Below are 54,958 nucleotides of genomic sequence, written 5' to 3'. Positions count from 1 at the left end.
CCTTCAGCTGGGTCGGCAGCTGGCGGATGATCAGCATGTCGCGCGCCTCGTCGTACTCGATGGCCGAGCCCAGCAGGTGCGACTCGAAGCTGATCGACAGGCCCTCGGCGCGCCCGGTGAAGCGGCGGAACTGGTTGAGGGTGCGCTTGTCCGCCGGGAATTCCGGGGCCATGCCGTAGTCCTTGTTGCGGATGTGCTCGAAGAAGGCGCGCGGGCGGTCTTCATCGATCAGTCCGGAGAGTTCATCGAGGGTGATCGGCTCGCCGATCTTGGCCTGGCTGGTGGCATAGTCGACCAGGGTGTCGGTCTTGGCGCGGGCCTGTTCTTCCGGCAGGTCCTCGCTCTCGACGAAGTCGCTGAAGGCCTTGAGCAGGGTACGGGTCTCGCTCGGTGCATCGACGCCTTCCTGGCAGCCGATGAAGTCGCGGAAGTAGTCCGAGACCTTCTTGCCGTTCTTGCCGCGGATAAACGAGATGTACTGCTTGGACTGCTTGTTGTTCTGCCACTCGCTGATGTTGATGCGTGCCGCCAGGTGCAGCTGGCCGAGGTCGAGGTGCTTGGCCGGGGCCACGTCCAGCGCCTCGGTCACGGTCACGCCTTCGCTGTGATGGAGCAGGGCGATCGCCAGGTAGTCGGTCATGCCTTGCTGGTAGTGGGCCAGCAGCACATGGCCGCCGGTGGCCAGGTTGGATTCTTCCATCAGCTTCTGCAGCTGTTCCACGGCCTGGCGGCTGAAGGCGGTGAAGTCCTTCTCGCCGTCCAGGTACTGCTTGAGCCAGCCGCTGAACGGGTAGGCGCCGGACTCCTCGTGGAACAGGCCCCAGGCCTTGCCCTGCTTGGCGTTGTAGCTCTCGTTGAGGTCGGCCAGCAGGTTTTCCATGGCCTGCGAGCTGCTCAGCTCGCTGTCGCGGGCATGCAGCACGGCGGGGGTGCCGTCGGGTTTCTTGTCGATCAGGTGGACGATGCAGTGGCGGATCGGCATGGCGGCCTCGTGGTGCAGAAACGGAAAGCGCGCATGTTACCCGACCACCGCCTGCGCAGTCGTGCGTCGCTGAACGGCCTGCAGGCGCTCGATCATGTAGCGCAGGTGCATGTGCAGCTCGTACAGCTCGCTGGAATAGGACAGCGGCACCTCGACCCGCGCCAGCTCGTCTTCCAGTTTCTCCAACCGAGCGATTTCCTCGGCGATGTCGCTGGGCAGGTCGCCCTTGTACAGCAGCTGGTCGATCTCGCGCAGGTGCTTGTACCAGCGGTAGATGCGCGCGCGGATGCGCCACTGGTAGATCGGCCCGATGGCCTTGAACAGCGGGAACAGCAGCACCAGCAAGGGGATGGCAAGGATGATGTAGCGGTCGGCCAGGGAGGCGATGCGGAACGGCAGGTAGCGCTGCAGGATCGGCAGGCCCTTGTCGTAGTAGTACTCGGCCTCGGCCAGGGTCTGCAGCGACAGCGGCGGCCGGGCCGGGTAGCTGCCGGCCGGGTCGAGCAGGCTGCCGTTCTTCAGCACGGTCTTGGCCGCTTCGAGAATCAGCGGGGTCAGCGAGGGGTGGAAGGCCTCGCCGGCCACCAGGGTGGCCACCGGGCCGAGGGTGACGATGTCGCGGTCCGGGGTGTTCTGCGCCATGTCGAGCATGCCTTCGCCGACTTCCAGGCGGCTCAGGTAGGGCAGGCGCGCCAGGTAGGCTTCGCTACGCCGCAGGCTGACCAGGCGCAGCCCGGGCTCGGCGGCCAGGCGCTGGATCAGTGGGTTCTCCGCCGGGCCGACGAAGAAGGCGGCGTCCAGCTCGCCGGCGATCAGCGCATCGGCGGCGCGGCTGCCGCCCAGTTGCTGCCAGCGTTTGGGGTACTGCGCCGGCTCGATGCGGTTGGCGGCGAACAGGGCGGCGGTCACTGCCTGGGTGCCGCTGTCTTGCGAGCCGATGGCCAGGCGCAGCCGGGTCAGGTCGGCCAGGCGCCGGAACTTGACCTTGCTACCGGTGAACAGCCACAGCGGCTCGCGGTACATCACGCCAAGGCCGCTCAGCTTGGCGCGGGCCTCGTCGGGCAGGGTCAGTTCCTGGCCACTCTGCACTAGGGCCAGCTCCACTTCACCTTGGCCGAGCTTGGCCAGGTTGTCCGCCGAGCCTGCGCTTTCCACCAGTTCCAGGGTGAAGCCCTGCTGTTCCAGCTCGGCGCGCAGGCGCTCGGCGAAGGCGTGGTAGCCGCCGCCCGCCGCGCCGGTGGCCAGCCGCGCATGCATGGGTGGCGGCGGGGCGACGAAGTAGAACAGCGCGCCGACCAGGGCGGCCAGCACCGGCACTATCCACAGGTTGGCCAACAGCATGATTTTCAGGTCGCGGAGGATGCGGCGCATGGTCTGTCCTTGTCATTGCCTTGCCTGAGGATAGCCGGGATGCGCGCCGCGCTCATCTACCCCGGGTGCGCTGGCAGGCGATTGCCCACTCGCTCGCGCCAGGCACCGAACAGCGCCAGCCCGGCCAGCAGGCCGAGGGCATACAGCGCATCCAGGCCCAGGGCCAGCAGGACCAGGGCGCAGAGCAGCGTGCTGAAGCCCGCCAACCAGCGCCAGATGCCACGCAGCAGCACCACGCCGGCGGCCATGCTGAGCAGGTAGACCAGGATGAAGTTGCCGTTGGCGTAGCGGATCAGGTCGTCTACCGACAGTTGCAGCACGGCGGCCAGGGCGGCGCACAGGGCGCAGCTCAGCACCACCAGCAGCAAGGCCGGGCCGGGCACGCCATGGCGGTTGCGGCGGGCCAGCGGCCGCGGCAGCTTGCCCTCGTCGGCCAGGCTCCAGATCAGCCGGGCGAAGCCCTGCACATAGACGTTCATCGAGGCGAAGCAGGCCAGGTAGCCGACCAGCGCCACCAGCACGCGGGCCTTCTCGCCCAGCAGCCGGTCCATCAGGTGCGGCAGCGAGGCGGCGTCGCTGTGCACGTCGCCATACACATGGAAGCTCAGCACCGCCACCGAGAACGCCCAGTACACCAGGCCGGCCAGCAGCACGCCGAGCAGCAGGGCCAGGGGGAAGTCGCGCTGCGGATGCCTGAACTCCTCGCCCAGGTGGGTGAAGGCCTCGATGCCGACGAAGCACCAGAACATCACCCCCAGCGCGGTCGGGATCAGGTGCCAGGAGCCGGTGATGTCCGGCAGCAGCGGCTGGCTGGCCAATGGCAGTTCGCCGACCCACCAGACCAGCGCCACGGTGCCGAGGATGGCGACGGCGATCAGCCCCTGCAGCACGCCCGAGGCCCTGGCCGGGCGCTGGCCGAGCAGGAGCATGGCGCCGAGGGTGGCGAACTGGATCAGCAGCGCTTCGCCCCGGCCGATCGGCAGCAGCGCCTGCCAGAAGCCGGTGGCGATGTTCAGCGCCGCCGGCAGGCCCACCGGCAGCACGGCGAGGAACAGGAAGGCGATCAGCCGCTCCATGCGCGCGCCGAAGGCCCGGCCGATCAGGTGCGGCGCGCCGCCGGCATGGGGGAAGCGCTTGCCCAGCTGGGCGAAGGTGAAGGCCACCGGCAGCACCAGGGCGATGAGGATCAGCCAGGCCCACAGCGAGGCCGGCCCGGCGGCGGTGGCGGCCAGCGCCGGGACCACGAAGATGCCGGTGCCGAGCAGTGAGGTGCTGAGCAGCCCGACGCCCTGCAGCAGGCCCAGTTCCTTGTTCAAACGACTCATGAGGTATGCTCGCGGCAATGGTGTGCAATTGCGCCATGTTAAGCGCCAGGCCTCTGCGACGCCGCTGCCAGCCCGTCGCCGTTGGCCGGCAAAGTGACGGAATTGCCCGTCAAACCGACTGCTGCCGAGAACCATCGTGGACAAGTTCGACCATCAGATCCTCGCCCTGCTGCGCGAGGATGCGCGCACCCCCGTCAGCCAGATCGCCCGCGAGGTCAACCTGTCGCGTTCGGCGGTGGGCGAGCGCATTCGCCAGCTGGAGCAGGGCGGGGTGATCCAGGGTTACCACGCCCGCGTCGCCGACCCGGCGCAGGCGGCGATCAAGGCCTTCCTCGAACTGTTCTACAAGGACAGCCGCTGCCAGGACTATGTCGAACGCATGCGCGCCTACCCGGAAATCCGCCAGTGCTGCGGCATCAGCGGCGAGACCGACATGCTGGTGCTGGTCGAGGCGGCGAGCATGGCGCGCCTGGCCGAGATCCGCGGCGAAATCGAGAACTACCCCGGTATGCAGCGGGTGAAGACCCACATGGTGGTGCAGGAATGGGCGATGTAGGGCGGCGGGTGCGGCGTTAGCCGGCCGAGCGGCGGGCCGATGCGGTGGAGAAGCTCCGTGTTCGCGGGGGTGCGTGTGCCTGGCCGGAAGAACCCCCAGATCGGGCGTTGTCGCGTGACAGGCCTTCGCCCCCGGTCATCATCGAATTGGAATACAAGCAGGGCGGCATGAAAAACCAGCGCAAGGCAACGTTCATCGGGCTCATTGCCATCGTGTTGTGGAGCTCGATCGTCGGTCTGATCCGCGGCGTCAGCGAAAGCCTCGGGGCAACGGGCGGGGCCGCCATGATCTACAGCGTTGCCGCGGTGCTGCTGCTGTTCACGGTCGGCTTGCCGAAAGTGCGCGAGTTTCCCCGCCGCTATCTGTTCTGGGGGAGCCTGCTGTTCGTCGCGTATGAGCTGTGCCTGGCCTTGTCCATCGGCTACGCCAACAGCAGCCGGCAAGCCATCGAGGTGGGCATGGTCAACTACCTGTGGCCGGCGTTCACCATCATGGCGGCCATCCTGTTCAACCGCCTGCAGACCAGCCTGCTGATCGTTCCGGGCTTTTTGATCGCCATTCTCGGCATCTGCTGGGTGCTGGGCGGCGAGCAGGGGCTGGACTTGCACGGGATGGCCGCGAACATCCAGGACAACCCCCTCAGCTATGGCCTGGCCTTCACCGGGGCGCTGATCTGGGCGGCATATTGCACGGTGACCGCACGCCTGGCCGCAGGCAAGAATGGCGTCACGCTGTTCTTCATGCTCACGGCACTGGCGCTGTGGGCCAAGTACCTGGCCGGCGGCGGCGGGGCGATGGACTTCAGCTACCAGGCGATCGTCTACCTGGTGCTGGCCGCCTCCGCTATGGGCTTCGGCTATGCGGCCTGGAACGTCGGCATCCTGCACGGCAATGTCACCATCCTCGCCGGCGCTTCGTATTTCATTCCGGTGTTGTCCGCGGCATTGGCGGCCATGCTGCTGAGCACGCCACTTGCGCTGTCGTTCTGGCAAGGCGCAGCCATGGTCTGCGTCGGTTCGATCCTCTGCTGGTTGGCAACCCGTGCGCAGCCGCGCAAGGTGGCCTGCGGCAGTCAGGCTTAGTTAAGGCTCGCTGCCCTCAAGCGCTTTTTCCGGCGGCTTGCGCGTCTGGCAAACAGGCGTCGCCGGGCAGGGGCCAGAGCCTCCGGAACCTGTCCCCATAGCCGTTCGCGACCGCTAGGGCAGCCGCTCCAGGCGAATCCGTCCGCTGCTGATATCGGCCAGCTGCCGCGTCGCCTGCTCAAGTTGCTCGGCCGGCAGCGCCAATTGCAGGCGGGCGCCGTCGGCATCGAAGGTTTCCTCCTCGATCAGCGCCTGCCACTCGCCCAGGCGCGCCTTGACCCGCGCCAGTTCGGCGAACGGCACATGGCAGCGGGCCTGGGTGCGGGCCAGCAGGGCAATGCGCTGGCCGCCCTGCAGGCACTTCGCCGCGCTGCCGCCATAGGCACGGGCCAGACCGCCGGTGCCGAGCTGGATGCCGCCGTACCAGCGGATCACCAGTACCACCACCTGGTCGCAGTCCTGGTTGTCGATGGCCGCGAGGATCGGCCGGCCCGCCGTGCCGCCGGGTTCGCCGTCGTCGCTGAAACGGTATTGCTGGCCGCATTTGAAGGCCCAGCAGTTGTGCGAGGCGCCGAGGTCGCTGTGCTGCTGGATAAAGGCCAGGGCCTCTTCGGCGCTGGCGACCGGCGCGGCCAGGGCGAGGAAACGACTCTTGCGGATGTCCTCGCGGTACTCGCACGGCCCCAGCAGGCTGAACGGCATGGCTCAGCCCGCGACGCGGCCGTGCAGCCAGACCGCGCGTTGCTCGGGGCTGTGGAAGGTCCAGGCAAGGAAGCGGCTCTGCTTGTTGCCCTGGGCCATGTCGACACAGCGCACCTCGACGGCCCCGGCCTTCTTCAGCAGGTTCTCGGCATAGGGCACGTTGCTGGCCTTGGACACCAGGCTGCTGAACCACAGCACCTGGCCGGCGAACGAGGCGCTTTCGGCGATCATGCGCTTGAGGAAGCTGGCTTCGCCGCCGGTGCACCACAGTTCGGCGCTCTGCCCGCCGAAGTTGAGTTCCGGCAGCTTGCGCTGGGGGTCGAGCTTGCCGAGGTTCTTCCACTTGCGCCGGCTGCCGCTGGCGGCTTCCTCGGCGTTGGCGTGGAAGGGCGGGTTGCACAGGGTCAGGGCGAAGCGTTCGCCGTCCTGCAGCAGGCTCTTGAAGATCTGCCCGCGCTGCAGTTGCTGGCGCAGGGCGATGGCGCCCTCCAGGCCGTTGGCCTGGATGATGGCGCGGGCCGAGGCCAGGGCCGTGTCGTCGATGTCCGAGCCGAGGAAGCGCCAGCCGTAGTCGCTATGGCCGAGCAGCGGGTAGATGCAGCTGGCGCCGGTGCCTATGTCCAGCGCGCGGATCGCCGTGCCGCGCGGAATCTCGCCGCCGTTGTCGCCGGCCAGCAGGTCGGCCAGGCCGTGCACGTAGTCGGCGCGGCCGGGGATCGGCGGGCACAGGTAGCCCGGCGGAATGTCCCAGTGGGCGATGCCGTACAGCTGGCGCAGCAGGGCGCGGTTGAACACCCGCACCGCCTCGGGGTTGGCGAAGTCGATGCTCTGCTTGCCATGGGGGTTGCGGATGACGAACTCGGCCAGCTCCGGGCTGGCCTCGATCAGCTTGGGAAAGTCGTAGCGGCCCTGGTGGCGGTTGCGCGGGTGCAGCAGCGCCGGGCTGCTGGGCGGGACGGCTGGCGTGGTGTTCTCGGACATGACGGGCAATTCGGCAGGCTGGGGCGGCATTGTCCCACAGGCCGCTACTTCCAGCCCATCTGCCAGCGCTCGCCATCCTGCAGCGCCTGCCAGTCGAGGCGCTCGCTGCGCCGGGTGAGCACGGCCAGCAGTTCGACCTGCAGCACCATGCCTTCCTCGTCGCAGATCAGCTCGCTGACCAGGAAGTGCTTCTCGCGGTTGCGCGGCTGGCGCGCCGTCCATTTCGACAGCAGCAGCTTGCGCGGATTGAGGCGCAGCCTGCCGTTCACTGGCGGTGTTCCAGCAGGCGGCGGGCGGCTTCCAGGCCGCTCAGCCAGGCACCTTCGACCCGCCCGGACAGACACCAGTCGCCGCAGGCGTACAGGCCCAGGTCGGCATCGGCCAGGGCGCCCCACTCGTGGGCGCTGGCCGGCCGCGCGTAGAGCCAGCGGTGGGCCAGGCTGAAGCTCGGCGGCGGCAGCGGGCAGCCGATCATCTCGGCGAAGGCGCCGTGCAGACGTTCGATAACCGCCTCCTTGTCCAGGTCCAGATGCTGGCGGCTCCAGCTGTTGCTGGCGTGCAGCACCCAGGTGTCGAGGTGGCTGTCGCGTCCCGGCTTGCTGCGGTTGCGCGCCACCCAGTCGAGCGGCCCGCCACGCACGAAGCAGCCTTCCAGGTCGGTCGCCAGGGCGGTCTCAAAGCCCAGGGCCACGGCCCAGACCGGCTCCATGATCACGCTGGCGGCGGCGCTGGCCAGCTTCGGCGCGGCACTCAGCAGGCCGCTGGCCTGGGGCGCCGGGGTGGCGACTATCACACTGCTGAACGGGCCGTGGCTCTGGCCTTCGGCGTCGAGCAGGGTCCAGTGCTGCTCGCCGCGGAACACCTCGGTGATGCGGCAGGAGAAGTGCACCGGCAGGGCACCGAGCAGGGCGCGGGTGATGGCGCTCATGCGCGGCTGGCCGACCCAGCGCACCTGCTCGTCGGGCGAGGGGCTGAGGCCGTTCTCGTTGTAGTGGTAGAGCTGCGGATCCCACTCGGCGACCCAGCCGCGGGCCTGCCACTGCTGCACCACTTCGACGAAGCGGCGGTCGCGGGCGGTGAAGTACTGCGCGCCGAGATCCAGCGAGCCGGCGTCGCTGCGCTTGCTGGCCAGGCGCCCGCCACTGCCGCGGCTCTTGTCGAACAGTTGCACCGTCTGCCCGGCGGCGTGCAGCGCCTGGGCCGCGGAGAGTCCGGCAAGGCCGGTACCGATGATGGCGATGGGTGTGTTCATGGTCTACCTCGTGTCCTTTCCTTCAGGCTACGCTCTAGACAAAATCTGTACAAATACTATTGCTTGTACAACTGCTATCGGTTCCAATCGCGTTCCCGTTACAACTCCGACGCTGGCGAGCGGCGGACAAGGCACGCAGCTGCGTCATACTTCAGACTAGGGCGAGACTGGTGGTTAACGCCATGCGAGGAGGATGCCATGCATATCTTGCTGACCGGCGGTACAGGTTTGATCGGCCGCGCGCTGTGTCGCCACTGGCTGAACCAGGGGCACCAGCTGACGGTCTGGAGCCGCACGCCGGGCAAGGTCGCCGGCCTGTGCGGGGCGGCGGTGCGCGGCATCGGCCTGCTTGAGGACTACGGCGACGGCCCGCTGGATGCCGTGGTCAACCTGGCTGGCGCGCCGATCGCCGACCGGCCCTGGACGCACAAGCGCAAGGCGCTGCTGTGGGCCAGCCGCATCACCCTCACCGAGCAGCTGCTGGCCTGGCTGGAAGGCCGCGCGCAGCGCCCGCCGGTGCTGCTGTCCGGCTCGGCGGTGGGCTGGTACGGCGATGGCGGCGAGCGCGAGCTGCACGAGGACAGCGCGCCGGTGGTGGAGGACTTCGCCGCGCAGCTGTGCAGCGCCTGGGAAGAGACCGCCCTGCGTGCCGAGGAGCTGGGCATCCGCGTGATCCTGCTGCGTACCGGCCTGGTGCTGGCGGCCGACGGCGGCTTCCTCAAGCGCCTGTTGCCGCCGTTCCGGCTGGGCCTGGGCGGGCCGATCGGCAATGGCCGGCAGTGGATGCCGTGGATCCATCTGCAGGACCAGATCGGCCTGATCGATTTTCTCTTGCAGCAGGCGGACGCCCGCGGTCCCTATAATGCCTGCGCGCCGCAGCCGGTGAGGAACAGGGCCTTCGCCCAGGCCCTGGGCCGCGCCCTGCATCGCCCGGCCTTGTTGCCGCTGCCGGGGCTGCTGCTGAAGATCGCCCTGGGCGAGTTGTCCGGGCTGTTGCTGGGCGGGCAGAAGGCCCTGCCGCAGCGGGCGCTGGCCGCCGGCTACGCATTTCGTTTTACCGCTATCGACTCGGCCCTGGCCGATCTCTTCAAGGACGCTGCATGACTGATCACGCGCTGCTTCTGGTCAACCTCGGTTCGCCGGCCTCCACCTCGGTGGCCGACGTGCGTCGCTACCTCAATCAGTTCCTCATGGACCCCTACGTCATCGACCTGCCCTGGCCGATCCGGCGCCTGCTGGTGTCGCTGATCCTGATCAGGCGCCCGGAGCAGTCGGCGCATGCCTATGCCTCGATCTGGTGGCCGGAGGGTTCGCCGCTGGTGGTGCTCAGCCAGCGCCTGCAGCAGGCGCTCACCCCGCTGTGGCAGCACGGCCCGGTGGAACTGGCCATGCGCTACGGCGAGCTGTCGATCGAAAAGGCCCTGCTGCGCCTGGCCGAGCAGGGCATCAAGCGGGTGACCCTGGCGCCGCTCTATCCGCAGTTCGCCGACAGCACCACGACCACGGTGATCGAGGAGGCCAAACGGGTGGTGCGCGAGCGCAAGCTGGGGCTGCAATTCGCCACCCTGGCGCCGTTCTATGACCAGCCGGAGTACCTCGACGCCCTGGTGGCCAGCGCCCGGCCGCACCTGCAGCAGGGCTTTGACCACCTGCTGCTGAGCTTTCACGGCCTGCCCGAGCGCCACCTGCACAAGCTCGACCCGAGCAACCATTGCCTGAAGGGCGCCGACTGCTGCAAAACCGCCTCGCCGCAGGTGCTCGCCACCTGCTACCGCGCCCAGTGCCTGCGCAGCGCCGAGCTGTTCGCCGAGCGCGCCGGGCTCAAGCCGGGGCAGTGGTCGGTGTCGTTCCAGTCGCGCCTGGGCCGCGCCAAGTGGATCGAGCCCTACACCGAGACGCGCCTCGACGAGCTGGCCAGGGCCGGGGTGAAGAAGCTGCTGGTGATGTGCCCGGCCTTCGTCGCCGACTGCATCGAGACCCTGGAGGAGATCGGCGACCGCGGCCGCGAGCAGTTCCGCGCGGCCGGTGGCGAGGAGCTGGTGCTGGTGCCGTGCCTGAACGAGCATCCGCAGTGGGTGAGTGCGTTGCAGACGCTGTGCGAGCGGGCGCCTTTGGCGCTGTGAATGGGAGACGGGGCTGCGGCCCCGTTTTCGTTTGCAGGGATGAACGGAGCCGGCACAGACAGGTTCTTCACCAAGACCGTATATGGCCGATTCTGTTGAAAAAGTCCCGTCGCGATCTTTCTCCATGAAAGACCGTTAGCGACGTTGGAATCTGATTCACTCAGAAGACGGAGCTGTCCTGGTTTTTACGTAGCAACGCCGAAATCGGGCGATTTCTGAGCCACCGAAAAGCAGCTCACTCAGAAAGCGACTTTTTCAACAGAATCGGCCGGTAGCGGACGCTGATGATAGGCAGCTACCGGCCTATTCCGTTGAAAAACTCGGTTGAGTGANGTGGTTATACTCGCCGCAATTCACCGGAGCCGCCATGTACGCGACTGTCCAACTGTTTTCCGCCAGCCGGCAGAACCTCTGGCGCCTGACCCTGATCCGTCTGCTGGTGCTGGCCGCCCAGGCTGGTTCGGTGGGCATCGCCTACCTGTCCGACCTGCTGCCGCTGCCCTGGCTGGCGCTGAGCGTCACCCTCGGCATTTCCCTGGTGCTGTGCCTGCTCACCGCCCTGCGCCTGCGCGGGCCGTGGCCGGTGACCGAGCTTGAATACACGGTGCAGCTGGCCTGCGACCTGGTCATCCACAGCGTGCTGCTGTATTTCTCCGGCGGCTCGACCAACCCCTTCGTCTCCTACTACCTGGTGCCGCTGACCATCGCCGCGGCGACCCTGCCGTGGTTCTACTCCATGGTGCTCGGCGGCCTGGCCTTGAGCGGCTACACCGCGCTGCTGATCTGGTACCACCCGCTGCACCTGAACAACCTGCAGCACGAGACCATGCTGATCAGCCTGCACCTGTTCGGCATGTGGCTGAACTTCGCCCTGTCGGCGGCCTTCATCACCTTCTTCGTGGTCAAGATGGCCGGCGCCCTGCGCCGCCAGGACGAGCTGCAGGCGCTGCGCCGCGAGGAGGGCATGCGCGACCAGCAACTGCTCGCCGTGGCCACCCAGGCCGCCGGCGCCGCCCACGAACTGGGCACGCCGCTGGCGACCATCAGCGTGCTGCTCAAGGAGCTGCGCCAGGAGTACCGCGACAAGCCGGCCCTGCAGGATGACCTGGCGCTGCTCCAGGAGCAGGTCAAGCTGTGCAAGGAAACCCTGCAGCACCTGGTGCGCGCCGCCGAGGCCGACCGCCGCCAGGCCGTGGCCGAGCAGAGCGCCGTGCAGTGGCTGGAGGCGACCCTCAACCGCTGGCACCTGATGCGCCCGGAAGCCACCTACCGCTACCAGTGCCTGGGTGCAGGCAGCGTGCCGCGCCTGTTGCCGCCGGCCGACCTGACCCAGGCCCTGCTCAACCTGCTGAACAACGCCGCCGATGCCTGCCCGGACAAGCTGGATATCCGCCTGGACTGGGACCACCAGTGGATGGTCCTGAGCATCCGCGACCACGGTGCCGGCGTGCCGCTGGCCATCGCCGAACAGCTCGGCAAACCCTTCTTCACCACCAAGGGCAAGGGCTTCGGCCTCGGCCTGTTCCTCAGCCAGGCCAGCGTGACGCGAGCCGGCGGGTCGGTGAAACTGTACAACCATGAAGACGGCGGTACGCTGACCGAGCTACGCCTGCCCAGACTGGCCCCCGGAGATGAACATGAGTGACGAACCCCTGATCGACGGCGAAGAGCAACCGCACCTGTTGCTGGTGGACGACGACGCCACCTTCACTCGCGTCATGGCGCGGGCCATGGATCGTCGCGGCCTGCGCGTCAGCGTGGCCAACTCGGCCGAGGAAGGCCTGGCCCTGGCCAAGGAAGACCTGCCGGACTACGCCGTGGTCGATCTGAAGATGGAAGGCGACTCTGGCCTGGTGCTGCTGCCCAAGCTGCTGGAGCTGGATGCGGAAATGCGCGTGGTGATCCTCACTGGCTATTCGAGCATCGCCACCGCGGTGGAGGCGATCAAGCGCGGCGCCACCAACTACCTGTGCAAGCCGGCCGACGCCGACGACGTGCTGACCGCGCTGCTTTCCGAACATGCCGACCTGGACAGCCTGGTGCCGGAAAACCCGATGTCGGTGGACCGCCTGCAGTGGGAGCACATCCAGCGCGTGCTGGCCGAGCACGAAGGCAATATCTCCGCCACCGCCCGCGCCCTGGGCATGCACCGGCGCACCTTGCAGCGCAAGCTGCAGAAACGTCCGGTACGCCGCTAAGACGCTGTCTACGTTTTTTCGTGTGAGCGCGTTGTGGCCCGGACTGAAGTCCGGGCTACTGGTGCTGGCTCCTGCAGATTTACGTACGGTTGAAAGCCTGCCGAAAGGTTGGCGGCGCTAAGCGCTGGTACCATTAGCCACCTAACCAAGTAGTCAGGTCCGGGGCCGCCATGCTCGCCGTTTTCCAGCAGACCCTCGCCATCACCGCCCCGGTATTTTCCATGCTGTTCCTCGGCGTGGGCCTCAAGCGCCTGGGCTGGATCGACGCGCGCTTCATCGATACCGCCTCGGCCCTGGTGTTCAAGGGCACCATGCCGGTCATGCTGTTCCTCGCTATCCTGCAGGCCGACCTGCGTACCGCACTGCAGCCGGCGCTGCTCGGCTACTTCCTGCTGGCCACGCTGCTGGGCTTTCTGCTGGTCTGGGGCTGGGCGATCCTGCGCATCCCGCGCGAGGAGCGCGGCGTGTACACCCAGGGCGCCTTTCGCGGCAACAACGGCATCGTCGGCCTGGCCCTGGCCACCAGCCTGTACGGCGACTACGGCCTGTCGCTGGGCGGCATCCTCGGCGGGGTGGTGATCCTCTCGTACAACAGCCTGTCGGCCATCGTCCTGGCCATCTACAGCCCGCAGGCCAAGGCCGACGTGTGGAGCATCGGCAAGAGCATCCTGCGCAACCCGCTGATCCTCGGCGTGCTGGCGGCGATCCCGTTCGCCTACTGGCAGGTCAAACTGCCGGCCTGGTTGCTCACCTCCGGCGACTACTTCGCCAGCATGACCCTGCCACTGGCGCTGATCTGCATCGGCGGCACCCTGTCGCTGGCCTCGCTGCGCCAGGGCCGCGGCCTGGCCCTCAGCGCCAGCCTGTGGAAGATGCTCTGGCTGCCGCTGCTGGCGACCTTCGGCGCGTTCCTCTGCGGCTTTCGCAATGCCGAGCTGGGCATCCTCTTCCTGTATTTCGCCAGCCCCACGGCGGCAGCCAGTTTCGTCATGGCCAAGGCCAGCGGCGGCAACCACGAACTGGCGGCGTCGATCATCGTCATCACCACCCTGGCGGCGGTGGTCACTACCAACCTCGGCTTGCTGATCCTCCAGGCGGGCGGCTGGATCTAGGTCGGGTCGAGGCGCGCGGCGACTAAGCCCAACGGCTGCGTGCTGGTCTGAGCTTCCTCGCGTTGGGCTTCGCTGCGCTCAACCCAACCTACGGCAGGAACTCCACGCGCAAGGCGCGGCTGGCGCTGCGGCCCTGGGCGTCGCTGACGCGGTTCTGATACTGCCCGGAACGCGCGGGGCGCCACTGCAGGGCATTCTGCGGCGTGCCCTGGCCGAGCAAGGTGTGGTCGGCGAACCAGTACAGCCGGCGCGCGTCGCAGGTAGCCTTGCCGGTCAGCCGGTCGACCATCACCGGGCGATGCAGAACGGGACGCGAATCGGCGAGACGCGGGGGCGGCGCAAGCGTGTGCCGTGACAGAAGGTGGGCTGCGGGTGCCGTCCGAATGTGACTGGCTACCAAACTCCTGACTGTTGCGGCAGTTACCGATTGTCAGTCGCCTTGCCAGTCGCTAGCCTTGGCAACTTAGCGCCATTAAAGGATTAATCATGCGCCCCCCGTTGTTGCTGCTATGCCTGACGCTGCCGGCGTCGGCGGTTTTGGCAGAGCCTTCCGCAAGCCTCGAAGGACCGGCGGCGGGCTGGCGTTATTCCGGCCTGCTCGACCGTACGGAGCAGGCGCGCGTGGCCTACCCAACGCCGCCGATCGATCGCGGCGCGCAGCGCAACCGCAGCATGATCGAAGGCCGGCTCGCCGGTACCCAGGGCCTGCGTCAGCCTTATACCCTGGCGGTCAACGGCAACCCCCTTCCTCTGTATACCGACGCCGAAGGGCGTTTCGCCCGGCCCTACAACTTCGGCGCCGGTTCCAACAGCGTCGAGCTGCGCGCCGATGGCCAGCCGCTGCGCCGCGTGCAGTTCTATGAGGCCAATACGCAGAAGACCCCGGCGCGGGTACGCATCGTCCTCGGCTGGGACGACCCCAAGGCCGAGCTTGACCTGCACGTGGTCACCCCCGACGGCCAGCACGCCTTCTGGGCCGACCCGGTGATGAGCAACGGCGGCGGCCTCGACGTGGACAGCGTCGACGGTCCCGGCCCGGAGATGTTCAGCATGACCGCCCCGCTGCGCGGCACCTACCTGGTGTACGTCAACTACTGGGGCAACCTGGGCAGCCAGGGCTACAACTTCCAGGCCGGCAGCAACCAGAACGAGGTGATCACCGCGCAGATCAGCCTGGTGTTCAACGAGAACACCGTCAACGAGCGGCGCGAGACCTTCGTCGTGCCGCTGCGCACCATCGGCGAGCTGCTGCCGGTGAAGTCCTTCAACTACTGAACGCTCCTGCGGAGTCTTTACCTATGAGCGAGAACACCACTCCCGTCGAGCCCGTTGCCACCCCGGGCCCGCGCCGCTGGCGCCCGCTGCTGCTGGGTCTGGCCGTGGCCCTGCCGGTGACGGCCGCCGGCCTGTTCGCCTGGCTCAAGTACGAGCCGCAGGGCGAGCGCCAGCTGGTCGAGGCCAACTACCTGGGCCTCGACCTGGCGCGCCCGGACGTGCTGATCGAAAGCGCCTCGCTGGGCCGCCTGCCCAAGGACGTGCTCAAGGTGCCGCTGCTGCGCGACACCCTCACCGAGGACCTGGTGTTCTACTACGAGAACAACGCCGACCGCCTCGGCCTGACCGGCAGCCTGCGCCGCATCATCTACGAGCATGAGCTGCAGCTGCGCGACAACCTGCTCGACGAACTGCTCGACCAGCCGGCCGAAGTGGCCCTGTGGCGCGACGCCGGTGGTCGCCTGCGGCATTTCGTGGTGCTGATCCAGCGCGGCGGCCTGGCCAAGGTGCTGGAGCCGCTGGCCAAGGTGGCGCTGGGCGACACCCAGCTGAGCCAGGCCGGCGAGTTCATGGTCGATGGCGCGGCGGTGCCCTTCTATCGCCTGCGCTACAACGGCGACCGCTCCATCCTGTTCGCCTCGCATGGCGATCAACTGCTGCTGATGTCCAGCACCGACATGCTGTTCGGCCCGGCACCGCAACCGGAGGTCGATGAAGACGCCCCGGTGGCGGTGGACGAAAACAATGAACCGATTCCGATCGAGCCGCCAGCACCGGGCCTGGCCAAGGTCTCGGCCGAGGCCGCCGAAGCCCTGCTGGCCGGTCAGCATCCCTTCCCGGAGCGCTTCGGTCTGGGCGAGCGCGGCGCCCTGCAGCAGCGCGTAACCCTCGGCGCGGACTTCCTCGCCCTGGGCTACCGGCGCTTCCTGCCGGCCTTCGCCGGCCTGCGCTTCGAGCTCAACGACAAGGGCTGGGGCAGCTTCCTGGCCCTGGACGAGGTGGAAGGGCAGGGCGCCTTCGACTTCGCCCCGGTGTGGCGTGCCATGCCCATGGGTGCCAGCGCCTGCGTGGCCCTGCCGGTGGCGCCGGGCCTGCCGGAGCGGCTGCTGACCAAGGTTGGCGCCGAGCCCAAGGCCGCCGCCGAGCTGGCCGGCCAGCTCAGCGGCAGTGCCGGCCTGTGCTGGTACCCGGACTCGCGCCTGCACTCGCCGCTGCTGGTCGGCACTCTCAAGGACAAGCCCGGCGCGCAGACCGACGCCGAGCTGGGCGCGCTGTTCGACCGCCTGATCGGGGCCTGGGAGCCTTACGCCGAGGGCGGCAGCTTCCCGGTCGAGGAGACTGCCCAGGGCGAGCTGCACAAGTGGCAGCGCCAGGTTGGTTCCAACTTCGGCCAGTACCCGGCGGACCTCGCCGAGCAGCCGGACGCCCTGGCCTCGCGCGGCTTCTTCCGCGTCGGCCTGGCACGCCACGGTTCGACCCTGCTGTTCTCGCTGGACGACCGTCTGCTCGACAAGGCCGCCCAGACCCTCGACAAGCGCTTCCCGCCGCTGGCCGAAGTGCTGCCTGAGAACGCCCTGGTGCCGGCCTACCTGGCGCCGGACAGCCTGGCCGCGCTGCTCGAACGCGAGACCCTGGACAGCCTGCCGGAAGACATCGAGCCGGTGTTCCGCAACGCCGCCCAGGCCAACCTGCTACCCAAGCTGCGTTCGCTGTCCGGCCACGGCAAGTACGCGCTGAGCCTGCCGGCCGACGCGGCCGCCGATGAAGCCTGGCAATGGCTGCCCCTGCAATGGCGCGCGCTGTGAGGCGACTGCTTCTTGGTGCTCTGCTGCTCGCCCTTGGCGCGCCGGCATGGGCCAATGCGCCCGCGCTGGACGTGCAGCAGTCCCAGGTGTTTCGCGCCTGGTTCGTGCGCATCGCCCAGGAGCAGCTGCGCCAGGGCCCCAGCCCACGCTGGCACCAGCAGGACTGCGCCGGCCTGGTGCGCTTCGCTGCCAACGAGGCGCTCAAGGTCCACGACGCCAAGTGGCTGCACGCCAACGGCCTGAGCAACCGCTACCTGCCGCCGGAGCTGGAGCTGAGCGAGGCCCAGCGTGGCCTGGCCCAGCAGTGGCAGCAGGGCGGCGGCAAGCTCGGCCCCTACGTCAACGCGATCAAGCTGATCCAGTTCAACAGTGCCCTGGTGGGCCGCGACCTCAACCAGGCGCGCCCCGGCGACCTGATCTTCTTCGACCAGGGCGACGACCAGCACCTGATGATCTGGATGGGCCGCAACATCGTCTACCACACCGGCACCACCACCCCGACCGACAACGGCATGCGCTCCGTGAGCCTGCAGCAACTGATGACATGGAAGGACACCCGATGGATTCCCGACGCATCCAACCCCAATTTCATTGGCGTCTACCGGCTGCATTTTCTCAGCCGATGAAAGCGCCCATGAACCTGCTGCGTCTCGCCGCCGCGGCCCTGTTGGCCACCGTGCTGCCGCTGGTCGCCCAGGCCGACGACAGCGTCGAGCCCAGCGGCTACTCGCCGGTGGCGGGGCAGTCGTTCTTCCTCCTGGCCGACAGCAGCTTCGCCAGCGACGAGGTGGCCAAGGTGCGCCTGGAGGCGCCGGGCCGCGACTACCGTCGCTACATGATGGAGCCCTACGGCGGCGTGGACGTGCGTGTGTACCGCATCGAGCAGCCGCTGGAATTCCTCAAGCGGCAGAAGAACCTGCACCGGGTGGTGGCCGAGGGACAATACAAGGGCGAGGGGCTGTCCAACACCCTGGCCTACCTGTGGGACAACTGGTACCGCAAGTCGCGTCGGGTGATGCAGCGGGCCTTCTCCTACGAGTCGCGGGTGCAGGTGACCGAGGAAGCGCCGGAACTGAAGATGGGCGACGCGATCAAGGCGCCGACCCCCTTCGAGGCCCAGCCGCAATACGCACCGATGAAGGGCGTGCCGCTGGTGGCCCAGTTCCGCTACCCGCTGTGGGACGCCAAGGCCATCCAGCCGCCCAAGGGGGTGGAGCTGGCCGGCTCGTCCAGCTCCTTCGTCACCGTCAACCCGGGCAACGTCTATATCCCGCTGGGCAAGCTCAAGCCGGGTCTGTACCTGGTCGAGGCGCTGGTCGGCAAGTACCGCGCCACCACCGTACTGTTCGTCTCCAACACCGTGGCGGTGAGCAAGATCGCCGGCCAGGAGCTGCTGGTGTGGACCGCGCGCAAGCATGAAGGCAGCGCCGTGGCTGGCGCCAAGGTGCTGTGGACTGATGGCCTGGGCGTGATGCGCAGCGGCAGTACCGATGCCCAGGGCCTGCTGCGCCTGCAGCACGCCAGCCCGGAACGCTCCTACCTGCTCGGTGAAGACGCCGAGGGCGGCGTGTTCGTCTCGGAAAACTTCTACTACGACAGTGAGATCTACGACACCAAGCTCTACGCCTTCACCGACCGCCCGCTGTACCGTCCGGGCGACTGGGTCGAGGTGAAGATCGTCGGCCGCGAGTTCACCAGCGCGCGAGACTCCAAGGCCGCCGAGGCCGCGCCGATCAAGCTGGCGGTGCTCGACGCCAACGGCACCACCCTGCAGACGCTGGACCTCAACCTGGATGCCAAGGCGGGCACCCAGGGCCGCTTCCAGCTGCCGGTCAATGCCGTGGCCGGCGGGTACGAGCTGCGCTTCCTTTACCGCGACCAGCTATACAGCAGCGCCTTCCGTGTTGCCGACTACATCAAGCCGCACTTCGAGATCGCCCTCGACCTGGCCAAGCCGGACTTCCGCACCGGTGAGCCGGTCAACGGCAACCTGGTGCTGCTCTACCCGGACGGCAAGCCGGTGCGCAATGCTCGTGTGCAGCTGAGCCTGCGGGCCCAGCAGCTGTCGATGATCGACAACGAACTGCAGTACCTCGGCCAGTTCCCGGTCGAGCTTTCCAGCAGCGAGCTGGTCACCGACGACAAGGGGCGCGCGGCCTTCGAGCTGCCAGCCGCCGACAAGCCGAGCCGCTACCTGCTGACCCTGTTCGCCAGCGACGGCGCCGCCTACCGGGTCAAGACCAGCAAGGAAATCCTCATTGAGCGCGGCGCCGCCCGCTATCGCCTGGAAGCGCCGCAGCGCTTCAGCGCCGCCGGCGAGGCCGTGCAGTTCAGCTACCGCAGCGAGCAGCCGACCGAACTCAAGCCGACCAGCTACGAGTGGGTGCGTCTTGAGGATCAGAGCAAGCACAGCGCCAGCCTGGGCGAGGACGAGCAGGGCTTCAGCCTGAGCTTCGAGCACCCCGGCACCTACAACATCACCCTCAAGGACGAACACGGCCTGATCCTCGGCGCCACCGGCCATTCGGTCAGCGGCAGCGGGCTGAAGGCAGTAGCCGGCACCGTCGAGGTGGTGTTTGACCGCGAGCAGTACCAGCCGGGCGATGAAGCCCTGGCGCTGATCACCTTCCCCGAGCCGGTCGGCGATGCACTGCTGAGCCTGGAGCGTGACAAGGTCGAGGCCACCGCGCTGCTGTCCAGCGGCGGCGACTGGCTGAAGCTGGAGAAGCTCAACGACACCCAGTACCGCGCGCGCATCCCGGTGGACGACCACTTCGCCCCCAACCTGACCTTCTCGGTGCTCTACACCAAGGGTGGCGACTACAGCTTCCAGAACGCGGGGATCAAGGTGGCCAAGGCGCAGATCGAGATCACTGTTCGCACCGACAAGGAACTCTACGCACCGGGTGAGACGGTCACCGTCGACCTCGCCACCCAGTTCAAGGGCCAGCCGGCCGCCAGCCGCCTGACGGTGAGCGTGGTGGACGAGATGATCTACGCCCTGCAGCCGGAGATCGCTCCGGGCATCGACCAGTTCTTCTACCACCCGCGACGCAACAATGTGCGCACCAGCGCCAGCCTGTCGTTCATCAGCTACGACGTGGCCCTGCCGGGCGACGCCACCGCACCGGGGCGGGCCAACCGCAGCGAGCGCGGGGTCAAGGTGCTGGAGCGGCCGCGCCGCGAGGAAGTCGACACCGCCGCATGGCAGCCGGACCTGGTCACCGACGCCGCCGGCAAGGCGCGCTTCAGCTTCCGCATGCCCGACTCGCTGACCCGTTGGCGCATCACCGTGCGCGCGGTCGATGAGGGCGGCGAAGTGGGGCAGAAGAAACAGTTCATCCGTTCCGAGAAGCCGCTGTACCTGAAATGGAGCGGGCCGACCCTGTTCCGTGACGGTGACAAGCCGCAGCTGGGCCTGTTCGCCTTCAACCAGGGCGAGGAAGAGACCGAGGCCGAGCTGGTCACCCGCTTCGCCGGCCAGGAACAGCGGCAGAAGGTGGAGCTGGCGCGTGGCGCCAACTACCTGGCCCTGCCGCCGACCGCCCTGGCCGCCGGCGAGCTGCATGCCGAACTGGTGCAGGACGGCAAGCCGATCGACGCCCTGGCCGTCGGCCTGCGCGTCGCCGGTGAAGGCTGGCAGCGCCTGCATGTGCAGAACATGGCGCTCAACCCGGGCAGCAACCCGCTGAGCCTGCCGGCGGACGCCGGCAACATCCGCCTGCGCCTCGGTGACGGCACCCAGGCGCTGTTCCGCTCGGCCCTCGACGACCTGCTGGAATACCCCTACGGCTGCGTCGAGCAGACCTCCAGCCGCCTGCTGCCGCTAAGCCTGGCCTATCCAGAGCTGGCCAAGGGCGAGGCGCGCATCGGCGAACGCCTGCGCCTGATCATGCAGAACAGCCGCCTGCGCCTGGTGCAGATGGCCGGCCCGGAAGCGACCTTCACCTGGTGGGGCGAGGGCGAGCATGCTGATGCCTTCCTCACCGCCTACGCCTATTACGCCGACTGGCATGCCAGCCGTGCCCTGGCCGTCGAGCTGCCGCCCGAGCATTGGCAGCGTGTGCTGGACATCTACGCCCAGCAGGCGCCGAGCGTGCCGCTGCTGCAGCGCGCGCTGATCCTCGGCTTCGCTCGCGAGATGCAGTTGCCCACCGAGACCCTGCTCAAGGGCCTGCTGGATGACCTGGCCAACGCCGACGAAGGCCAGGACGTGGCGCTGGACGACAGTGGCGAGACCAGCCTGGTCATGGCCTATCCGGACTCGCGCCTGGGCCTGGACCTGGCTCGCGTGCTGGCGGCTGATATGGCCGGCAGCAAGATCGGCCTGCCGCCGCGCTTCGCCGTCGGCCTGGCCGCCGCCCGCGAGCGTGTCGCGGCCAGCACCCAGCCGTTCGCCGAGGCGGTACGCCTGTCCCGCGGTCCGGTCGATCCGCTGCAGATCAATGCCCTGCTGCAGCGCCTGACGCCGGCCCAGGCCACCCTGGAACGCGCCCTGGCGCTGACCTGGCTGCAGCGCCGCCTGGGCGATGCCCCGGTGGTTGTCGTGCCGCAACCCGGTGCCGGCTGGCAAGCCCGCGAGGGCGCCAGCGGCGAGACCTGGTGGCAATGGTCGGGCAGCCAGCCGCCGAGCGCCCTGGAGCTGCCGGCCGAGCTGGGCAGCCCGCTGGTCGCGGCGCTCAGCTACGACAGCGCCGCGACCCCGCCGAGTGGGCCGCTGGAGGTGAAGGTCAGCCGCCGCCTGCTGCGTCTGGTGCCGGGCGAGGCGGCGTTCAGCTTCAGCGCGGAGGAGGTGGGCGACGGCCCGATCTCCGGCGACCAGCTGTATCTCGACGAGATCACCCTGGAGAGCGAGGCCGAGACGCCGCGCCGCTACGGTCTGCTGGAAGTGCCGCTGCCGCCGGGCGCGGATGTCGAGCGCACCACCTGGGGCCTGCAGGTCAGCGGCCTGGATTCGGAAGAGGCGGCGCCGCTGGAGAAGGCCCGTCACGAGCCGGGTCAGCTGCTCTACGCGGTGCCGGTGGACAGCCTGCAGGGCAAGCTGGTGCTGCGTCACCTGGTGCGCTTCTCGCAGAAGGGCGAGTTCCACCTGCCGCCGGCGCGCTACTCGCGCATGTATGACCCGCAGGCACAGGCCTTCGAGCAGAAGCCGGCACTGGCCGAGCTGAAGGTCGAGTAAGGATGCGCGCGCTCGCCTGGCTGGCGCTCCTGCCGCCGCTGCTGGCCTCCGCTGGGCCGGCGCCGCTGCAGCTGGCCTGGCACACGCCGCAGGGCACCGAGCTGCTGCGCCTGGACGGGCAGCAGCTGCTCTCCCGCGAGCCGTTGCCGGCGAGCCTGGAGGCGCCGCTGGGTAGCCTGTGGAAGCTGTTCGTCTACGCCTACCAGGTCGACCGTGGCCTGCCCGACCCGGGCTACGCCTGCACCGGCCAGGATCGCGAGGAGGTGTACTGCTGCAAGGCCGGCGAGCGCATCGACCGTGACGAGGCGCTGGTGCGCTCCTGCGGCCTGTACTTCGCGCCGCAACGCCTCGGCTTGCAGGCTGATGAGTGGCGCGACTACTGGCAGGCGCGCCGCGCGCCGGACTGGCTGCTCGATCTCGATCAGTTGCAGCCGCAGCGCCGGGTGGCGGTAGGTGAATTGCTCGACAGCCTGACCACGTTGCCGGCCCAGGCCGAGGCGCGCCGGGTGCTGCTCGACGTGCCGGTCAGCTCCGCTGAAGGCGCGCTGCTCGGCCCGCTCGGCAGCCGCCTGCGGGTGAAGACCTGGAGCTGGCTGGCCGATGGCGATGCCCAGGCGCGCCAGGGCGGTTTCGCCGGCTGGCTGGTCGACGGCACGCCGCTCTGGGCTGGAGGTTCCGGTACCAGCCAGAGCGTGCTCAAGCGCCATGCCGAAGTCCTCGGCAAGATGCTGCCGGCACCCTGGCCGGCGGAGCCGGGCGGCTGCGTCGAGGTGGCGCTGTTCGACCGCTATCCGCTGCGCGCGCTCAGCCGCGCAGACGGCGGGGCGGTGAGCCAGTCTGGCGCATTGCGCGGGCACTACCGGGTGGCGTTCGTCAACGGCAATGAACTGGATATCGAGAGCCAGGGCGAGCTGTTCCTGCTCGCTGGCGAGCAACCGCGGCTGGTGGCGCGCCTGAGCCGCGAGGAATACGTGGCGCGGGTGCTGGATCGCGAAGCGACGGCGCAGCCGGCCGAGGCGGCCAAGGCTCTGGCGGTGAGTATCCGTAGCTACCTGCTGCAGAACGGCGGGCGCCGTGGCGAGTGCCTGGCGATCCGCGACAGCAGCGCCCAGCAGCGGGTGGCGCCGCGTCCGGCCAGCGCCGCTGCGCGTGAGATCGCCGCCTGGACCGCCGACCTGGTGCTGGCCGGCAGCCCCGTCACCTATCACGCCGACCAGCCTGGCGCGGACCGCCTGGCCTGGAATCAGGCCGTCGAGCAGGCCCAGGCCGGTCTGCGCTACGACGCCATCCTCGCCCGCGCCTTTCCGCGTGCGAGCCTGAGCCGTTGGGACCGGCCGGTGGCCGCCTGCCTGCCGCTGCCGGCCGCCGAGGAGTGGCTGCACAAGCAGCGTCGGAGCTGGCGTGAGCTGCTGGACCGCGAGCCGGGCTATGCCGAGACCGCCGAGTTCGCCGTGTGCCGCCTGTACAGCGGCAACCCGCATGTCGACCGCGAGCGCCGGCGCATCTACGTGCGTGGCCTGCAATCGCTGCAGGATCGCCTCGACCTGACCCACGAATACCTACACCTGGCCTTCGACGCCCATCCGAGCGGCCAGGATGAAACCTATATCGAGGGCCTCGCCCGCCATCTGCTGCTGGAAGCTCAGCCATGAATCATTGTTTCTACCCTGTCGTCTTCCTGGCCTGCGCCATGCCGCTCGGCGCGTTCGCCGGCATCACGCTGGACACTCCGCGCGCCGGCTGGCGCACCGGCTCGGACGAGGGCGCGCACTTCATGCAGGAGGTCAACTACCCGGCCTCGGCAGTCAACAGCGCGCCCGACCAGGGCGACAGCGCACGCATCCGCGGGCAGATCAGCGCCACCGACAAGGCGCCCAGCGGCGCGCCGGCGCGCCTGGTGGTCAACGGCCTGAGCATGCCGCTCAAGGTGCAGGAGGGCGGCGGCTTCGACCGGCCCTTCGTGTTCCCGGCCGGCAGCAACAATGTCGAGGTGCGCAGCCCGGATGGCCAGCAGGTGCGCCGCGTGCAGTTCTACAACAACGGCAGCGGCGAGACGCCGGCCAAGCTGCGGGTGGTGCTGTCCTGGGACAGCGACAACACCGACCTCGACCTGCACCTGGTGACGCCCGACGGCGGCCATGTCTGGTATGGCGAGCGCGCCCTGGCCAACGGCGCGGCGCTGGACGTGGACGTGACCGGCGGCTTCGGTCCGGAGATGATCGCCTCGCCGACCCCGCTCAAGGGCGAGTACCTGGTCTACGTCAACTACTACGGTGGCGGGCAGAGCTCCGAGGGCAACATGGCGCAGGACCTGACCACGGCCCAGGTGACGCTGATCAGCGGCGAGGGCAGTTCCAGCGAGAAGCAGGAGTCCTTCCTCATCCCGATGCGCGCGCCGGGCGAGCTGACCTTGGTGAAGCGCTTCGCCTACCCCTGATTCGGCAGGAGCTGCCGAGCCTGCCCGAGGCTATCTGAATTAGGCGTCGGGCGCCTGCCAGGCATCGATCACTTCCTGGGCCGCGCGGAAGGCATCGATGGCCGCCGGCACGCCGGCATAGACAGCGCAGTGCAGCAGCGCCTCGCGGATTTCTTCCACCGTGCAGCCGTTGTTCAGTGCGCCGCGCACGTGGCCTTTCAGCTCCTGCGGGCATTTCAGCGCCGTCAGCGCGGCCAGGGTGATCAGGCTGCGGGTCTTGCGCTCCAGCACGCCGCGGGTCCAGACCCCGCCCCAGGCGTGCTCGTTGACGAAGTCCTGCAGCGGTTGGCTGAAGTCGGTGGCATTGCTCAGGGCGCGGTCGACGAAGGCATCGCCCATCACTTCGCGGCGCACCTGCAGGCCGCTGGGTTTTTCCTGGCTCATTGGTCTACTCCGGGGGTTAGCGCTGGCGGTGCCAGGCGCGGGCGCCGATCACCGCCAGGGTCACGGCGGTCAGCGGCAGGACGAAGGTCTGCATGGCTTGCTGGAAGGCATCGAGCCAGGGCGCGCCGCTGCTGTGGACGATCAGGTAGGTGGTGTAGATGGCGTAGTAGACGATGAACAACGCGCCTTCCCAGCGGTTGATCGAGTAGCCGTTGAAGAAGATCGGCAGGCAGGCCACGGCCACCGCGATCATCACCGGGAAGTCGAAGGCCAGGGCGTTGGCCGCCACCGGGATGGCGCTGGGCGACACCAGCGAGGCCAGGCCGAGTACGCAGAGCAGGTTGAAGATGTTGCTGCCGACTATGTTGCCCACGGCGATGTCGCGCTCACCCTTGATGGCGGCCATCACCGAGGTGGCCAACTCCGGCAGCGAAGTACCGACGGCGACCACGGTCAGCCCGATCACCAGTTCCGACATGCCCAGGGCGCGGGCCATCTGCACGGCGCCTTCGACCAGGAAGTTGGAGCCGCTGACCAGCAGCACCAGGCCGGCGACGATCAGTCCCAGGTTGATGGCCCAGGCATAGGGCTTGGCGGGCTGGTTCAGGCCGTATTCGTCTTCGAACTCGTCATCGCCCTCGGTTTTCTTCTCGCGGCGGCTGCTGACGATCAGGAACCCGGTGTAGGCGACCACGCCGGCGAACAGCAGGGCGCCGTCCAGGCGGCTGAGGCTGCCGTCATAGGCCAGGGCATAGGTGATCAGGCTGGCGCCGATCATGATCGGCACGTCCAGGCGAATCAGCTGGCGCGATACCAGCAGCGGTGCAATCAGTGCAGTCAGGCCGAGGATCAGCAGCACGTTGGCGATGTTGCTGCCGATCACGTTGCCGATGGCCAGGTCACCGCTGCCTTCCCAGGCCGCCTGTACGCTGACCGCGGTTTCCGGGGCGCTGGTGCCGAAGGCGACCACGGTGAGGCCGATGATCAGCGGTGGAATGCCGAACTGGGCGGCCAGCTTGGCGGCGCCGCGTACCAGCACCTCGGCGCCGGCGACCAGCAGCACCAGGCCGGCGATCAGGTAGACGAAGGTCATCAGGGTCATGGTCAGGCTCCAGGAAGAGTCGGCATAGCTTATTCATCCAGCCGGACAATGCCAGAGGCTGTAGCGCCTTGTTTCAATCGCGCAGGGCTTCGATGCGCACCGCTGCGGTGCCACTGTTAAGCATGTCGAGCTGCTCGGCGGCGGCCCTCGATACATCGATCAGGCGCCCGCGCGAGTAAGGCCCGCGATCATTGATGCGCACAGCCACCTGCTTGCCGTTGCGCAGGTTGGTGACCTTTACCCGGGTGCCGAAAGGCAGCTGGCGATGGGCGGCGGTCAGCGCGTTCTGGTCGAAGCGCTCGCCGCTGGCGGTTTTGCGCCCGTGGTGCTTGGCGCCGTACCAGGAGGCCTGGCCTTCGGCGCGGTAACCCTGCGGGTCGACCACGTCCTGGCTGGCGCAGGCGCTGAGCAGCAGGGCGGTGAACAGGGCGAAGGCGATACGCATGGCGGCTCCGTTAGGTATCCAGTCGACGCATAAAACAACGCCGGGTTAACCCGGCGTCGTTATCGCTAGCGTAGGCGAACCGCTGCGGCTCAGCCTTCGAGCTTTTTCTTCAGCAGCTCGTTGACCTGGCCCGGGTTGGCCTTGCCTTTCGAGGCCTTCATGGCCTGGCCGACGAAGAAGCCGAACATCTTGCCGCGCTTGGCCTCGTCGGCGGCGCGGTACTGCTCGACCTGCTCGGCGTTGGCCGCCAGCACTTCGTCCAGCATGCTTTCGATGGCGCCCGAGTCGGTGACCTGCTTGAGGCCCTTGCTCTCGATCACTTCGTCGGCCGTGGCGCCTTCGCCGGCGGCCAGGGCCTCGAACACCATCTTGGCGATCTTGCCGCTGATGGTGTTGTCCTTGATGCGCAGGATCATCCCGCCCAGCTGTTCGGCCGATACTGGCGACTGGTCGATGTCCAGGTTGTCCTTGTTGAGCAGGCTGGACAGCTCGCCCATCACCCAGTTGGCGGCCAGCTTGGCATCGCCGCACACGCTGTTGACTGCTTCGAAGTAGTCGGCCATCTCGCGGCTGGCGGCCAGCACGGTGGCGTCGTAGGCGGACAGGCCGAACTGCGCCTCGAAGCGCTCGCGCTTCTGCACCGGCAGCTCCGGCAGGCTGGCGCGCACCTCGTCGAGGAAACTCTGCTCGATCACCACCGGCAGCAGGTCCGGGCAGGGGAAGTAACGGTAGTCGTTGGCTTCTTCCTTGCTGCGCATGGAGCGGGTCTGGTCCTTGTTCGGGTCGTACAGGCGGGTTTCCTGCACCACCTTGCCGCCATCCTCGATCAGCTCGATCTGGCGCTGCACTTCGTGGTTGATCGCCTTCTCGATGAAGCGGAACGAGTTGACGTTCTTGATCTCGGCACGGGTACCGAACTCGGCCTGGCCCTTGGGCCGTACCGAGACGTTGCAGTCGCAGCGCAGCGAGCCTTCGGCCATGTTGCCGTCGCAGATGCCGAGGTAGCGCACCAGGGCGTGGATCGCCTTGACGTAGGCCACCGCCTCCTTGGCGCTACGGATATCCGGCTCGGAGACGATCTCCAGCAGCGGCGTGCCGGCGCGGTTCAGGTCGATGCCGCTCATGCCGTGGAAGTCTTCGTGCAGGCTCTTGCCGGCGTCCTCTTCCAGGTGCGCGCGGGTGATGCCGATGCGCTTGGTGGTGCCGTCTTCCAGGGTGATGTCGAGGAAGCCCTTGCCGACGATGGGGTGGTCCATCTGGCTGGTCTGGTAGCCCTTGGGCAGGTCCGGGTAGAAGTAGTTCTTGCGCGCGAAGACGTTAGTCGGCGCGATGTGCGCGTCGATCGCCAGGCCGAACTTGCAGGCCATGCGCACCGCTTCGGCATTGAGCACCGGCAGGGTGCCGGGCATGCCGAGGTCAACCAGGCTGGCCTGGGTGTTGGGCTCGGCGCCGAAGGTGGTGGCGCTGCCGGAGAAGATCTTCGATTGGGTGCTGAGCTGGGCGTGGATTTCCAGCCCGATCACGGTTTCCCATTGCATATTTACTGTCCTCAGAAGCCGGTCGGTGCTTGTTTGTGCCAGTCAGAAACCTGTTGGTACTGATGGGCGACATTCAGCAGGCGACCTTCCTGGAAGTAGGGCGCAAGCAGTTGCACGCCAACCGGCAGGCCGTCGACGAAGCCGGCGGGCATGGACAGGCCGGGGATGCCGGCCAGGTTGGCGGTGATGGTGTAGATGTCTTCCAGGTATTCGGCGACCGGGTCGTTGTTCTTTGCGCCGATCTTCCAGGCCAGGTTGGGCGTGGTTGGGCCGAGGATCACGTCGACATCATTGAATGCCGCGACGAAGTCGTTCTTGATCAGGCGGCGGATCTTCTGCGCCTTCAGGTAGTAGGCGTCGTAGTAGCCGGCGGACAGCGCATAGGTGCCGACCATGATGCGGCGTTTCACTTCCGCGCCGAAGCCTTCGCCACGCGAGCGCTTGTACAGGTCTTCGAGGTTGACCGGGTTCTCGCAGCGATAACCGAAGCGCACGCCGTCGAAGCGCGACAGGTTGGAGCTGGCTTCTGCCGGGGCGATCACGTAGTAGGCGGGAATCGCGTGCTGCATGTTCGGCAGGCTGATGTCCTTGACCGTGGCGCCGAGCTTCTTCAGCTCTTCAACCACCGCCAGCACCTTGTCGGCGATGCGGCTGTCGAGGCCGGCACCGAAGTACTCCTTGGGCAGGCCGATGCGCAGGCCGGCCAGCGGCTGCTGCAGGGCGGCCAGGTAGTCGTCCACCGGCGCATCGACGCAGGTGCTGTCCTTGGCGTCGAAACCGGCCATGGCCTGCAGCATCAGCGCGCAGTCTTCGGCGGTGCGCGCCAGCGGGCCGCCCTGGTCGAGGCTGGAGGCGTAGGCGATCATGCCCCAGCGCGAGACGCGGCCGTAGGTCGGCTTGATCCCGGTGAGGTTGGTCAGCGCGGCCGGCTGGCGGATCGAGCCGCCGGTGTCGGTGCCGGTGGCGGCCGGCAGCAGACGGGCGGCAACGGCTGCGGCGCTGCCGCCGGAGGAACCGCCGGGTACGCGGGACAGGTCCCAGGGGTTCTTCACCGCGCCGTAGTGGCTGGATTCGTTGGCCGAGCCCATGGCGAATTCGTCCATGTTCAGCTTGCCCAGGGTCACGGCGCCGGCGGCGGCGAGTTTTTCGACCACTGTGGCGTTGTAGGGGGCCTTGAAGCCGCTGAGGATCTTCGAACCGCAGCTGGTCAGCACATCCTGGGTGCAGAACAGGTCCTTGTGGGCGATCGGTGCGCCGAGCAGGGCGCCGCTTTCGCCGGCGGCGCGGCGGGCGTCGGCGGCTTGCGCCTGGCTGAGGGCCAGCTCCTCGGTGACGGTGATGAAGCTGTTGAGTTGCGGATCGAGCTGCTGGATGCGTGCCAGCAGGCTGCGGGTCAGCTCTTCGGCGGAGAATTGCTTGCCGGCGAGGCCTTGGGCGATCTCGGCGAGGGTCAGTTGATGCATGGGGAACCCTTTCCTTTTATTCGATGACTTTCGGCACGAGGTACAGGCCGTTCTCGACGGCCGGGGCGATGGCCTGGTAGGCGTCGCGCCGGTTCTGCTCGGTGACCACGTCGGCACGCAGGCGCTGGGTGGTTTCCAGCGGGTGGGCCAGCGGCTCGATGCCGTCGGTGTCGACCGCCTGCATGGCGTCGATCAGGCCGAGAATATTGTTGAGGGTCTCGGTGGTTCGCGGAATATCCGCCTCATTCAGGCCCAGGCGGGCGAGATGGGCGATCTTTTCCACGTCGGAGCGTTCAAGCGCCATCGGGATTCTCCAAGAGCAGGCCGGGTGGCCGGACGAAATACGGGCGGGGAACGGATACCGCGTGCTGCGGTCGAAAGCCGCGAATTGTGGGCCGTAAAGCCCGGAAAAGCTGGCAATTTAGCACATCACGCGCCTTGCCCAAAAGGCTGGTCGTTGATAGAGTTTGCCGCACTTTTTTACCCAGCGTTTTCACCACGCTCTGTCTAGGGTTATCCCCCCCATGTTCAAGAAACTGCGTGGCATGTTTTCCAGCGATCTGTCGATCGACCTGGGCACTGCCAATACCCTGATTTATGTGCGCGAGCGCGGCATCGTGCTGAACGAGCCGTCCGTGGTCGCCATCCGTACCAGTGCCAACAACCAGAAGAGCGTGGTCGCCGTCGGTACCGAAGCCAAGCGCATGCTCGGCCGTACCCCGGGCAACATTTCCGCCATCCGCCCGATGAAGGACGGCGTGATCGCCGACTTCAGCGTCTGCGAGAAGATGCTGCAGTACTTCATCAACAAGGTTCACGAAAACAGCTTTCTGCAGCCGTCGCCGCGCGTACTGATCTGCGTGCCGTGCAAGTCGACCCAGGTCGAGCGCCGCGCCATTCGCGAATCGGCCCTCGGTGCCGGTGCCCGCGAAGTGTTCCTGATCGAAGAACCGATGGCCGCCGCCATCGGTGCCGGCCTGCCGGTTGAAGAGGCCCGCGGTTCGATGGTCGTCGATATCGGCGGTGGTACCACCGAAATCGCGCTGATCTCGCTCAATGGCGTGGTCTACGCCGAATCCGTACGCGTCGGCGGCGACCGCTTCGACGAAGCCATCATCACCTACGTGCGCCGCAACTATGGTTCGCTGATCGGCGAATCCACCGCCGAGCGGATCAAGCAGGAAATCGGCACCGCCTACGCCGGTGGCGAAGTGCGCGAAGTCGACGTACGCGGCCGCAACCTGGCCGAAGGCGTACCGCGCAGCTTCACCCTGAACTCCAACGAGGTGCTGGAAGCGCTGCAGGAGTCCCTGGCGACCATCGTCCAGGCGGTCAAGAGCGCCCTGGAGCAGTCGCCGCCGGAACTGGCCTCGGACATCGCCGAACGCGGCCTGGTGCTGACCGGTGGTGGCGCGCTGCTGCGCGACCTGGACAAGCTGCTGTCGCAGGAAACCGGCCTGCCGGTGATCGTCGCCGAAGACCCGCTGACCTGCGTGGCGCGTGGCGGTGGCCGTGCGCTGGAAATGATGGATCGCCACTCCATGGATCTGCTCTCCTCGGAATGATCCTGATGGGGTAAACCGAAGCCGGAGGTTGGTACTTCCGGCTTTCTGTTTTCTAGGTTTCGGTTAAGGGCCTGTTCAAAGGGGAGCTGCCATCAAACCGCTATTTGCCAAGGGGCCATCGCTGGGCGTACGACTGCTGGTGCTGGTCGTGCTGTCGGCCGTGCTGATGGTGGTGGATGCGCGTTTCACCGTGTTCAAGCCGCTGCGTACGCAGATGGGCCTGCTGGTCGAGCCGGTCTACTGGGTCGGGCGCCTGCCGCTGACCCTGTGGGAGGCGGCGACCCAGGAGCTCAGCAGCCGCAACGAACTGGCCGCCGAGAACGAGAAGCTCAAGGCGGAAATGCTCATGCTGCAGAGCCGCGTGCAGAAGCTGGCGGCGCTGACCGAGCAGAACGTGCGCCTGCGCGAGCTGCTCAATTCCTCTGCGCTGGTGGACGACAAGGTGATCGCCACCGAGCTGATCGGCGTCGATCCCAACCCCTTCACCCACCGCATCCTGATCGACAAGGGCGAGAAAGACGGCGCCTTCGTCGGCCAGCCGGTGCTCGATGCCCGCGGCCTGATGGGTCAGGTGGTCGAGGTGATGCCCTACGCGGCCCGCGTGCTGCTGCTCACCGACAGCAGCCACAGCATCCCGGTACAGGTCAATCGCAACGGCTTGCGCGCCATCGCCAGCGGCACCGGCAACCCGGAACGCCTGGAGCTGCGCCATGTTGCCGATACCGCCGATATCAAGGTCGGCGACCTGCTGGTCAGCTCGGGCATGGGCCAGCGCTTTCCGGCCGGCTACCCGGTGGCCATGGTCAACGAAGTGATCCACGACTCCGGCCAGCCGTTCGCCATCGTGCGGGCGGTGCCGACCGCCGCGCTGAACCGCAGCCGGCACATGCTGCTGGTGGATGTCGACCGGCGTAGCGCCGAAGAACGCGCCACCGCCGCCGCCGAGGCCCAGCAGCAGGCCGATGGCGAGCCGGCGCCGGCTGCGTCGCAGGCTCCCGCGCAGCTGCCGGCCGAGGCCGCCGCGCCTGTACCGGCTACCGAGGAGAACGACTGATGGTGGCTGCACGTTCCGCCAATGGCTGGGTGATCTGGGTCAGCCTGGCGTTCGCCTTGCTGTTCAGCGTGGCGCCCATGCTCAAGTTCATGGATATCGGCCGGCCGCTGTGGCTGGCCCTGTTCCTGTCCTACTGGGCGCTGACCGTGCCGCACCGCCTGGGCATGGTTTCGGCCTGGGTCTTCGGCCTGCTGGCGGATGTGCTGAGCGGCTCGCTGCTGGGCCTCAATGCCCTGGTCCTGACCCTGATCGTGTTCCTCGTGCTGTCGCTGCAGCGGCGCCTGCGCATGTTCCCCATGTGGCAGCAGTGCCTGGTGCTGCTGGTGGTCTTCGGTCTGGCCCAGCTGGTGCACCTGTGGCTCAACGCCCTGACCGGCAATCGCCAGCCGACCCTCGAGTTCGTCTTCCCGGCGCTGGTCAGCGCCTTGCTCTGGCCCTGGGTGTTCGCCACCCTGCGCTGGCTGCAGCAACGCTTCCGCGTTTACTGAACCGGTTGCCGGCCGGTGCGCCGGCAGCCGCCATTTCTCGACAGGGAGAAGTCTGCATGGCCTCGCTCTACCTGGCCTCCGGTTCCCCCCGCCGGCGCGAGTTGCTGGCGCAAATTGCTGTGCCCTTCGTCACGCTTGGCGCCGCCATCGATGAAAGTGCATTGCCCGGCGAGCCGGCGCATGGCTATGTAGAGCGCCTGGCGCTGGAGAAAGCGCGCGTGGGGCTGGCCAGCCTGGCCGATAACACCGATGCTGTAGTACTGGGTGCCGATACCGCCGTGGTGCTCGACGGGCAGATCCTCGGTAAGCCGCAGACGCGCGAGGAGGCCCTGGCGATGCTGGCTGCCCTGTCCGGGCGCGAGCACCTGGTGCTGACGGCCGTGGCGCTGGCCAGCCGCACGCGCAGTGCGGTGCAGGTGGTGACCAGTCGCGTGACCTTCCGCCCGTTGCGCCCCGGTGAGGCCGAGGCCTACTGGGCCACGGGCGAGCCCTGCGACAAGGCGGGCAGCTATGGCATCCAGGGCCTGGCGGCGGTGTTCGTCAGCCAGTTGCAGGGCAGTTACTCGGCGGTGGTCGGCTTGCCCCTGTGCGAAACTGCACAGATGCTCAACGAATTCGCAATTCCGTGCTGGCAGACAGTGCCGGTCAACAGTTAAGAGGCTGCCGCTTCGGCCCGCGGTTCAGGACCGGCAGCTTCATCGCGCAGAGTGGGATGCATGAGCGAAGAGATCCTGATCAACATCACGCCGATGGAGTCGCGCGTGGCGGTGGTGGAAAACGGTGTGCTGCAGGAGGTGCATGTCGAGCGCACCCAGCGCCGCGGCATAGTCGGCAACATCTACAAGGGCAAGGTGGTGCGGGTGCTGCCGGGCATGCAGGCGGCTTTCGTCGACATCGGCCTGGACCGTGCCGCGTTCATCCATGCCGCGGAAATCTCCACCCGCGAAGGCAGTGCGGTGGAAAGCATCAGCGCCCTGGTGCATGAGGGGCAGAGCCTGATCGTGCAGGTGACCAAGGACCCGATCGGCAGCAAGGGCGCGCGGCTGACCACCCACCTGTCGATCCCCTCTCGCTACCTGGTGTACATGCCGCGAACCAGCCATGTCGGCATCTCGCTGAAGATCGAGGAGGAGGCCGAGCGGGATCGCCTGAAACAGGTGGTCGCCGACTGTGTGGCCGCCGAAGGCATCGAGGAGTCCGGTGGCTTTATCCTCAGGACTGCGGCTGAGGGGGCCGGGGCCGACGAGATCCTCGCCGACATCCGCTACCTGCGCCGCCTGTGGGGGCAGATCGCCGGGCAGATGCAGAGCGCCAAGACGCCCTCGGTGATCTACGAGGATCTGTCCCTGGCGCTGCGCACCCTGCGCGACCTGGTCAACCCGAAGATCGAGAAGATCCGCATCGACTCGCGGGAAACCTTCCAGAAAATCACCCAGTTCGTCGCCGAGCTGATGCCGGAAATCTCCGACCGCCTGGAACACTACCCGGGCGAGCGGCCGATCTTCGACCTGTACGGGGTCGAGGACGAGATCCAGAAGGCCCTGGAGCGCAAGGTGCCGCTCAAGTCCGGCGGCTACCTGGTGGTCGATCCGGCCGAGGCGATGACCACCATCGACGTCAATACCGGCGCCTTCGTCGGCCACCGCACCCTCGAAGAGACCATCTTCAAGACCAACCTCGAGGCCGCCACCGCGATTGCCCGCCAGCTGCGCCTGCGCAACATCGGCGGGATCATCATCATCGACTTCATCGACATGGAAGACGAGGAGCACCAGCGCCAGGTGCTGCGCACCCTGGAGAAGCAGCTGGAACGCGACCACGCCAAGACCAATATCATCGGCATCACCGAGCTGGGCCTGGTGCAGATGACCCGCAAGCGCACCCGCGAGAGCCTCGAGCAGGTGCTGTGCGAACCCTGCAGCTGCTGCCAGGGTCGCGGCAAGCTGAAGACCCCGGAAACCATCTGCTACGAGATCTTCCGCGAGATCCTCCGTGAGGCCCGCGCCTACCAGGCCGAGGGCTACCGCGTGCTGGCCAGCCAGCAGGTGGTCGACTGCCTGCTCGACGAGGAGTCGGGCAATGTCGCCGACCTGGAGGCCTTCATCGGCCGCACCATCAAGTTCCAGGTGGAAAGCATGTATTCGCAGGAACAGTACGATGTGGTGCTGCTCTGACATGCCGGGAAACAGGGTGGATCTAGCGGCATGAATCGGCTGGCGCGTCTGTTGGTTGCCCTGCTGCGCGGCGCTCTGGGGCTGTGCGCCCTGGGGCTGGTGCTGGCCGCGCTGTATGTCAGCCTGGGCCGCGAGCTGGTGCCGCTGGTGGCCGAATACCGCGACGAGGTGCAAGGCAAGGCGCAGGCCGCACTGGGCATGCCGCTCAGCATCGGCAGCCTGGAAGGGCGCTGGCGCGGCATGGCGCCCTTGCTGCTGCTGCACGATGTGCAACTGGGCGCCGGCGCCAGCCGGGTGCGTCTGGACCAGGTGCGGGTGCAGCCGGATGTACTCGGCAGCCTGCTGGCCCGCCAGCTGCGCATCGCCAACCTGGAACTCGAAGGCCTGCAGCTGAGCCTGCGCCAGAACGAGGCCGGTGCCTGGCGAGTGGAGGGCCTGCCCGCTCGCGAAACACCGACCCCGGTCGAGCCGCAGCAGTTGCTGCAAGGCCTGCAGCGGGTGGCCACGATTTCCCTGCTGGACAGCCAGTTCACCCTGGAACCCTTCGAGCAGAAGCCCCTGAGCTTCACCTATGCCAACCTGACCCTGCGCAACGGGTTGAGCCGTCAGCGCATCGATGCCCGCCTGCTGCTGCCCGACGGCCAGCCGCTGGCCCTGCGCCTGGATACCCGCCTGCAGGTCCCGGACTGGCGGGCCAGCCAGGCCGATGTCTACCTCAGCCTGCCGCAAAGCGACTGGGCGCGCTGGCTGCCGGCGGGGCTGACCCGCGCCTGGCGCCTGGAAAAACTCAAGGCCGGCGGCGAGTTCTGGCTGGCCTGGCGGGACGGTCAGGTGCAGCGCGCGGTGGCGCGCCTGCATGCGCCGGAACTGGCCGGCGGCTATGCCGGGCGCCAGTCGCTGAAGTTGCATGACCTGCTGTTGAGCGCGTTCTACGAGCGCACGCCGAGCGGCTTCGACCTGCTGCTCGACCCGCTGGCCCTGACCCTGGGCGAGACCCGCTGGGGCGAGGTGCAGCTGGCCCTGCGCCGGCAGAACGCCGGCGAGGGGCGCGAGGAGCTCTGGTCGCTGAGCGCCGATCGCCTCGACCTGGGGCCGCTGGCCCAGGTGGTCAGCGCCCTGGCGCCGCTGCCGGAGCAGGCGGCCGAGGCCCTGCATGCCCTGCAGCCGAAGGGCATCCTGAACAACCTGCAACTGGCCTTTCGCCCGCAACAAACCGATGCCCAGCGCCTGCAGTACTCGGCCAACCTGAGCCAGGTCGGCATCAGCCCCTGGCATGGCATTCCCGCCGTGGAGAACGCCAGCGGCAGCGTCAGCGGCAACCTCAGCGATGGCGAGGGGCGCCTGGCCAGCGAGAACTTCGGCCTGCATTTCGATCAGCTGTTTCCCGCCATGTGGCGTTACGGCACGGCTGGCGCGCAGCTGCTCTGGCACTACGACGATGCCGGCCTGACCCTGCGCAGCCCGTACCTGCAGGTGGAAGGCGAGGAAGGCAAGGTCGCCGGGGACTTCCTCGTGCGCCTGCGCAAGGACCCGCTCGAAGAGGACTACATGGACTTGCGCGTGGGTATCCGCGAGGGCGATGCGCGCTTTACCGGCAAGTACCTGCCCACCCGTTCCCCGGGCATGAGCCCCGCGCTCAGCGAATGGCTGAACAGCGCGATCCGTGCCGGCAAGGTCGACGAAGGCTATTTCCAGTACCAGGGCTCGCTGCTCAAGGGGGCCGACGCCGCGGCGCGCAGCCTCAGCCTGTACTTTCGCGTGCATGCCGCCGAGCTGGCCTTCCAGCCGGGCTGGCCGGCGCTGCGCGAGGCGCGCGGCGAGGTGCTGATCGAAGACAGCGGCGTGCGCGTGCGGGTGCCCGAGGGGCGCCTGCTGGATAGCCGGGTCGAGCAGGTCAGCGTCGAGATTCCCCAGGCCAAGCCGGGCAGCGCGCCGCGGCTGGCGCTGCAGGGGCAGGTGCAGAGCAGTCTGGTGGATGCCCTGAAGATCCTCCAGGAGGCGCCGCTGGGCACGGCGGCGACCTTCGCCGGCTGGCGCGGCGAGGGCCCGCTGGCCGGTCAGCTGAAGCTCGATATCCCCCTGGCCCAGGGCCAGCCGCCGCAGGTGCAGGTGGATTTCGCCACCGAAGGCGCCACCCTGAACCTGAGCAATCCAGCTCTCGAACTGAGCCAGCTCAAGGGCGCATTCCGTTTCAATACGGTGAGCGGCCTCAGTGCCCCGGATATCCGCGCCCAGGTGTTCGGCCGGGCAGTGCGCGGCCGGGCCGTGGCCGAAGGCTCGCGCGGCAAGCAGCGCACGCGCATCGAGGCCAATGGCCGGGTGCCACTGCCGACCCTGAGCAGCTGGCTGGGCGTGACCCAGCCGCTGCCGCTCAGCGGCGAGCTGCCCTACGCCCTGCGCCTGACCCTGGAAGGGGCCGACAGCCAGTTGCGCGTCGATTCCGACCTCAAGGGGCTGGCCGTGGATCTGCCGCCACCTTTCGGCAAGGCGGCGGCGGACAGTGGCTCGGCGACCTGGCGCATGACCCTGCAGGGCAACGAGCGGCGTTACTGGTTCGATTACGCCGAGCTGGCCAGCCTGGCTTTCGCTGCCACGCCGGGGCAGCTGTTGCAGGGTCGCGGCGAGCTGCGCCTGGGCGGCGGTGCGGCCAGCTTGCCGGGCGACCCTGGCCTGCGCGTCAAGGGACGGCTCAGCCAGCTCGACTGGAGCGCCTGGCAGGCGGTGGGCAAGCGCTATCTGGGTGGGCAGGGCAACCCGAGCGGCGTGCAGGCGTTTCGCGGTGCGGATGTGCAGATCGAGCGCTTTACCGGCTTCGGCCTGCAGCTCGACAACCTGCAGGCGCAGCTGACGCGCGCCGAGCAGGCCTGGGCGTTGAGCCTCGACAGCGACCTGCTGCAGGGCCGCATCGGCTTGCCCGATGCCCAGGGCGCGCCGATCCAGGTCAACCTGCAGCGCCTGAGTTTCCCGCCGAGCAAGCCCGATGAGCCTGTCGACCCGAACAAGCCCGATAGCCTGGCGGCGGTCGATCCCCGGCAGATTCCGCCGCTGGACCTGCGCATCGAGCGGGTCCTGCAGGGCGAGCAGCTGCTCGGCACCTGGTCGCTCCAGGCCCGGCCGACGGCGCAGGGGGTGGCGTTCAACCAGCTGTCGCTGCAGCTCAAGGGCCTGCAGGTCGGCGGCAATGCCGGCTGGGAGGGCGCGCCGGGTGCCAGCAGCACCTGGTACAAGGGGCGCATCGAGGGCGAGAATCTGGCCGATGTGCTGCTGGCCTGGAACTTCGCGCCGACGGCCACCAGCGAGCGTTTCCGCGTGGATATCGACGGGCGCATCCCGGGCTCGCCGGCCTGGATGAGCCTCAAGCGCTTCAGCGGCAACCTGGACGCCAGCCTGCGCAAGGGCCAGTTCGTCGAGGTGCAGGGCTCGGCCTCGGCGCTACGGGTGTTCGGCCTGCTCAACTTCAACTCGATCAGCCGGCGCCTGCGCCTGGACTTCTCCGACCTGCTCGGCAAGGGCCTCAGCTACGACCGGGTCAAGGGCCGGCTGACGGCCAGGGACGGGGTGTTCCTCACCCAGGAGCCGATCAGGATGGAAGGCCCGTCCACCGGCCTGGAGCTGAACGGCACCCTGGACATGGCCCGCGACCAGATCGACGCCAAGCTGCTGGTGACCCTGCCGGTGACCAACAACCTGCCGCTGGCGGCGCTGATCGTCGGCGCGCCGGCGGTGGGTGGCGCGCTGTTCGTCGTCGACAAGCTGCTGGGCGATCGGGTGGCCCGCTTCGCCAGCGTGCAGTACAGCGTCAAGGGGCCCTGGCAGAACCCGAGCATCACGTTCGACAAGCCCTTCGAGAAGGCCCGCTGAGCCGCGCAGATCCCGAGCAGGTTCTGCGGCCAGAGCGGCCGACATGGGGTAGCATGCAGTCATCACCCGGTCGGTAGTTTCCATGTCGTTTGCCGTGATTCAGATGGTCAGCCAGGATGATGTGCTGGCCAACCTCGCCACCGCCCGCCGCCTGCTCGAACAGGCGGCCACCGCCGGTGCGCGCCTTGCCGTGCTGCCGGAAAACTTTGCCGCCATGGGCCGCCGCGACCTGGCGGCGCTCGGGCGTGCCGAGGCCAGCGGTGAGGGCCCCATCCTGCCCTGGCTGCACCGGGTCGCATGCGACCTCGGGTTATGGATAGTGGCCGGCACCATTCCGCTGCCGCCCGATGGCCAGGCGGATGCCAAGGCGCATGCCTGTTCGCTGCTGTTCGACGAGCACGGCCAGCGCGTGGCGCGCTACGACAAGCTGCACCTGTTCGATGTGGACGTGGCGGACAGCCGCGGCCGTTACCGCGAGTCGGACGACTACGCCTGCGGCAGCCGGCTGGTGGTCGCCGATACCCCGGTGGGCCGCCTGGGGCTGACGGTGTGCTACGACCTGCGTTTCCCCGAGCTGTACAGCGGGCTGCGCGCGGCCGGGGCCGAGCTGATCACGGCGCCGGCGGCCTTTACCGCGGTGACCGGAGCGGCGCACTGGCAGGTGCTGGTGCGTGCGCGGGCCATCGAGACCCAGTGCTATGTGCTGGCCGCGGGGCAGGGCGGCCGCCACCCAGGCGGGCGCGAGACTTTCGGCCACACGGCGATCGTCGACCCCTGGGGCCGCGTGCAGGCCGAGCAGCCGAGCGGCGAGGCGGTGCTGCTGGGCGTGCGCGACAGTGCCGAGCAGGCGGCGATCCGCCAGCGCATGCCGGTGGCCAGCCATCGACGATTTTTTGCACCGGCCGTTCCAGGGCCGGCGCCTACGGAGAAGTTATGAGCAACCTGTTGTTAACGGTCAGCGAACACCTGCTGGCCCCCGGCGGCCTGAGCATCGAGCAGTTGCCGGCGATCCTCGGCGACCTGGCCGGGCCGGGCATCGATGCGGCCGACCTGTACTTCCAGAGCCAGATTTCCGAGACCTGGGTGCTGGAGGACGGCATCGTCAAGGAAGGCAGCTTCAACCTCGATCAGGGCGTCGGCGTGCGCGCCCAGTCCGGCGAGAAGACCGGCTTCGCCTACAGCAACGCGATCACCGCCACGGCGCTGGGCCAGGCCGCCCAGGCTGCCCGCTCGATCTCCCGGTCCGGCCAGCACGGTAGCGTACAGGCGTTCAGCAGCCCGCCGGTGACCGCGCTGTATGCCCCGGATAATCCCCTGGACGTGCTCGATCGCGCGGCCAAGGTCGACCTGCTCAAGCGCATCGACGTCGCCACGCGCGCCCTCGACCCGCGCATCCAGCAGGTCACCGTGAGCCTGGCCGGGGTCTGGGATCGCATCCTGGTGGCCGCCAGCGATGGCAGCCTGGGTGCCGACATCCGCCCGCTGGTGCGCTTCAACGTCAGCGTCATCGTCGAGCACAACGGCCGCCGCGAGCGTGGCGGCCAGGGCGGTGGCGGGCGTACCGACTACCGCTTCTTCCTGGAACCGGGCGGCCTCGGCGAGGAGCGCGCCATGGGCTATGCCCGCGAAGCGCTGCGCCAGGCCCTGGTCAACCTCGAGGCGCAGCCGGCGCCGGCCGGCACCCTGCCGGTGGTGCTGGGCCCGGGCTGGTCCGGCGTGCTGCTGCACGAGGCGGTCGGCCACGGCCTTGAAGGCGACTTCAACCGCAAGGGCAGCTCGGCCTACAGCGGCCGGGTCGGCGAGCAGGTCGCCTCCAGCCTGTGCACCATAGTCGACGACGGCACCCTGGCCGGGCGCCGCGGTTCGCTCAGCGTCGACGACGAGGGCACGCCGAGCCAGTGCACCACGCTGATCGAGAACGGCGTGCTCAAGGGCTACATGCAGGACAAGCTGAATGCCAGGCTGATGGGCGTGGCCTGCACCGGTAACGGCCGCCGCGAATCCTACGCGCACCTGCCGATGCCACGCATGACCAACACCTACATGCTGGCCGGCGAGAGTGACCCGGAAGAAATCATCCGCTCGGTGAAGAACGGCATCTACTGCGCCAATCTGGGCGGCGGCCAGGTGGATATCACCAGCGGCAAGTTCGTTTTCTCCACCAGCGAGGCTTACCTGATCGAGGACGGCAGGATCACCGCCCCGGTCAAGGGCGCCACATTGATCGGCAACGGTCCGGAGGCGATGAGCCGAGTGTCGATGGTCGGCAACGACCTGGCCCTGGACAGCGGCGTCGGCACCTGCGGCAAGGATGGCCAGTCGGTGCCGGTGGGCGTCGGCCAGCCGACCCTGAAGATCGATGCGATTACAGTGGGAGGCACGGGCGCGTAGGTTGGGTTGAGCGCAGCGAAGCCCAACGGCGAACGGCTAGGCCACACGACACGGCCTGAACCTTTGCTCGTTGGGCTTCGGGGCTGCGCCCCTCAACCCAGCCTACACAGGATTAACGCAGGCCGCGCTGGACCTCGTCCAGTTCGCGGATGTATTTGAAGACTTTGCGGGCGGCGGCCGGCGGTTTGTTGTGCGCCGCCTCATGCTGGGCATGACGGATCAGGCTGCGCAGTTGCTGGCGGTCGGCTTGCGGGTATTCGCTGACGAAGCTTTCCAGGGTGGTGTCGTCGCCGGTGATCAGGCGGTCGCGCCAGCGTTCGAGGGCATGAAAGCGCTCGTTGTATTCGCGGGTGGAGCTGTCGACCTGGTCGATCAGGGCGAGAATCGCCTCGATGTCCTGGTCGCGCATCAGCTTGCCGATGAACTGCACATGGCGCTTCTTGGCGGCATTGGCGGTATGTTTCGGTGCTTCGGCCAGGGCCTTGCGCAGGCCGTCGGTCAGCGGCAGCTTGGCCTGCATGTCGGGCTTGAGGGTGGTCAGGCGTTGTCCCAGTTCCTGCAGCGCATGCAGTTCGCGCTTGATCTGGGTTTTGCTCTTCTCGCCGGAGAAGTCGTCGTCGTAAGAATCAGCCATGGGGGCGGTCCAGAGGGAAACGTCGCCATGATAGCAGCAAGGGTAGCGGCAAGCCTCACACGGCAAGCACAGGGCTTGGCGGGCGGGCTGCCAGAGTGCAGTTTCTGGAGTGATTTATGAGTGCAGCAGAAGTGGTTGGCCCGCAGGCATTGCCGGCGTTGCAGGCGCAGGTCGAGCAGATCATCGCCGAGGCGCGGCGCCAGGGCGCCAGCGCCTGCGAGGTGGCGGTATCGATGGAGCAGGGCTTGTCGACCACCGTGCGCCAGCGCGAGGTGGAAACAGTCGAGTTCAACCGTGACGAGGGCTTCGGCATCACCCTGTATGTCGGCCAGCGCAAGGGCTCGGCCAGTACTTCGGCCACCGGGGCGGCGGCGATCCGCGAAACCGTGGCGGCGGCTCTGGCCATCGCCAGGCATGCGTCCGAGGACGACTGCGCCGGCCTGGCCGACGCCGGCCTGATGGCGCGCGAGTTTCCCGAACTGGACCTCTATCACCCCTGGGCCCTGGCGCCCGAGCAGGGCATCGAACTGGCCCTGGCCTGCGAAGAGGCGGCGTTCGCTGCCGATCCGCGGATTACCAAGGCCGACGGCACTACCCTCAACACTCACCAGGGCTGCCGCGTGTATGGCAACAGCCATGGCTTCGTCGGCGGCTACGCCAGCACCCGGCACAGCCTGAGCTGCGTGATGATCGCCGAGGGCGAGGGGCAGATGCAGCGCGACTACTGGTACGACGTCAATCGCCAGGGCGAGCTGCTGGCCGACCCGGCGCAGATCGGCCGGCATGCCGCGGCCCGCACGGTGGCACGGCTGGGCGCGCGGCCGGTGCCGACCTGCGAGGTGCCGGTGCTGTTTGCCGCGGAGCTGGCCACCGGGCTGTTCGGCAGCTTCCTGGCGGCGATCTCCGGCGGCAACCTGTATCGCAAGTCGTCGTTCCTCGAGGGCGCCCTGGGCCAGCAGCTGTTCCCCGAGTGGCTGAGCCTCGACGAGCGTCCGCATATCCCGCGGGCGATGGGCAGCGCCGCCTTCGATGGTGACGGTCTGGCCACCTATGCCAAGCCCTTCGTCGCCGGTGGCGAGCTGGTGTCCTACATCCTCGGCACCTACTCTGGGCGCAAGCTGGGCCTGCCCAGCACGGCCAACTCGGGGGGCGTGCACAACCTGTTCGTCAGCCATGGCGACGAAGACCAGCAGGCCCTGCTCAAGTGCATGGGCCGCGGCCTGCTGGTGACCGAACTGATGGGCCAGGGGCTGAACATGGTCACCGGCGACTACTCGCGCGGTGCCGCCGGGTTCTGGGTGGAGAATGGCGAGATCCAGTTCCCGGTGCAGGAGGTGACGATTGCCGGCAACCTGCGCGAGATGTTCCGGCAGATCGTCGCAGTGGGGTGCGACCTGGAGCTGCGCGGCAATATCCGCACCGGCTCGGTACTGATCGAGAAGATGACGGTCGCCGGCAGCTGAGAGCCTGCTTACGATCTGCTGCGCGTCGGCGATACCGCGTTAAAAACAGCCTCAGAATGCTCATTTACAACCCGTAAACTGCGCTTCTTCGGCTGTTTTCGCCTTGTCTCGCTCTAGCTCGCGAGATCGTAAACAGGCTCTGAGCGGCGGCACCACGAAAAAAGGGACTTATTCGCCTTCGTCGAAGCGGTTGTTGATTAGTTCGACCAGCGCATTCAGCGCTTCGTCCGCCTGCTCGCCTTCGGCGTGCAGGTGCAGGCTGGTGCCCTTGCCGGCGGCCAGCATCATCACCGCCATGATGCTCTTGCCGTCGACCAGGCTTTCGGCCGAGCGCCCGGCGCGAATCTGGCAGGGGAAGCTGCCGGCCACGCCGACGAACTTAGCTGCCGCGCGGGCATGCAGGCCGAGCTTGTTGATGATGGTGATTTCACAGGCGGGCATGCGGCGGAAAGTCCTTAACCCAGTTCGCGGTGGCGAACCTGGAGATTCTTCAGGGTGGGCTTGAGGGCTGCGCCGAGGCGGTTGGCCAGGTACACCGAGCGATGGTGGCCGCCGGTGCAGCCGATGGCGATGGTCACGTAGGAGCGATTGCTGGAAGCAAAGCGCGGCAGCCACTTGTGCAGGTAGGCATGGATGTCCTGGTACATCTCCTCGACATCCGGCAGAGCTGCCAGGTAGTCGGCGACCGGTTGCTCCAGCCCGGACATTTCGCGCAGCTCGGGCTTCCAGTACGGATTGGGCAGGCAGCGCACGTCGAACACCAGGTCGGCATCCACCGGCATGCCGCGCTTGAAACCGAAGGATTCGATGAGGAACGCGGTGCCCGGCTCGGGCTTGTTCAGCAGGCGCAGCTTGAGGCTGTCGCGCAGCTGGTAGAGGTTCAGGTGGGTGGTGTCGAGCTTGAGGTCGGCCAGGTCGGTGATCGGGCTGAGCAGGGCGGCTTCGTCGCGGATGGCTTCGGCGAGGGAGCGTGTCTCGCTGGTCAGCGGGTGGCGCCGGCGGGTCTCGGAGAAGCGCTTGAGCAGGGTCTCTTCGTCGGCATCCAGATAGAGCACGTCGCAGACGATGTGGCGCGAGCGCACTTCGGCGAGCAGTTCGGGGAAGCGCTTGAGCTGGCTGGGCAGGTTGCGCGCGTCGATCGATACGGCGACCTGCGGGTGCAGCAGCTCGGTGTGCAGCAGGGCGCGCTCGGCCAGTTCCGGCAGGAGGATCGCCGGCAGGTTGTCGATGCAGTAGAAACCGTTGTCCTCGAGCACGTCGAGGGCGGTGCTTTTGCCCGAGCCGGAGCGACCGCTGACGATGATCAGGCGCATGACGCTGTCCTACCCTGGCCTATTGGCCGCTCTGTACGTCGACAACCACCTGGTAGAGGTTCTCGCTGCTTGGCGCCTGGCGCAAGCGCTCACGCACTTCGCTGCGGTCAAGCATGCTGGCGATCTGGCGGAGCAGCTCCAGGTGTTCGTCGGTCGCCGCTTCGGGTACCAGCAGGACGAACAGCAGATCGACCGGGGCGCCGTCGATGGCGTCGAAGTCCACCGGCGCATCCAGGCGCAGCACCGCACTGATGGGGGCGCTGCAGCCGGGCAGGCGACAGTGGGGAATGGCGATGCCGTTACCGAACCCGGTGGAGCCGAGTTTTTCACGGGCAATCAGGCTTTCGAAGATGTCCTGCGAGTCGAGGTCGGGCAGTTCGCGCGCGACCAGGTTGGCAATCTGTTCGAGGACGCGCTTCTTACTGCCGCCCGGCACGTTCACCAGGGAACGGCCGGCGGTCAGGATATTTTCAAGTCGGATCATGGGTGGGGGATGTCAGCGGGCTGTCGCGCCTTGCAGGCGGCCGAGCTGCTTTTCCTTGTGTTTGATCAGTTGGCGGTCGAGTTTGTCGGCGAGCAGGTCGATCGCCGCATACATGTCGTCGTGTTCGGCGTTGGCGACTACTTCGCCGCCTGCAACGTGCAGGGTCGCCTCAATTTTCTGCTTGAGCTTCTCGACTGCCATGGTCACCTGCACATTGGTGATCTTGTCGAAATGGCGTTCCAGTCGGCTGAGTTTTTCCCCGACATAGTCACGCAGGGCGTCGGTCACATCCAGTTGATGTCCACTGATGTTGACTTGCATACCGCTTCTCCTTGTTGCCTTGTGTAAGAGACAGGCTAGCGGGCCTGCCACCGTAACACTCTGGCGTGAGAAGGCTTTTGCAGAACTGTCCTGCAGTCCCCCCCGAGGGGCAGGGCGCATGGCGCGTATCCAGTTTTGCAAAAGCCTTCCCTCAGTGCCGCGTCACAGCAGTTGCGTCTATGGCTAGATCAACCGCTTGCGTTCGCTCGAAGGCGCTATCCCGAGGGATTCGCGGTATTTGGCGACGGTGCGACGGGCTACCTGAATGCCCTGTGCTTCCAGTAAACCAGCGATCTTGCTGTCACTCAATGGCTTTTTCGCGTTTTCCGCGGCGACCAGTTTTTTGATGATGGCGCGGATCGCCGTCGACGAGCATTCGCCGCCTTCAGAGGTGCTGACGTGGCTGGAAAAGAAGTATTTCAGCTCGTAAATGCCGCGCGGGGTGTGCATGAATTTCTGCGTGGTGACCCGCGAGATGGTCGACTCGTGCATGCCCACCGCCTCGGCGATGTCGTGCAGGACCAGCGGCTTCATCGCCTCGTCGCCGTACTCGAGAAAGCCGCGCTGGTGTTCGACGATCTGCGAGGCGACCTTCATCAGGGTTTCGTTGCGGCTCTGCAGGCTCTTGATGAACCAGCGCGCCTCCTGCAGCTGGTTGCGCATGAAGGTGTTGTCGGCACTGGAGTCGGCGCGTTTGACGAAGCCGGCGTATTGCGCGTTGACCCGCAGGCGCGGCACCGCTTCCTGGTTGAGCTCCACCAGCCAGCGCTCGTTGTGCTTGCGCACGATGACGTCCGGCACCACGTACTCCGGTTCGCTGGCCTCGATCTGCGAGCCGGGGCGCGGGTTGAGGCTCTGGATCAGCTCGATGACCTGGCGCAGCTCGTCTTCCTTGAGCTTCATGCGCCGCATCAGCTGGCTATAGTCGCGGCTGCCGAGCAGGTCGAGGTGGTCGCCGGCCAGGCGCTGGGCTTCGCTCAGCCAGGGTGTATTGGCTGGCAGCTGGCGCAGTTGCAGGAGCAGGCATTCGCGCAGGTCGCGGGCGCCGACACCGGCCGGGTCGAAGTTCTGGATGCGGTGCAGGACGGCTTCGACTTCGTCCAATTCGACGTCCATCTCCGGGTCGAAGGCCTCGACGATTTCCTCGAGCGATTCTTCCAGGTAGCCCTGGTCGTTGATGCAGTCGATCAGGGTCACGGCGATCAGGCGGTCGGTGTCCGACATCGGTGCCAGGTTCAGCTGCCACAGCAGGTGGGTCTGCAGGCTCTCGCCGGCGGAGGTGCGGGTGGTGAAGTCCCACTCGTCATCGTCGTTGCTCGGCAGGCTGCTGGCGCTGGTCTGGTAGACGTCTTCCCAGGCGGTATCGACCGGCAGCTCGCTGGGGATGCGTTCGTTCCACTCGCCGTCCTCGATGGCATCGGCGGGCGTGCTGTTGGTTTCCTGGTAGGTGTCCTGGGGCGCGGCCTGGGTGTTCTGCTCTTCGCCGTCGGCCAGCGGATCGCTGTTGTCGAAATCTTCGCCGTCTTCCTGGCGTTCCAGCATGGGGTTGGATTCCAGGGCTTCCTGGATTTCCTGCTGCAGGTCCAGGGTGGACAGCTGGAGGAGGCGAATGGCTTGTTGCAGCTGCGGTGTCATCGTCAGCTGCTGGCCCATCTTGAGGACTAGCGAAGGTTTCATGGCAGGAAGCTTTGCACCTTATTTGCCGGCGCAGTCGCGCCATTCACTACAGGGCGCCGGGGCGCCGCCAATAAGCAAATTATATGCCTGAATCTGGCGGCTTTGCCTAGGCTTGACAACGTCCATGTAGTGAAGCGGCGCCTGCATCAGAGGCGGAATTCGTGCCCGAGGTAGACTTCTTTAACCAGTTGGTTGGCCAGGATGCTTTCGGCATCGCCTTCGGCGATCAGTTGGCCGTCATTGACAATGTAGGCGGTCTCGCAGATGTCGAGGGTCTCGCGCACGTTGTGGTCGGTGATCAGTACGCCGATGCCCTTGGCCTTGAGGTGATGGATGATCTGCTTGATGTCGCCGACCGAGATCGGGTCGACGCCGGCGAAAGGTTCGTCGAGCAGGATGAACTTGGGTTCGGTGGCCAGGGCGCGGGCGATTTCCACACGCCGGCGTTCGCCGCCGGACAGGCTCATGCCGAGGTTGTCGCGGATGTGGCTGATGTGGAACTCCTGCAGCAGGCTCTCCAGGGCGGCGCGGCGGCCGGCGCGGTCGAGGTCCTTGCGGGTTTCCAGGATGGCCATGATGTTGTCGGCCACCGTCAGCTTGCGGAAGATCGAGGCTTCCTGCGGCAGGTAGCCGATGCCGACGCGGGCGCGGCCATGCATGGGCTGGTGGCTGACGTCGAGATCATCGATCAGCACGCGGCCCTGGTCGGCCTGCACCAGGCCGACGATCATGTAGAAGCAGGTGGTCTTGCCGGCGCCGTTGGGGCCGAGCAGGCCGACGATCTGGCCGCTGTCGATGGATAGGCTGACGTCGCGTACCACCTGGCGGCCCTTGTAGCTCTTGGCCAAATGCTGGGCTTTGAGGGTTGCCATTACTGCGCTTGCTCCGGCTGGCCGGTTTTCTTGCGTGGCTGGATGACCATGTCGATGCGTGGGCGCGGCGCGCTCAGAGCGGTGCCAGTGGCGCGGCCGGCGTTGACGATCTGGCGCTGGGTGTCATAGACGATCTTCTCGCCTTCGAAGGTGTTGCCTTCCTGAATCACCTTGGCCTGATCGATCAGCACGATGCGCTCGTTGCTGGCGAAGTACTGGATGGTCAGGCCGTAGGCCTTGACGATTTCCTTGTCCACGGCGGGCTTCTGCTCGTAGTAGGCCGGTTTGCCCACCGAAGTGAAGACTTCGACGTCGCCGTTGGCATCCTGGGTGATGGTCACGGTGTCGCCGGTGATCTTCAGGGTGCCCTGGGTGATCACCACGCCGCCGCGGTACACCGCCACGCCTTGCTTGTCGTCCAGCTCGGCGCTGTCGGCCTGGACCCGGATCGGTTGCTCGCGGTCGCTGGGCAGGGCCCAGGTGCTGGCGCTTCCGAGCGCGGCACCGAGGCTGATGAGCAATAGGGGGAGGGTCCGGAGGGGGAAACTGTTAACGAGCCTCATGCTGGCCTCTTACGTTGGACAGCAGGAGGATCCGGCCGTCATTCATGTACGCTTTCATTCCTTGTGCCGTGGTCACCCCGTTGGCGGCCTCGATTCTAACGGCTTGCTGGGTTTGCGCATATTCCTCGTCCGGAAATACGGTCATCCGGCTGCTGGTGATCACGGTGGGGCGACCTTTGGCATCGGTGCGCGCCACGCGCACGTCATCGATCAGTTCGACTTGCTTGCCTTGCGGCGCCACTTCGCCCCGCGCACTCTGCACGTGCCAGGGATAGGCGCTGCCGCGGTACAGCTGCAGGTCCGGCTGGCTCAGCAGGGTGATGTCGCTGGCCTTGATATGTTCCAGCTTGTCGGTGGTCATCTCATACTGCAGCTGACCGTCCTCCTGGTATTGCAGGGTGCGCGCATTGACCACGTAGAAGTCGATGGTGCTGTCGCTTTCGCCGACGGTCGGCTTGTCCAGGAAACTTTCCGGGCGGATGTTCCAGTAGCCGATCGCGCCCAGCAGGGCGGCGATCAGGCCGTAGATCAGGAGTTGTCGCTGTTTGGCCGGCATGGCTGATCCTAGAGGTAGGCGGCTTGGGCGGCTTCGAGGCTGCCCTGGGCGCGCATGATCAATTCGCAGAACTCGCGCGCCGCACCTTCGCCGCCACGTGCCGCGGTGACGCCGTGGGCGTGCTGGCGGACGAAGCCGTCGGCGCTGGCCACGGCCATGCCCAGGCCGACCCTGCGGATCACCGGCAGGTCGGGGAGGTCGTCACCCAGGTAGGCGACCTGCTCGTAGCTTAGGCCGAGCTCGCCGAGTAGTTCGTCGAGCACCACCAGCTTGTCTTCGCGGCCCTGGTACAGGTGCTGGATGCCCAGGTTCTGCGCGCGGCGCTCGACCACCGGGGTCTTGCGCCCGCTGATGATGGCGGTGCGTACCCCGGAGTTGATCAGCATCTTGATGCCGTGGCCGTCGAGGGTGTTGAAGGTCTTGAACTCGCTGCCATCGGTGAGGAAGTACAGGCGGCCGTCGGTCAGTACGCCGTCGACATCGAAGATGGCCAGTTTGATCGCCTTGGCGCGCTGTTGCAGTTCGTCGTTCATTTACATCACTCCGGCGCGCAGCAGGTCGTGCATGTTGAGGGCGCCGACCGGGCGCTCCTCGCCATCGACTACGACCAGGGCGTTGATCTTGTGGTCTTCCATGATTTTCAGAGCCTCGGCGGCGAGCATCTCGGCGCGGGCGGTCTTGCCGTGGACGGTCATCACCGCGTCGATGCTGGCTTCGCGCACGTCGATGCCCTTGTCCAGGGTGCGGCGCAGGTCGCCGTCGGTGAAGATCCCGGCCAGCTGGCCGTTGCTCTCGACCACCACGGTCATGCCCAGGCCCTTGCGGGTCATTTCCAGCAGCGCATCGCGCAGGCTGGTGCCGCGCTGTACCAGCGGCAGGCGGGCGCCGCTGTGCATGACGTTCTCCACCTTGAGCAGCAGGCGGCGGCCGAGGGCGCCGCCCGGGTGGGAGAAGGCGAAGTCTTCGGCGGTGAAACCGCGGGCTTCGAGCAGGGCGATGGCCAGGGCATCGCCGAGCACCAGGGAAACGGTGGTCGAGGAGGTCGGTGCCAGGTTCAGCGGGCAGGCTTCCTGGGCGACCTGGGCATCCAGGTTGACCTCGGCGGCCTTGGCCAGTGGCGACTCGGGATTGCCGGTCATGCTGATCAGGGTGATGCCGAGGCGCTTGATCAGCGGCAGCAGGGTGACGATTTCGGCGGTGGAGCCGGAGTTGGACAGGGCCAGCACCACGTCGTCGTGGGTGATCATGCCGATGTCGCCGTGGCTGGCCTCGGCCGGGTGGACGAAGAATGCCGGGGTGCCGGTGCTGGCCAGGGTGGCGGCGATCTTGTTGCCGATATGCCCGGACTTGCCCATGCCGACCACCACGATACGGCCCTTGCAGGCCAGCATCAGCTCGCAGGCGCGGACGAAATCGCCATTGATGCGCCCCCGCAGGGCCTCGATGGCGTCGAGTTCGAGGCGCATGGTGCGCTGTGCGGATTGGATCAGATCAGTGGGCTGACTCATGGCTGGATTCACGGTGGTCGGCAGAAAAGTCGGCGATTATAACGGGAAAGCGGCACAGCCTCACCTCCAGCGGATTACAGGTTGCGTGGCGCGCGGGCGAAATTCCCTGAAAACACTGCCGCGCCTTGGGTGCGCGGGGTTGCGGTGGTATATTGCGCGGCCTGTTCGGCCTGCCCGCGCGCGCGATCCCGTCTCGGGGATGCTGCGTCTGCCCATGGAAGGCTGTATCACAAGGAGTTTGGATGAGCGCCGAAAATGCCTACGCCGTCGAGCTGAAGGGCCTGACCTTCAAGCGTGGCGCACGCACCATCTTTGACAACGTCGATATCCGCATCCCGCGCGGCAAGGTCACCGGCATCATGGGGCCTTCCGGCTGCGGCAAGACGACGTTGCTGCGCCTGATCGCCGCCCAGCTCAAGCCGGCCAGCGGCCAGGTCTGGGTCAACGGGCAGAACCTGCCGGGCCTGTCGCGCAGCGAGCTGTTCGACATGCGCAAGCAGTTCGGCGTGCTGTTCCAGAGCGGCGCGCTGTTCACCGACCTCGATGTGTTCGAGAACGTGGCCTTTCCGCTGCGGGTGCACACGCACCTGTCCGACGAGATGATTCGCGACATCGTGCTGATGAAGTTGCAGGCCGTGGGCCTGCGCGGCGCCTGCGAATTGATGCCGGACGAGCTGTCTGGCGGCATGAAGCGCCGCGTGGCGCTGGCCCGGGCGATCGCCTTGGATCCGCAGATCCTGATGTATGACGAGCCGTTCGTCGGCCAGGACCCGATCGCCATGGGCGTGCTGGTGCGCCTGATCCGCCTGCTCAACGATGCCCTGGGCATCACCAGCATCGTGGTCTCCCACGACCTGGCGGAAACCGCCAGCATCGCCGACTACCTCTATGTGGTGGGCGATGGCCAGGTGCTCGGCCAGGGCACCCCGGCCGAGCTGATGCATTCGGATAACCCGCGCATCCAGCAGTTCATGCAGGGTATTCCGGATGGTCCGGTGCCTTTCCACTATCCGGCGCCGGATTACCTTGATGATTTGTTGGGAGCGCGTTGATGCGTAAGTCGTCCCCGCTCGAGCGCATCCGCCTGTTGGGCCGGTCCGGGATCGATGTGGTCCAGGTTCTCGGGCGCTCGTCGCTGTTTCTGCTCAGCTCGCTGTTCGGCCGCAGCGGCCTGCGCAATGGCTTCCAGCTGCTGGTGCGCCAGCTGTACTCGGTCGGCGTGCTGTCGTTGCCGATCATCGTGGTCGCCGGGCTGTTCATCGGCATGGTCCTGGCGCTGCAGGGTTTCAATATCCTCAGCAGCTACGGCTCGGAGCAGGCGGTTGGGCAGATGGTTGCCCTGACCTTGTTGCGCGAGCTGGGCCCGGTGGTGACCGGCTTGCTGTTCGCCGGGCGTGCCGGTTCGGCGCTGACCGCCGAGATCGGCAACATGAAGTCCACCGAACAGCTGTCCAGCCTGGAAATGATCGGCGTCGACCCGCTCAAGTACATCATCGCCCCGCGCCTGTGGGCCGGATTCATCTCCATGCCGCTGCTGGCCACCATCTTCAGCGTGGTCGGCATCTGGGGCGGGGCGATGGTCGCGGTGGACTGGCTGGGCGTCTACGACGGCTCGTTCTGGTCGAACATGCAGAACAGCGTGGAATTCACCGAAGACGTGCTCAATGGCGTGATCAAGAGCGTCGTCTTCGCCTTCGTGGTGACCTGGATCGCCGTGTTCCAGGGTTATGACTGCGAACCCACTTCGGAAGGCATCAGCCGCGCCACGACCAAGACCGTGGTGTACGCCTCCCTGGCCGTACTCGGCCTCGACTTTATTCTGACCGCCCTGATGTTTGGAGATCTCTGATGCAAAGCCGCTCCCTGGAAATCGGCGTCGGCCTGTTCCTGCTGGCTGGATTGCTGGCCCTGCTGCTGTTGGCCCTGCGCGTCAGCGGCCTGTCCGCGGCAAGTTCGGGCGACACCTACAAGCTCTATGCGAATTTCGACAATATTGCCGGTTTGACGGTCAGAGCCAAGGTGACCATGGCCGGCGTGACCATCGGCAAGGTCACCGCCATCGACCTGGATCGCGACAGCTACACCGGGCGGGTGACCATGGAAATCGAGAATCGCGTCGACAACCTGCCGGCCGACTCCACTGCATCCATCCTCACCGCCGGCCTGCTCGGCGAGAAGTACATCGGCATCAGTGTCGGTGGCGAAGAGGAGGTGTTGAAAGGCGACGGGGTGATCCAGGACACCCAGTCGGCCCTGGTGCTGGAAGACCTGATCGGCAAGTTCCTGATCAATTCGGTGAATAAAGAAAGCAAATGAGGATTTTCACCATGCTGAAGACTCTGCGAAACGGCCTGCTGGTCATGCTCGCCGCCCTGCCGTTGCTGGTTCAGGCGGCGCCCAGTGCTCATGAGGTGGTGCAGCAGACCACCGATCAGCTGCTTGGCGACCTGAAGGCCAACAAGGCCACCTACAAGCAGACCCCGCAGGACTTCTATGCGGCGCTGGAGCGCATCCTCGGCCCGGTGGTCGACAGCGAAGGCATCTCGCGCAGCATCATGACCGTGAAGTACTCGCGCAAGGCCAATGCCGAGCAGATGAAGCGTTTCGAGGGCAACTTCAAGCGCAGCCTGATGCAGTTCTACGGCAATGCCCTGCTCGAATACGACAACCAGGGCATCCGCGTGCTGCCGGCCAAGGCCGAGGGCGCCGAGCGCGCCAGCGTCGGCATGGAAGTGAAGGACAGCAAGGGCACCATCTACCCGGTGTCCTACACCATGGTGCAGATCAACGGCCAGTGGATGCTGCGCAACGTGATCATCAACGGCATCAACATCGGCAAGCTGTTCCGCGACCAGTTCGCCGACAGCATGCAGAAGAACGGCAACGACCTGGACAAGACCATCGACGGCTGGGCCGACGTGGTGGCCAAGGCCAAGGACAGCGCCGAAGGTCAGCAGGCTGCCGGGCAATGAACGGCGGCTCCGTGCGCCAGGCCGACAGCGGCGAGCTGCAGCTGCTCGGCACGCTCGACTATCGCACCGGTCCGGCCGTGCGCGAGGCCGGGCGCCGGCTGATCCAGGCCAGCCAGCAGGCGAGCCTGGTGCTGGACTGTGCGGCGGTGGAGAAGTCCAGCAGCGTCGGCCTGTCGCTGCTGCTGGCCTTTCTGCGCGATGCCAGGGCGGCAGGCAAGACCCTGAGCATTCGCGGCTTGCCGGCGGACATGCAGGAGATCGCCAAGGTGTCCGGCCTGCTCGAGCTGCTCGTTCCGCCGGCTTGAGTAGTGCGTCGCAGGCTGCACAGCCCTCCGTCAGCGATCCCGGCATCCGGGCTTCGCAGGCGGGGGGCTTTTTTGTATCATGGCCGGCCCGCGAGCCTCGGCCCGCCAATGATTCCTTATGCGCCGATCGAGGTTGAGCATGCAGGCCGTCGAAGTAAAAAGCCTCCTGGAAGCCAAAATGCCGAACACCCGTATCGAGGTGGAAGGCGAGGGCTGCAATTTCCAGCTGAACCTGATCAGCGATGAGCTGGCCGCCCTCAGCCCGGTCAAGCGCCAGCAACAAGTCTATGCCCACCTCAATGCCTGGATCGCCGATGGCAGCATCCACGCCGTGACCATGAAATTCTTCAGCCAGGCCGCCTGGGCCGAGCGCTCCTGAGCCTGCGGGCAGCGAGATAGCAATGGATAAACTGATTATTACCGGCGGTATCCGCCTCGACGGCGAAATCCGCATTTCCGGGGCGAAGAACGCGGCCCTGCCGATTCTCGCCGCCACCCTGCTGGCCGACACCCCGGTCACCGTGTGCAACCTGCCACACCTGCACGACATCACCACCATGATCGAGCTGTTCGGTCGCATGGGCGTGCAGCCGATCATCGACGAGAAGCTCAGCGTCGAAGTCGATGCCAGCAGCATCAAGACCCTGGTCGCGCCCTACGAGCTGGTGAAGACCATGCGCGCCTCGATCCTGGTACTCGGGCCGATGGTCGCCCGTTTCGGCGAGGCCGAAGTGGCGCTGCCCGGCGGTTGCGCCATCGGTTCGCGTCCGGTCGACCTGCACATCCGCGGCCTGGAAGCCATGGGCGCGAAGATCGACGTCGAAGGCGGCTATATCAAGGCCAAGGCGCCGGAAGGCGGCCTGCGTGGCGCGCACTTCTTCTTCGATATCGTCAGCGTGACCGGTACCGAGAACATCATGATGGCCGCCGCCCTGGCCAAAGGCCGTAGCGTGCTGGAAAACGCCGCGCGTGAGCCGGAGGTGGTCGACCTGGCCAACTTCATCAACGCCATGGGCGGCAAGGTCAGCGGCGCCGGTACCGACACCATCACCATCGACGGCGTCGAGCGCCTCGGTGGCGGTCGCTACAGCGTAATGCCCGACCGTATCGAGACCGGCACCTACCTGGTGGCTGCCGCCGCCACCGGTGGCCGGGTCAAGCTGAAAGACACCGATCCGACCATCCTCGAAGCGGTACTGGCCAAGCTGCAGGAAGCGGGCGCCGAGATCACCACCGGCAAGGACTGGATCGAGCTGGACATGAAGGGCAAGCGGCCGAAAGCCGTCAACGTGCGCACCGCGCCGTACCCGGCCTTCCCGACCGACATGCAGGCCCAGTTCGTCTCCCTCAACGCCATCGCCGAGGGTACCGGCACCGTCATCGAGACCGTGTTCGAGAACCGCTTC

Annotated in this window: 53 protein-coding genes and 1 pseudogene (2 of these 54 cut by a window edge); 29 read left to right on the top strand and 25 right to left on the bottom strand. The window is 67.1% G+C overall.

Going from position 1 to position 54,958, the window contains the following annotated elements; translation table 11 throughout:
• The 3 genes in view from yejK to yjeH are tightly spaced (at most 56 nt apart) and all read right to left on the bottom strand, a layout consistent with a single transcriptional unit that may run on beyond the window.
• Window positions 1-982, bottom strand: partial view of a nucleoid-associated protein YejK gene (yejK, locus tag GV001_RS17450; protein ID WP_160082135.1) — the 5' portion only. 26 nt of this gene lie to the left of the window's left edge; 982 of the gene's 1,008 nt are visible here — the first part of the coding sequence; the start codon lies at window positions 980-982; its stop codon lies beyond the left edge, outside the window.
• Window positions 983-1,018: 36 nt separating this feature from the next.
• Window positions 1,019-2,353, bottom strand: coding sequence for a TAXI family TRAP transporter solute-binding subunit (locus tag GV001_RS17445; RefSeq protein ID WP_160082133.1), 1,335 nt, complete (start codon window positions 2,351-2,353; stop codon window positions 1,019-1,021).
• A 56-nt stretch (window positions 2,354-2,409) separates the two neighbouring features.
• Window positions 2,410-3,678, bottom strand: a complete 1,269-nt coding sequence (gene yjeH, locus GV001_RS17440; RefSeq protein WP_160082131.1) for an L-methionine/branched-chain amino acid transporter — start codon at window positions 3,676-3,678, stop codon at window positions 2,410-2,412.
• Between the two features lie 136 nt (window positions 3,679-3,814).
• Between yjeH and GV001_RS17435 the strand changes: the two genes are divergently transcribed.
• Window positions 3,815-4,234, top strand: coding sequence for an Lrp/AsnC family transcriptional regulator (locus GV001_RS17435; protein ID WP_160082129.1), 420 nt, complete (start codon window positions 3,815-3,817; stop codon window positions 4,232-4,234).
• A 167-nt stretch (window positions 4,235-4,401) separates the two neighbouring features.
• Window positions 4,402-5,316 (top strand): aromatic amino acid DMT transporter YddG, encoded by a 915-nt coding sequence (yddG, locus tag GV001_RS17430; RefSeq protein ID WP_160082127.1) that lies wholly within the window; start codon window positions 4,402-4,404, stop codon window positions 5,314-5,316.
• Window positions 5,317-5,430: 114 nt separating this feature from the next.
• Here the strand turns inward: yddG and GV001_RS17425 are convergent, their stop codons facing one another.
• Genes GV001_RS17425 through GV001_RS17410 form a run of 4 tightly spaced genes read right to left on the bottom strand, consistent with a single transcriptional unit; the run spans window position 5,431 to window position 8,251 of the window.
• Complete coding sequence (locus GV001_RS17425) at window positions 5,431-6,018, bottom strand: YigZ family protein (protein ID WP_160082117.1); 588 nt, start codon at window positions 6,016-6,018, stop codon at window positions 5,431-5,433.
• A 3-nt stretch (window positions 6,019-6,021) separates the two neighbouring features.
• On the bottom strand, window positions 6,022-6,999 hold the full coding sequence (rlmF, locus tag GV001_RS17420; RefSeq protein WP_160082115.1) for a 23S rRNA (adenine(1618)-N(6))-methyltransferase RlmF: 978 nt from the start codon (window positions 6,997-6,999) through the stop codon (window positions 6,022-6,024).
• Window positions 7,000-7,043: 44 nt separating this feature from the next.
• On the bottom strand, window positions 7,044-7,268 hold the full coding sequence (locus GV001_RS17415) for a TIGR02450 family Trp-rich protein (protein WP_160082113.1): 225 nt from the start codon (window positions 7,266-7,268) through the stop codon (window positions 7,044-7,046).
• Complete coding sequence (locus tag GV001_RS17410; protein WP_160082111.1) at window positions 7,265-8,251, bottom strand: NAD(P)/FAD-dependent oxidoreductase; 987 nt, start codon at window positions 8,249-8,251, stop codon at window positions 7,265-7,267. Before GV001_RS17410 ends, GV001_RS17415 begins: the two co-directional genes overlap by 4 nt.
• 198 nt (window positions 8,252-8,449) lie before the next feature.
• Between GV001_RS17410 and GV001_RS17405 the strand changes: the two genes are divergently transcribed.
• The 5 genes from GV001_RS17405 to GV001_RS17385 all read left to right on the top strand — a co-directional run bounded on the left by GV001_RS17405 (window position 8,450) and on the right by GV001_RS17385 (window position 13,684).
• Window positions 8,450-9,355 carry a TIGR01777 family oxidoreductase gene (locus GV001_RS17405; RefSeq protein WP_160082109.1) on the top strand — a complete coding sequence of 302 codons (906 nt, stop codon included), beginning with the start codon at window positions 8,450-8,452 and terminating at the stop codon, window positions 9,353-9,355.
• Entirely contained in the window at window positions 9,352-10,374 is a 1,023-nt protein-coding gene (gene hemH / locus GV001_RS17400; RefSeq protein WP_160082107.1) for a ferrochelatase, read from the top strand. The genes GV001_RS17405 and hemH overlap by 4 nt, the downstream gene beginning before the upstream one ends.
• A 367-nt stretch (window positions 10,375-10,741) precedes the next feature.
• The gene (locus GV001_RS17395) at window positions 10,742-12,019 is read left to right on the top strand and encodes an ATP-binding protein (RefSeq protein WP_160082105.1); all 1,278 of its coding nucleotides are present in this window, start codon (window positions 10,742-10,744) and stop codon (window positions 12,017-12,019) included.
• A complete protein-coding gene (locus GV001_RS17390) occupies window positions 12,012-12,572 on the top strand; it encodes a response regulator transcription factor (protein ID WP_160082103.1) in 561 nt (186 codons plus the stop codon). The genes GV001_RS17395 and GV001_RS17390 overlap by 8 nt, the downstream gene beginning before the upstream one ends.
• 170 nt (window positions 12,573-12,742) lie before the next feature.
• Window positions 12,743-13,684, top strand: coding sequence for an AEC family transporter (locus tag GV001_RS17385; RefSeq protein WP_160082101.1), 942 nt, complete (start codon window positions 12,743-12,745; stop codon window positions 13,682-13,684).
• Between the two features lie 88 nt (window positions 13,685-13,772).
• On the opposite strand, the pseudogene GV001_RS17380 reads toward GV001_RS17385, so the two are convergent.
• Window positions 13,773-13,949: pseudogene (locus GV001_RS17380) on the bottom strand (hypothetical protein); the annotation flags it as partial.
• Between the two features lie 221 nt (window positions 13,950-14,170).
• Between GV001_RS17380 and GV001_RS17375 the strand changes: the two are divergent.
• The 6 genes from GV001_RS17375 to GV001_RS17350 are packed head-to-tail and all read left to right on the top strand — an operon-like array spanning window position 14,171 to window position 24,380.
• Window positions 14,171-14,959 (top strand): YfaP family protein, encoded by a 789-nt coding sequence (locus GV001_RS17375; protein ID WP_160082097.1) that lies wholly within the window; start codon window positions 14,171-14,173, stop codon window positions 14,957-14,959.
• Window positions 14,960-14,982: 23 nt separating this feature from the next.
• Window positions 14,983-16,764 carry a DUF2138 domain-containing protein gene (locus tag GV001_RS17370; protein ID WP_160082095.1) on the top strand — a complete coding sequence of 594 codons (1,782 nt, stop codon included), beginning with the start codon at window positions 14,983-14,985 and terminating at the stop codon, window positions 16,762-16,764.
• A complete protein-coding gene (locus GV001_RS17365; protein ID WP_160082093.1) occupies window positions 16,749-17,390 on the top strand; it encodes a DUF1175 domain-containing protein in 642 nt (213 codons plus the stop codon). Before GV001_RS17370 ends, GV001_RS17365 begins: the two co-directional genes overlap by 16 nt.
• A gap of 8 nt (window positions 17,391-17,398) precedes the next feature.
• Window positions 17,399-21,943 carry an alpha-2-macroglobulin gene (locus GV001_RS17360; protein ID WP_160082091.1) on the top strand — a complete coding sequence of 1,515 codons (4,545 nt, stop codon included), beginning with the start codon at window positions 17,399-17,401 and terminating at the stop codon, window positions 21,941-21,943.
• A 2-nt stretch (window positions 21,944-21,945) separates the two neighbouring features.
• Entirely contained in the window at window positions 21,946-23,595 is a 1,650-nt protein-coding gene (locus tag GV001_RS17355; RefSeq protein WP_160082088.1) for a DUF2300 domain-containing protein, read from the top strand.
• Window positions 23,592-24,380, top strand: a complete 789-nt coding sequence (locus tag GV001_RS17350) for a YfaP family protein (protein ID WP_160082086.1) — start codon at window positions 23,592-23,594, stop codon at window positions 24,378-24,380. Before GV001_RS17355 ends, GV001_RS17350 begins: the two co-directional genes overlap by 4 nt.
• Before the next feature lie 39 nt (window positions 24,381-24,419).
• On the opposite strand, the gene GV001_RS17345 is transcribed toward GV001_RS17350, so the two are convergent.
• From GV001_RS17345 to gatC, 6 genes are all read right to left on the bottom strand, one after another.
• Entirely contained in the window at window positions 24,420-24,803 is a 384-nt protein-coding gene (locus tag GV001_RS17345) for a carboxymuconolactone decarboxylase family protein (protein WP_160082084.1), read from the bottom strand.
• Between the two features lie 16 nt (window positions 24,804-24,819).
• Complete coding sequence (locus tag GV001_RS17340) at window positions 24,820-25,905, bottom strand: calcium/sodium antiporter (protein ID WP_160082082.1); 1,086 nt, start codon at window positions 25,903-25,905, stop codon at window positions 24,820-24,822.
• A 73-nt stretch (window positions 25,906-25,978) separates the two neighbouring features.
• Window positions 25,979-26,350, bottom strand: coding sequence for a septal ring lytic transglycosylase RlpA family protein (locus tag GV001_RS17335; protein ID WP_160082080.1), 372 nt, complete (start codon window positions 26,348-26,350; stop codon window positions 25,979-25,981).
• Between the two features lie 89 nt (window positions 26,351-26,439).
• On the bottom strand, window positions 26,440-27,888 hold the full coding sequence (gene gatB / locus GV001_RS17330; protein ID WP_160082078.1) for an Asp-tRNA(Asn)/Glu-tRNA(Gln) amidotransferase subunit GatB: 1,449 nt from the start codon (window positions 27,886-27,888) through the stop codon (window positions 26,440-26,442).
• Between the two features lie 11 nt (window positions 27,889-27,899).
• A complete protein-coding gene (gene gatA, locus GV001_RS17325) occupies window positions 27,900-29,351 on the bottom strand; it encodes an Asp-tRNA(Asn)/Glu-tRNA(Gln) amidotransferase subunit GatA (RefSeq protein WP_160082076.1) in 1,452 nt (483 codons plus the stop codon).
• A gap of 16 nt (window positions 29,352-29,367) precedes the next feature.
• Complete coding sequence (gatC, locus tag GV001_RS17320) at window positions 29,368-29,655, bottom strand: Asp-tRNA(Asn)/Glu-tRNA(Gln) amidotransferase subunit GatC (protein ID WP_160082074.1); 288 nt, start codon at window positions 29,653-29,655, stop codon at window positions 29,368-29,370.
• A gap of 220 nt (window positions 29,656-29,875) precedes the next feature.
• Between gatC and mreB the strand changes: the two genes are divergently transcribed.
• The 8 genes from mreB (at window position 29,876) to tldD (ending at window position 40,884) form a co-directional block, all read left to right on the top strand.
• Window positions 29,876-30,916, top strand: a complete 1,041-nt coding sequence (gene mreB / locus GV001_RS17315; RefSeq protein ID WP_160082072.1) for a rod shape-determining protein MreB — start codon at window positions 29,876-29,878, stop codon at window positions 30,914-30,916.
• A 91-nt stretch (window positions 30,917-31,007) separates the two neighbouring features.
• Window positions 31,008-31,970, top strand: a complete 963-nt coding sequence (gene mreC / locus GV001_RS17310; protein WP_160083442.1) for a rod shape-determining protein MreC — start codon at window positions 31,008-31,010, stop codon at window positions 31,968-31,970.
• On the top strand, window positions 31,970-32,458 hold the full coding sequence (gene mreD / locus GV001_RS17305) for a rod shape-determining protein MreD (RefSeq protein ID WP_160082070.1): 489 nt from the start codon (window positions 31,970-31,972) through the stop codon (window positions 32,456-32,458). The genes mreC and mreD overlap by 1 nt, the downstream gene beginning before the upstream one ends.
• Before the next feature lie 56 nt (window positions 32,459-32,514).
• The gene (locus GV001_RS17300) at window positions 32,515-33,114 is read left to right on the top strand and encodes a nucleoside triphosphate pyrophosphatase (protein WP_160082068.1); all 600 of its coding nucleotides are present in this window, start codon (window positions 32,515-32,517) and stop codon (window positions 33,112-33,114) included.
• A 60-nt stretch (window positions 33,115-33,174) separates the two neighbouring features.
• A complete protein-coding gene (gene rng / locus GV001_RS17295) occupies window positions 33,175-34,632 on the top strand; it encodes a ribonuclease G (RefSeq protein WP_160082066.1) in 1,458 nt (485 codons plus the stop codon).
• A gap of 30 nt (window positions 34,633-34,662) precedes the next feature.
• Window positions 34,663-38,493 carry a YhdP family protein gene (locus GV001_RS17290; RefSeq protein WP_160082064.1) on the top strand — a complete coding sequence of 1,277 codons (3,831 nt, stop codon included), beginning with the start codon at window positions 34,663-34,665 and terminating at the stop codon, window positions 38,491-38,493.
• Between the two features lie 82 nt (window positions 38,494-38,575).
• Window positions 38,576-39,430, top strand: coding sequence for a carbon-nitrogen hydrolase family protein (locus tag GV001_RS17285; RefSeq protein WP_160082062.1), 855 nt, complete (start codon window positions 38,576-38,578; stop codon window positions 39,428-39,430).
• The gene (tldD, locus tag GV001_RS17280) at window positions 39,427-40,884 is read left to right on the top strand and encodes a metalloprotease TldD (RefSeq protein ID WP_160082060.1); all 1,458 of its coding nucleotides are present in this window, start codon (window positions 39,427-39,429) and stop codon (window positions 40,882-40,884) included. Before GV001_RS17285 ends, tldD begins: the two co-directional genes overlap by 4 nt.
• A 112-nt stretch (window positions 40,885-40,996) precedes the next feature.
• On the opposite strand, the gene yjgA is transcribed toward tldD, so the two are convergent.
• Window positions 40,997-41,518, bottom strand: a complete 522-nt coding sequence (yjgA, locus tag GV001_RS17275) for a ribosome biogenesis factor YjgA (RefSeq protein WP_160082058.1) — start codon at window positions 41,516-41,518, stop codon at window positions 40,997-40,999.
• 116 nt (window positions 41,519-41,634) lie between these two features.
• Between yjgA and pmbA the strand changes: the two genes are divergently transcribed.
• Window positions 41,635-42,981: a metalloprotease PmbA gene (pmbA, locus tag GV001_RS17270; RefSeq protein ID WP_160082056.1), complete on the top strand. Its 1,347-nt coding sequence runs from the start codon at window positions 41,635-41,637 to the stop codon at window positions 42,979-42,981.
• A gap of 168 nt (window positions 42,982-43,149) precedes the next feature.
• On the opposite strand, the gene GV001_RS17265 is transcribed toward pmbA, so the two are convergent.
• The 10 genes from GV001_RS17265 to GV001_RS17220 form a co-directional block, all read right to left on the bottom strand.
• On the bottom strand, window positions 43,150-43,422 hold the full coding sequence (locus GV001_RS17265) for an HPr family phosphocarrier protein (RefSeq protein ID WP_160082054.1): 273 nt from the start codon (window positions 43,420-43,422) through the stop codon (window positions 43,150-43,152).
• A 14-nt stretch (window positions 43,423-43,436) separates the two neighbouring features.
• Complete coding sequence (gene rapZ, locus GV001_RS17260; RefSeq protein WP_160082052.1) at window positions 43,437-44,294, bottom strand: RNase adapter RapZ; 858 nt, start codon at window positions 44,292-44,294, stop codon at window positions 43,437-43,439.
• A 19-nt stretch (window positions 44,295-44,313) separates the two neighbouring features.
• Window positions 44,314-44,778 (bottom strand): PTS IIA-like nitrogen regulatory protein PtsN, encoded by a 465-nt coding sequence (ptsN, locus tag GV001_RS17255; RefSeq protein ID WP_160082050.1) that lies wholly within the window; start codon window positions 44,776-44,778, stop codon window positions 44,314-44,316.
• A 12-nt stretch (window positions 44,779-44,790) separates the two neighbouring features.
• Complete coding sequence (gene hpf / locus GV001_RS17250; RefSeq protein ID WP_160082048.1) at window positions 44,791-45,099, bottom strand: ribosome hibernation-promoting factor, HPF/YfiA family; 309 nt, start codon at window positions 45,097-45,099, stop codon at window positions 44,791-44,793.
• Between the two features lie 183 nt (window positions 45,100-45,282).
• On the bottom strand, window positions 45,283-46,776 hold the full coding sequence (locus GV001_RS17245) for an RNA polymerase factor sigma-54 (protein ID WP_160082046.1): 1,494 nt from the start codon (window positions 46,774-46,776) through the stop codon (window positions 45,283-45,285).
• Window positions 46,777-46,922: 146 nt separating this feature from the next.
• Window positions 46,923-47,648, bottom strand: a complete 726-nt coding sequence (lptB, locus tag GV001_RS17240; RefSeq protein WP_160082044.1) for an LPS export ABC transporter ATP-binding protein — start codon at window positions 47,646-47,648, stop codon at window positions 46,923-46,925.
• Window positions 47,648-48,211 (bottom strand): lipopolysaccharide transport periplasmic protein LptA, encoded by a 564-nt coding sequence (lptA, locus tag GV001_RS17235; RefSeq protein WP_160082042.1) that lies wholly within the window; start codon window positions 48,209-48,211, stop codon window positions 47,648-47,650. The genes lptB and lptA overlap by 1 nt, the downstream gene beginning before the upstream one ends.
• Window positions 48,198-48,767, bottom strand: coding sequence for an LPS export ABC transporter periplasmic protein LptC (gene lptC / locus GV001_RS17230; protein ID WP_160082040.1), 570 nt, complete (start codon window positions 48,765-48,767; stop codon window positions 48,198-48,200). The genes lptA and lptC overlap by 14 nt, the downstream gene beginning before the upstream one ends.
• Before the next feature lie 8 nt (window positions 48,768-48,775).
• Window positions 48,776-49,300 carry an HAD family hydrolase gene (locus tag GV001_RS17225; protein ID WP_160082038.1) on the bottom strand — a complete coding sequence of 175 codons (525 nt, stop codon included), beginning with the start codon at window positions 49,298-49,300 and terminating at the stop codon, window positions 48,776-48,778.
• Window positions 49,301-50,275 carry a KpsF/GutQ family sugar-phosphate isomerase gene (locus GV001_RS17220; RefSeq protein ID WP_160082036.1) on the bottom strand — a complete coding sequence of 325 codons (975 nt, stop codon included), beginning with the start codon at window positions 50,273-50,275 and terminating at the stop codon, window positions 49,301-49,303.
• Window positions 50,276-50,517: 242 nt separating this feature from the next.
• On the opposite strand from GV001_RS17220, the gene GV001_RS17215 reads away from it, so the two are divergent.
• The 7 genes from GV001_RS17215 to murA form a co-directional block, all read left to right on the top strand.
• Complete coding sequence (locus GV001_RS17215) at window positions 50,518-51,327, top strand: ABC transporter ATP-binding protein (RefSeq protein ID WP_160082034.1); 810 nt, start codon at window positions 50,518-50,520, stop codon at window positions 51,325-51,327.
• Entirely contained in the window at window positions 51,327-52,124 is a 798-nt protein-coding gene (mlaE, locus tag GV001_RS17210) for a lipid asymmetry maintenance ABC transporter permease subunit MlaE (RefSeq protein WP_160082032.1), read from the top strand. Before GV001_RS17215 ends, mlaE begins: the two co-directional genes overlap by 1 nt.
• Window positions 52,124-52,591, top strand: coding sequence for an outer membrane lipid asymmetry maintenance protein MlaD (gene mlaD, locus GV001_RS17205; protein WP_160082030.1), 468 nt, complete (start codon window positions 52,124-52,126; stop codon window positions 52,589-52,591). Before mlaE ends, mlaD begins: the two co-directional genes overlap by 1 nt.
• Before the next feature lie 11 nt (window positions 52,592-52,602).
• Window positions 52,603-53,247: a phospholipid-binding protein MlaC gene (locus tag GV001_RS17200; protein WP_160082028.1), complete on the top strand. Its 645-nt coding sequence runs from the start codon at window positions 52,603-52,605 to the stop codon at window positions 53,245-53,247.
• Window positions 53,244-53,552 carry a lipid asymmetry maintenance protein MlaB gene (locus GV001_RS17195; RefSeq protein WP_160082026.1) on the top strand — a complete coding sequence of 103 codons (309 nt, stop codon included), beginning with the start codon at window positions 53,244-53,246 and terminating at the stop codon, window positions 53,550-53,552. Before GV001_RS17200 ends, GV001_RS17195 begins: the two co-directional genes overlap by 4 nt.
• A 139-nt stretch (window positions 53,553-53,691) precedes the next feature.
• The gene (locus GV001_RS17190; protein WP_160082024.1) at window positions 53,692-53,931 is read left to right on the top strand and encodes a BolA family protein; all 240 of its coding nucleotides are present in this window, start codon (window positions 53,692-53,694) and stop codon (window positions 53,929-53,931) included.
• Between the two features lie 22 nt (window positions 53,932-53,953).
• Window positions 53,954-54,958, top strand: partial view of a UDP-N-acetylglucosamine 1-carboxyvinyltransferase gene (gene murA / locus GV001_RS17185; RefSeq protein ID WP_160082022.1) — the 5' portion only. It continues 261 nt past the right edge of the window; 1,005 of the gene's 1,266 nt are visible here — the first part of the coding sequence; its start codon is at window positions 53,954-53,956; its stop codon lies off the right edge, out of view.

Source organism: Pseudomonas sp. 8AS (assembly GCF_902506505.1).
In the GTDB taxonomy this organism is placed as follows: Bacteria; Pseudomonadota; Gammaproteobacteria; order Pseudomonadales; family Pseudomonadaceae; genus Aquipseudomonas.
The sequence above is the reverse complement of the archived record's forward strand: the minus strand, read 5'-3'. Positions and strand labels throughout refer to the sequence as shown.

Excerpts from the sequence above, each read along its gene's own strand:
- rapZ (WP_160082052.1), bottom strand. The coding sequence starts at position 44,294 with ATGCGCCTGATCATCGTCAGCGGTCGCTCCGGCTCGGGCAAAAGCACC.
- rlmF (WP_160082115.1), bottom strand. The coding sequence starts at position 6,999 with ATGTCCGAGAACACCACGCCAGCCGTCCCGCCCAGCAGCCCGGCGCTG.
- GV001_RS17245 (WP_160082046.1), bottom strand. The coding sequence starts at position 46,776 with ATGAAACCTTCGCTAGTCCTCAAGATGGGCCAGCAGCTGACGATGACA.
- GV001_RS17190 (WP_160082024.1), top strand. The coding sequence starts at position 53,692 with ATGCAGGCCGTCGAAGTAAAAAGCCTCCTGGAAGCCAAAATGCCGAAC.
- GV001_RS17285 (WP_160082062.1), top strand. The coding sequence starts at position 38,576 with ATGTCGTTTGCCGTGATTCAGATGGTCAGCCAGGATGATGTGCTGGCC.
- tldD (WP_160082060.1), top strand. The coding sequence starts at position 39,427 with ATGAGCAACCTGTTGTTAACGGTCAGCGAACACCTGCTGGCCCCCGGC.
- GV001_RS17335 (WP_160082080.1), bottom strand. The coding sequence starts at position 26,350 with ATGCGTATCGCCTTCGCCCTGTTCACCGCCCTGCTGCTCAGCGCCTGC.
- ptsN (WP_160082050.1), bottom strand. The coding sequence starts at position 44,778 with ATGATCCGACTTGAAAATATCCTGACCGCCGGCCGTTCCCTGGTGAAC.
- pmbA (WP_160082056.1), top strand. The coding sequence starts at position 41,635 with ATGAGTGCAGCAGAAGTGGTTGGCCCGCAGGCATTGCCGGCGTTGCAG.
- gatB (WP_160082078.1), bottom strand. The coding sequence starts at position 27,888 with ATGCAATGGGAAACCGTGATCGGGCTGGAAATCCACGCCCAGCTCAGC.
- mreD (WP_160082070.1), top strand. The coding sequence starts at position 31,970 with ATGGTGGCTGCACGTTCCGCCAATGGCTGGGTGATCTGGGTCAGCCTG.
- GV001_RS17375 (WP_160082097.1), top strand. The coding sequence starts at position 14,171 with ATGCGCCCCCCGTTGTTGCTGCTATGCCTGACGCTGCCGGCGTCGGCG.
- lptB (WP_160082044.1), bottom strand. The coding sequence starts at position 47,648 with ATGGCAACCCTCAAAGCCCAGCATTTGGCCAAGAGCTACAAGGGCCGC.
- GV001_RS17405 (WP_160082109.1), top strand. The coding sequence starts at position 8,450 with ATGCATATCTTGCTGACCGGCGGTACAGGTTTGATCGGCCGCGCGCTG.
- GV001_RS17360 (WP_160082091.1), top strand. The coding sequence starts at position 17,399 with ATGAACCTGCTGCGTCTCGCCGCCGCGGCCCTGTTGGCCACCGTGCTG.
- yddG (WP_160082127.1), top strand. The coding sequence starts at position 4,402 with ATGAAAAACCAGCGCAAGGCAACGTTCATCGGGCTCATTGCCATCGTG.
- GV001_RS17410 (WP_160082111.1), bottom strand. The coding sequence starts at position 8,251 with ATGAACACACCCATCGCCATCATCGGTACCGGCCTTGCCGGACTCTCC.
- lptA (WP_160082042.1), bottom strand. The coding sequence starts at position 48,211 with ATGAGGCTCGTTAACAGTTTCCCCCTCCGGACCCTCCCCCTATTGCTC.
- mlaD (WP_160082030.1), top strand. The coding sequence starts at position 52,124 with ATGCAAAGCCGCTCCCTGGAAATCGGCGTCGGCCTGTTCCTGCTGGCT.
- rng (WP_160082066.1), top strand. The coding sequence starts at position 33,175 with ATGAGCGAAGAGATCCTGATCAACATCACGCCGATGGAGTCGCGCGTG.
- GV001_RS17340 (WP_160082082.1), bottom strand. The coding sequence starts at position 25,905 with ATGACCCTGATGACCTTCGTCTACCTGATCGCCGGCCTGGTGCTGCTG.
- GV001_RS17345 (WP_160082084.1), bottom strand. The coding sequence starts at position 24,803 with ATGAGCCAGGAAAAACCCAGCGGCCTGCAGGTGCGCCGCGAAGTGATG.
- GV001_RS17350 (WP_160082086.1), top strand. The coding sequence starts at position 23,592 with ATGAATCATTGTTTCTACCCTGTCGTCTTCCTGGCCTGCGCCATGCCG.
- GV001_RS17425 (WP_160082117.1), bottom strand. The coding sequence starts at position 6,018 with ATGCCGTTCAGCCTGCTGGGGCCGTGCGAGTACCGCGAGGACATCCGC.
- GV001_RS17355 (WP_160082088.1), top strand. The coding sequence starts at position 21,946 with ATGCGCGCGCTCGCCTGGCTGGCGCTCCTGCCGCCGCTGCTGGCCTCC.
- yjeH (WP_160082131.1), bottom strand. The coding sequence starts at position 3,678 with ATGAGTCGTTTGAACAAGGAACTGGGCCTGCTGCAGGGCGTCGGGCTG.
- GV001_RS17220 (WP_160082036.1), bottom strand. The coding sequence starts at position 50,275 with ATGAGTCAGCCCACTGATCTGATCCAATCCGCACAGCGCACCATGCGC.
- GV001_RS17395 (WP_160082105.1), top strand. The coding sequence starts at position 10,742 with ATGTACGCGACTGTCCAACTGTTTTCCGCCAGCCGGCAGAACCTCTGG.
- gatC (WP_160082074.1), bottom strand. The coding sequence starts at position 29,655 with ATGGCGCTTGAACGCTCCGACGTGGAAAAGATCGCCCATCTCGCCCGC.
- gatA (WP_160082076.1), bottom strand. The coding sequence starts at position 29,351 with ATGCATCAACTGACCCTCGCCGAGATCGCCCAAGGCCTCGCCGGCAAG.
- GV001_RS17265 (WP_160082054.1), bottom strand. The coding sequence starts at position 43,422 with ATGCCCGCCTGTGAAATCACCATCATCAACAAGCTCGGCCTGCATGCC.
- GV001_RS17385 (WP_160082101.1), top strand. The coding sequence starts at position 12,743 with ATGCTCGCCGTTTTCCAGCAGACCCTCGCCATCACCGCCCCGGTATTT.
- GV001_RS17370 (WP_160082095.1), top strand. The coding sequence starts at position 14,983 with ATGAGCGAGAACACCACTCCCGTCGAGCCCGTTGCCACCCCGGGCCCG.
- yjgA (WP_160082058.1), bottom strand. The coding sequence starts at position 41,518 with ATGGCTGATTCTTACGACGACGACTTCTCCGGCGAGAAGAGCAAAACC.
- GV001_RS17200 (WP_160082028.1), top strand. The coding sequence starts at position 52,603 with ATGCTGAAGACTCTGCGAAACGGCCTGCTGGTCATGCTCGCCGCCCTG.
- GV001_RS17300 (WP_160082068.1), top strand. The coding sequence starts at position 32,515 with ATGGCCTCGCTCTACCTGGCCTCCGGTTCCCCCCGCCGGCGCGAGTTG.
- hemH (WP_160082107.1), top strand. The coding sequence starts at position 9,352 with ATGACTGATCACGCGCTGCTTCTGGTCAACCTCGGTTCGCCGGCCTCC.
- lptC (WP_160082040.1), bottom strand. The coding sequence starts at position 48,767 with ATGCCGGCCAAACAGCGACAACTCCTGATCTACGGCCTGATCGCCGCC.
- GV001_RS17445 (WP_160082133.1), bottom strand. The coding sequence starts at position 2,353 with ATGCGCCGCATCCTCCGCGACCTGAAAATCATGCTGTTGGCCAACCTG.
- hpf (WP_160082048.1), bottom strand. The coding sequence starts at position 45,099 with ATGCAAGTCAACATCAGTGGACATCAACTGGATGTGACCGACGCCCTG.
- GV001_RS17365 (WP_160082093.1), top strand. The coding sequence starts at position 16,749 with ATGGCGCGCGCTGTGAGGCGACTGCTTCTTGGTGCTCTGCTGCTCGCC.
- mreB (WP_160082072.1), top strand. The coding sequence starts at position 29,876 with ATGTTCAAGAAACTGCGTGGCATGTTTTCCAGCGATCTGTCGATCGAC.
- GV001_RS17215 (WP_160082034.1), top strand. The coding sequence starts at position 50,518 with ATGAGCGCCGAAAATGCCTACGCCGTCGAGCTGAAGGGCCTGACCTTC.
- GV001_RS17195 (WP_160082026.1), top strand. The coding sequence starts at position 53,244 with ATGAACGGCGGCTCCGTGCGCCAGGCCGACAGCGGCGAGCTGCAGCTG.
- GV001_RS17390 (WP_160082103.1), top strand. The coding sequence starts at position 12,012 with ATGAGTGACGAACCCCTGATCGACGGCGAAGAGCAACCGCACCTGTTG.
- mlaE (WP_160082032.1), top strand. The coding sequence starts at position 51,327 with ATGCGTAAGTCGTCCCCGCTCGAGCGCATCCGCCTGTTGGGCCGGTCC.
- GV001_RS17225 (WP_160082038.1), bottom strand. The coding sequence starts at position 49,300 with ATGAACGACGAACTGCAACAGCGCGCCAAGGCGATCAAACTGGCCATC.
- GV001_RS17290 (WP_160082064.1), top strand. The coding sequence starts at position 34,663 with ATGAATCGGCTGGCGCGTCTGTTGGTTGCCCTGCTGCGCGGCGCTCTG.